This window comes from Pantanalinema rosaneae CENA516 (assembly GCF_050753385.1).
GTDB lineage: Bacteria > Cyanobacteriota > Cyanobacteriia > Leptolyngbyales > Leptolyngbyaceae > Pantanalinema > Pantanalinema rosaneae.
Genome location: NZ_JBLZFZ010000056.1, coordinates 1 through 45,328 on the forward strand (window position 1 = coordinate 1; position 45,328 = coordinate 45,328).

The 45,328-nt window shown below is 49.5% G+C and carries 42 protein-coding genes; 25 read left to right on the forward strand and 17 right to left on the reverse strand.

Annotated features, from left to right (window positions below; all coding sequences use genetic code 11):
* The first annotated feature begins 415 nt into the window (after window positions 1-415).
* Both ACN4EK_RS25115 and ACN4EK_RS25120 read left to right on the forward strand, forming a co-directional pair.
* Entirely contained in the window at window positions 416-682 is a 267-nt protein-coding gene (locus ACN4EK_RS25115) for an Asr1405/Asl0597 family protein (RefSeq protein ID WP_431661018.1), read from the forward strand.
* Window positions 683-767: 85 nt separating this feature from the next.
* Window positions 768-1,403: a (2Fe-2S) ferredoxin domain-containing protein gene (locus ACN4EK_RS25120; RefSeq protein ID WP_431661019.1), complete on the forward strand. Its 636-nt coding sequence runs from the start codon at window positions 768-770 to the stop codon at window positions 1,401-1,403.
* On the opposite strand, the gene isiD is transcribed toward ACN4EK_RS25120, so the two are convergent.
* Both isiD and ACN4EK_RS25130 read right to left on the reverse strand, forming a co-directional pair.
* Complete coding sequence (gene isiD, locus ACN4EK_RS25125) at window positions 1,404-1,616, reverse strand: protein IsiD (RefSeq protein WP_431661020.1); 213 nt, start codon at window positions 1,614-1,616, stop codon at window positions 1,404-1,406. It abuts the gene before it with no gap.
* Window positions 1,617-1,741: 125 nt separating this feature from the next.
* Window positions 1,742-2,389, reverse strand: coding sequence for an alpha/beta hydrolase (locus ACN4EK_RS25130; RefSeq protein WP_431661061.1), 648 nt, complete (start codon window positions 2,387-2,389; stop codon window positions 1,742-1,744).
* Window positions 2,390-2,540: 151 nt separating this feature from the next.
* Here ACN4EK_RS25130 and ACN4EK_RS25135 point away from each other — a divergent pair, with 151 nt between their 5' ends.
* Together ACN4EK_RS25135 and purH are read left to right on the forward strand one after the other, a co-directional pair.
* The gene (locus ACN4EK_RS25135) at window positions 2,541-2,966 is read left to right on the forward strand and encodes a hypothetical protein (RefSeq protein WP_431661021.1); all 426 of its coding nucleotides are present in this window, start codon (window positions 2,541-2,543) and stop codon (window positions 2,964-2,966) included.
* Window positions 2,967-3,002: 36 nt separating this feature from the next.
* The gene (gene purH, locus ACN4EK_RS25140) at window positions 3,003-4,631 is read left to right on the forward strand and encodes a bifunctional phosphoribosylaminoimidazolecarboxamide formyltransferase/IMP cyclohydrolase (RefSeq protein WP_431661022.1); all 1,629 of its coding nucleotides are present in this window, start codon (window positions 3,003-3,005) and stop codon (window positions 4,629-4,631) included.
* Between the two features lie 108 nt (window positions 4,632-4,739).
* Here purH and ACN4EK_RS25145 read toward each other — a convergent pair whose 3' ends face one another.
* Entirely contained in the window at window positions 4,740-5,630 is an 891-nt protein-coding gene (locus tag ACN4EK_RS25145) for a peptidoglycan-binding protein (protein ID WP_431661024.1), read from the reverse strand.
* A gap of 515 nt (window positions 5,631-6,145) precedes the next feature.
* The gene (locus ACN4EK_RS25150) at window positions 6,146-6,814 is read right to left on the reverse strand and encodes a hypothetical protein (protein ID WP_431661025.1); all 669 of its coding nucleotides are present in this window, start codon (window positions 6,812-6,814) and stop codon (window positions 6,146-6,148) included.
* A 389-nt stretch (window positions 6,815-7,203) separates the two neighbouring features.
* On the opposite strand from ACN4EK_RS25150, the gene ACN4EK_RS25155 reads away from it, so the two are divergent.
* The gene (locus ACN4EK_RS25155) at window positions 7,204-7,983 is read left to right on the forward strand and encodes a S1C family serine protease (protein ID WP_431661027.1); all 780 of its coding nucleotides are present in this window, start codon (window positions 7,204-7,206) and stop codon (window positions 7,981-7,983) included.
* A 61-nt stretch (window positions 7,984-8,044) separates the two neighbouring features.
* Here the strand turns inward: ACN4EK_RS25155 and ACN4EK_RS25160 are convergent, their stop codons facing one another.
* From ACN4EK_RS25160 to ACN4EK_RS25170, 3 genes are all read right to left on the reverse strand, one after another.
* Window positions 8,045-8,515, reverse strand: coding sequence for a DUF4079 domain-containing protein (locus tag ACN4EK_RS25160; RefSeq protein WP_431661028.1), 471 nt, complete (start codon window positions 8,513-8,515; stop codon window positions 8,045-8,047).
* Window positions 8,516-8,596: 81 nt separating this feature from the next.
* Window positions 8,597-9,562 carry a S1C family serine protease gene (locus tag ACN4EK_RS25165; RefSeq protein WP_431661029.1) on the reverse strand — a complete coding sequence of 322 codons (966 nt, stop codon included), beginning with the start codon at window positions 9,560-9,562 and terminating at the stop codon, window positions 8,597-8,599.
* Between the two features lie 123 nt (window positions 9,563-9,685).
* A complete protein-coding gene (locus tag ACN4EK_RS25170) occupies window positions 9,686-10,468 on the reverse strand; it encodes a DUF1997 domain-containing protein (RefSeq protein WP_431661030.1) in 783 nt (260 codons plus the stop codon).
* Window positions 10,469-10,743: 275 nt separating this feature from the next.
* On the opposite strand from ACN4EK_RS25170, the gene ACN4EK_RS25175 reads away from it, so the two are divergent.
* Window positions 10,744-11,400, forward strand: a complete 657-nt coding sequence (locus ACN4EK_RS25175) for an NAD(P)H-binding protein (protein ID WP_431661031.1) — start codon at window positions 10,744-10,746, stop codon at window positions 11,398-11,400.
* Between the two features lie 3 nt (window positions 11,401-11,403).
* Here the strand turns inward: ACN4EK_RS25175 and ACN4EK_RS25180 are convergent, their stop codons facing one another.
* Window positions 11,404-11,796: a metal-sensing transcriptional repressor gene (locus tag ACN4EK_RS25180; RefSeq protein ID WP_431661032.1), complete on the reverse strand. Its 393-nt coding sequence runs from the start codon at window positions 11,794-11,796 to the stop codon at window positions 11,404-11,406.
* 111 nt (window positions 11,797-11,907) lie between these two features.
* Between ACN4EK_RS25180 and ACN4EK_RS25185 the strand changes: the two genes are divergently transcribed.
* Complete coding sequence (locus ACN4EK_RS25185; RefSeq protein WP_431661033.1) at window positions 11,908-13,101, forward strand: HhoA/HhoB/HtrA family serine endopeptidase; 1,194 nt, start codon at window positions 11,908-11,910, stop codon at window positions 13,099-13,101.
* A gap of 91 nt (window positions 13,102-13,192) precedes the next feature.
* On the opposite strand, the gene ACN4EK_RS25190 is transcribed toward ACN4EK_RS25185, so the two are convergent.
* Window positions 13,193-13,699, reverse strand: coding sequence for an SH3 domain-containing protein (locus ACN4EK_RS25190; protein WP_431661034.1), 507 nt, complete (start codon window positions 13,697-13,699; stop codon window positions 13,193-13,195).
* A gap of 172 nt (window positions 13,700-13,871) precedes the next feature.
* On the opposite strand from ACN4EK_RS25190, the gene ACN4EK_RS25195 reads away from it, so the two are divergent.
* The 3 genes from ACN4EK_RS25195 to ACN4EK_RS25205 are packed head-to-tail and all read left to right on the forward strand — an operon-like array spanning window position 13,872 to window position 16,175.
* Window positions 13,872-14,066: a DUF751 family protein gene (locus ACN4EK_RS25195; protein ID WP_431661035.1), complete on the forward strand. Its 195-nt coding sequence runs from the start codon at window positions 13,872-13,874 to the stop codon at window positions 14,064-14,066.
* Between the two features lie 49 nt (window positions 14,067-14,115).
* On the forward strand, window positions 14,116-14,526 hold the full coding sequence (gene rbfA / locus ACN4EK_RS25200; RefSeq protein WP_431661036.1) for a 30S ribosome-binding factor RbfA: 411 nt from the start codon (window positions 14,116-14,118) through the stop codon (window positions 14,524-14,526).
* An 8-nt stretch (window positions 14,527-14,534) separates the two neighbouring features.
* Window positions 14,535-16,175 (forward strand): glycoside hydrolase family 3 protein, encoded by a 1,641-nt coding sequence (locus ACN4EK_RS25205; protein ID WP_431661037.1) that lies wholly within the window; start codon window positions 14,535-14,537, stop codon window positions 16,173-16,175.
* Between the two features lie 32 nt (window positions 16,176-16,207).
* Here ACN4EK_RS25205 and ACN4EK_RS25210 read toward each other — a convergent pair whose 3' ends face one another.
* On the reverse strand, window positions 16,208-17,455 hold the full coding sequence (locus ACN4EK_RS25210) for a homospermidine biosynthesis protein (RefSeq protein ID WP_431661038.1): 1,248 nt from the start codon (window positions 17,453-17,455) through the stop codon (window positions 16,208-16,210).
* Window positions 17,456-18,332: 877 nt separating this feature from the next.
* On the opposite strand from ACN4EK_RS25210, the gene ACN4EK_RS25215 reads away from it, so the two are divergent.
* The 3 genes from ACN4EK_RS25215 (at window position 18,333) to ACN4EK_RS25225 (ending at window position 22,281) form a co-directional block, all read left to right on the forward strand.
* Entirely contained in the window at window positions 18,333-18,629 is a 297-nt protein-coding gene (locus ACN4EK_RS25215) for a hypothetical protein (RefSeq protein WP_431661039.1), read from the forward strand.
* Between the two features lie 61 nt (window positions 18,630-18,690).
* Complete coding sequence (gene cobO, locus ACN4EK_RS25220; RefSeq protein WP_431661040.1) at window positions 18,691-19,365, forward strand: cob(I)yrinic acid a,c-diamide adenosyltransferase; 675 nt, start codon at window positions 18,691-18,693, stop codon at window positions 19,363-19,365.
* 147 nt (window positions 19,366-19,512) lie between these two features.
* Window positions 19,513-22,281 (forward strand): AAA family ATPase, encoded by a 2,769-nt coding sequence (locus tag ACN4EK_RS25225; RefSeq protein WP_431661041.1) that lies wholly within the window; start codon window positions 19,513-19,515, stop codon window positions 22,279-22,281.
* Here ACN4EK_RS25225 and ACN4EK_RS25230 read toward each other — a convergent pair.
* Entirely contained in the window at window positions 22,275-22,829 is a 555-nt protein-coding gene (locus ACN4EK_RS25230; protein WP_431661042.1) for a hypothetical protein, read from the reverse strand. The two genes, ACN4EK_RS25225 and ACN4EK_RS25230, sit on opposite strands and share 7 nt — an antisense overlap.
* A 1,448-nt stretch (window positions 22,830-24,277) precedes the next feature.
* Here ACN4EK_RS25230 and ACN4EK_RS25235 point away from each other — a divergent pair.
* The 6 genes from ACN4EK_RS25235 (at window position 24,278) to hemC (ending at window position 31,780) form a co-directional block, all read left to right on the forward strand.
* Window positions 24,278-25,513, forward strand: coding sequence for a helix-turn-helix domain-containing protein (locus tag ACN4EK_RS25235; RefSeq protein WP_431661043.1), 1,236 nt, complete (start codon window positions 24,278-24,280; stop codon window positions 25,511-25,513).
* A gap of 202 nt (window positions 25,514-25,715) precedes the next feature.
* Entirely contained in the window at window positions 25,716-26,216 is a 501-nt protein-coding gene (locus tag ACN4EK_RS25240; RefSeq protein ID WP_431661044.1) for a DUF2243 domain-containing protein, read from the forward strand.
* A gap of 382 nt (window positions 26,217-26,598) precedes the next feature.
* Entirely contained in the window at window positions 26,599-27,624 is a 1,026-nt protein-coding gene (locus ACN4EK_RS25245; RefSeq protein ID WP_431661045.1) for an SDR family oxidoreductase, read from the forward strand.
* A gap of 118 nt (window positions 27,625-27,742) precedes the next feature.
* Window positions 27,743-27,886: a hypothetical protein gene (locus ACN4EK_RS25250; RefSeq protein WP_431661046.1), complete on the forward strand. Its 144-nt coding sequence runs from the start codon at window positions 27,743-27,745 to the stop codon at window positions 27,884-27,886.
* Between the two features lie 415 nt (window positions 27,887-28,301).
* Window positions 28,302-30,704: an ATP-binding protein gene (locus ACN4EK_RS25255; protein WP_431661047.1), complete on the forward strand. Its 2,403-nt coding sequence runs from the start codon at window positions 28,302-28,304 to the stop codon at window positions 30,702-30,704.
* Window positions 30,705-30,805: 101 nt separating this feature from the next.
* Window positions 30,806-31,780, forward strand: a complete 975-nt coding sequence (hemC, locus tag ACN4EK_RS25260; protein ID WP_431661048.1) for a hydroxymethylbilane synthase — start codon at window positions 30,806-30,808, stop codon at window positions 31,778-31,780.
* Between the two features lie 316 nt (window positions 31,781-32,096).
* On the opposite strand, the gene ACN4EK_RS25265 is transcribed toward hemC, so the two are convergent.
* From ACN4EK_RS25265 to ACN4EK_RS25275, 3 genes are all read right to left on the reverse strand, one after another.
* Complete coding sequence (locus tag ACN4EK_RS25265; RefSeq protein ID WP_431661049.1) at window positions 32,097-33,080, reverse strand: RNA polymerase sigma factor, RpoD/SigA family; 984 nt, start codon at window positions 33,078-33,080, stop codon at window positions 32,097-32,099.
* A gap of 787 nt (window positions 33,081-33,867) precedes the next feature.
* Window positions 33,868-35,592, reverse strand: coding sequence for a helicase HerA domain-containing protein (locus tag ACN4EK_RS25270; RefSeq protein ID WP_431661050.1), 1,725 nt, complete (start codon window positions 35,590-35,592; stop codon window positions 33,868-33,870).
* Window positions 35,593-35,836: 244 nt separating this feature from the next.
* Entirely contained in the window at window positions 35,837-36,613 is a 777-nt protein-coding gene (locus ACN4EK_RS25275) for a glutathione S-transferase family protein (protein ID WP_431661051.1), read from the reverse strand.
* A 326-nt stretch (window positions 36,614-36,939) separates the two neighbouring features.
* On the opposite strand from ACN4EK_RS25275, the gene ACN4EK_RS25280 reads away from it, so the two are divergent.
* Both ACN4EK_RS25280 and ACN4EK_RS25285 read left to right on the forward strand, forming a co-directional pair.
* Entirely contained in the window at window positions 36,940-38,106 is a 1,167-nt protein-coding gene (locus tag ACN4EK_RS25280) for a hypothetical protein (RefSeq protein WP_431661052.1), read from the forward strand.
* Window positions 38,107-38,308: 202 nt separating this feature from the next.
* The gene (locus tag ACN4EK_RS25285; protein WP_431661053.1) at window positions 38,309-38,572 is read left to right on the forward strand and encodes a MoaD/ThiS family protein; all 264 of its coding nucleotides are present in this window, start codon (window positions 38,309-38,311) and stop codon (window positions 38,570-38,572) included.
* Between the two features lie 21 nt (window positions 38,573-38,593).
* Here the strand turns inward: ACN4EK_RS25285 and ACN4EK_RS25290 are convergent, their stop codons facing one another.
* The gene (locus ACN4EK_RS25290) at window positions 38,594-38,980 is read right to left on the reverse strand and encodes a nuclear transport factor 2 family protein (protein WP_431661054.1); all 387 of its coding nucleotides are present in this window, start codon (window positions 38,978-38,980) and stop codon (window positions 38,594-38,596) included.
* A gap of 132 nt (window positions 38,981-39,112) precedes the next feature.
* On the opposite strand from ACN4EK_RS25290, the gene hemB reads away from it, so the two are divergent.
* Window positions 39,113-40,096 carry a porphobilinogen synthase gene (gene hemB, locus ACN4EK_RS25295; RefSeq protein WP_431661055.1) on the forward strand — a complete coding sequence of 328 codons (984 nt, stop codon included), beginning with the start codon at window positions 39,113-39,115 and terminating at the stop codon, window positions 40,094-40,096.
* Between the two features lie 101 nt (window positions 40,097-40,197).
* Here hemB and gmk read toward each other — a convergent pair whose 3' ends face one another.
* Both gmk and remA read right to left on the reverse strand, forming a co-directional pair.
* On the reverse strand, window positions 40,198-40,755 hold the full coding sequence (gmk, locus tag ACN4EK_RS25300) for a guanylate kinase (RefSeq protein ID WP_431661056.1): 558 nt from the start codon (window positions 40,753-40,755) through the stop codon (window positions 40,198-40,200).
* Between the two features lie 79 nt (window positions 40,756-40,834).
* Window positions 40,835-41,098: an extracellular matrix/biofilm regulator RemA gene (remA, locus tag ACN4EK_RS25305; protein WP_431661057.1), complete on the reverse strand. Its 264-nt coding sequence runs from the start codon at window positions 41,096-41,098 to the stop codon at window positions 40,835-40,837.
* Between the two features lie 253 nt (window positions 41,099-41,351).
* On the opposite strand from remA, the gene ACN4EK_RS25310 reads away from it, so the two are divergent.
* From ACN4EK_RS25310 to ACN4EK_RS25320, 3 genes are all read left to right on the forward strand, one after another.
* The gene (locus ACN4EK_RS25310; protein ID WP_431661058.1) at window positions 41,352-43,094 is read left to right on the forward strand and encodes an Rqc2 family fibronectin-binding protein; all 1,743 of its coding nucleotides are present in this window, start codon (window positions 41,352-41,354) and stop codon (window positions 43,092-43,094) included.
* A gap of 287 nt (window positions 43,095-43,381) precedes the next feature.
* Window positions 43,382-44,395 carry a metal ABC transporter solute-binding protein, Zn/Mn family gene (locus tag ACN4EK_RS25315; RefSeq protein WP_431661059.1) on the forward strand — a complete coding sequence of 338 codons (1,014 nt, stop codon included), beginning with the start codon at window positions 43,382-43,384 and terminating at the stop codon, window positions 44,393-44,395.
* Between the two features lie 58 nt (window positions 44,396-44,453).
* A complete protein-coding gene (locus ACN4EK_RS25320) occupies window positions 44,454-45,263 on the forward strand; it encodes a metal ABC transporter ATP-binding protein (RefSeq protein ID WP_431661060.1) in 810 nt (269 codons plus the stop codon).
* Window positions 45,264-45,328: the final 65 nt, after the last annotated feature.

Consider the following 45,328-nt stretch of genomic DNA (forward strand, 5'->3'; position numbering starts at 1 on the left):
AGATGTGTATAAGAGACAGGCCCTCACCTCCCCATCGCCCTCACCTCCCCACCTCCCTTCCTTCAATCGACAGATTCTTATTGAAAAAGATATGCAAATGACAGATTTTGGTATACTTAGGTCAAGCAGCTTATTGACGAAGATTCTCAATGAGGCGTTCGCCGGGAGGTCAGGGCTTGTTGAGGCATCAAGTTGGGTCTAACTTGCTAAATAATGTCGTTAAATTGAATTTTTATTTGGGTATGCTCAGGAATAGAACTCGATGAATCTGGAGTTATCTACTAGCCATTCGTGGCAAATCCTTTAATTGTGGGTGTTTACCGCTTATCCCCAGTCATCATCCCACCAGATCAACGGTTGGTTCAGACGACATCCGTATTTTTAAGTAAGAACTTTTCGCATTTGCAAAACCTTGATGAAATCCGTTAGTTCTCTCCCCTTAACTACCCCTGTTTTGACAATTTCTCGCTGCGATCGCTGGCAAGCCTGCCAACGACTTCAAGCATTAGATATTCTCTGTGATTGTCGCGCCGACGGTCGTTTGCATGTCGAGATTGATCGCCCGATCGTATTGGTGCAACTCCGTAGTGTGATTCAACAACTCACGGCCTCCAGATCCGAATTAATCGACTGGCTGGAACAGTGCTGGCGCATCCCAACGATGCCCGACATCAATCCCTAGGTTCACTGATTTTACTTCCGACCACCCGACCCATTAGCCTCGCCATTTCACGCTCCCCATCCTTTTAGTAAGCAGGATTTTGATCATGGGTAAGAAGCACAAGCAAGTATCAGAATTTCGTCTGGAAGGACGGTTTCTCGGGTTTGCGGTGGAAGATGGCTACAAGATCAAGTGGTTGAACTTACGAACAGCAGACGGCGAACATTGCATCAAATTGTCTAAAGAGGCTCGGGCATCGGTGGGAAGGGTGTTGATGCCAGGAGATTGGGTACAGGTGACGGGGGAAAAAGTCGTCTACCTGGATACCGAGGAGATTAAGTTTAAGGCAGATCGAATTACAACGTCTGGAGTTACCCCATCCTCCCCAGCCCCAACTTCAGAAAAAGCCACTAAACCAGCCGCCAAAGCGACGATCGCCATGTGTCAAAAGTCGGATTGTATGAAGCGGGGGGGGAAAGCGGTCTGTCAGGCATTGGCAGCAACCTTAAGCGATCGCGGGTTAACTGATCAAGTGACGGTGAAGGGGACGGGCTGCATGAAACAGTGCAAAGCGGGGCCTAACTTAGTCATGCCGAATAAGCAGCGCTATAGCCGCATCACTGCCAAAGAAATTCCCGCGTTGATTGACAAACATTTTCCACCTGCCCCGGCGGCTGACCTGAGCAACCCTGCCTCTGCTGAGACTGTCGCTGATCCAACCGAATTAGCTCCGATCGCTTAATTACGCTTCATCGTAAGCTTCTAAATCTAGCAGGTACACATAGGGTTCCACTAGCTCGGGGCGTTGAAACGCGATCGCGCGTAACAAATGCCAGTCATTTAAACCTTCAAAGGCCGTGGCATAGTTATCATCCTCTAAGCGTGCCGCCAGTTCAGCGACTTCCGTTGGCGTTACCGATAGGATATCTGGATGCTTAGTGTCGATCGTGGTCATAGTTCCCCCTCTTCCTCCGCCCTATCCAACCGACTATAGAATCGGCGGCTAAAGGCTATTTTCCGTGTATGCCCCTACCCAATCTTACTTTACTGATTTCATTCAAGTGAGCGCTTGTCGGGAAATTAGCCCATTGACACCAAATCTTTAACAAAATTTTGAATAGACCCCAGGACGATCGGCTGAATTTCGTGTCCCATGTGAAATTCTTCATACTGCACCGTCGCCCCCAATGACTTGAGGCTATCTCGGGCGCGGTAGGCAGAGCGGATCGGCACCACCGTATCCTGAGTACCGTGGAGTAACAGGACGGGGGGAAACCCTTCGCCCTGTGGGTTGAGGGGGGCATGAAGATACCCACTCAAGATCATTAATCCAGCTAAGGGGAGGTTGAGTCCCACATCTAACGTCATAGCTCCCCCCTGGGAAAAGCCACCCAGAATCGTTTCAGCCAGGGGCACCCCTGTTGTTTCTGGCAGGGAGTGGATTAACTCCGTCAGCAATTGCCGACTGGTCGAGAGATCCGATCGCTGAGCAAATTCCGGGGTGCCCAAAAAACTATAATTATCCGGCAGGTCATACCACATCTTGCCCACAGGATTATAGGGATGGGAAAAGGGGGCATTCGGAAACACAAATTGATAGTCGGGCAAATTCAGGTAAGGGGCGATCGCCACCAGGTCTTGATAATTAGCGCCCCAACCATGCAGCAGCACAATCGTGCCCTGGGGGGGCTGACCCGAAGCAGGTGGCACAGTAATCACATCTAACACCAAGCGATTTCTCCCCCATTCGTAGCAGCAACGTTATGATATTAGCGATTTTGCCGCCGTTCGGACATTGATTTAGCTTGAAACTTTTTAGCCGCAACTGCGTCCAGATCTCAGACAATTGGCTCAGGATCTCCTTTCTTAATTGATTCCGATGAATAATAAATCTATCATGCTGCTATCGGGACTACTGGCTATCGGTCTATCTGGACTGTCCGGGGTTCCAGCGATCGCCCAGGATATTGCCGTACCAGCCCCAGAAACCTCTCAATTACCAGAACCGATGCGGCTCAATACCAACAATTTGAATGTCGGGTCAGAGTTGCAACTGAACTCCCAACAGCGGGATGCCATCAACCAACTGAGTCAGATCGCGATCGAGCAAATTGAGTCCCTGGTGGATAGTGGCTTTGATCCCCAAAAGCTCGATCGCACCAAAATCACTCGCAATGCTGGCAATATCCAAAACCTGTTGACCTCGTTGATGCCCGATGCCACCCAAAAGGCAGGATTACAGCAACTCCTGAAAAGCGCCTTACAACAAATGCGGCAGCAACTCCAAACGGATCTGAATCGATAAATCCTGTACCTGATCCTTCGGTAAACTAGATCTCTTGTGGCGATTTTTGCGCTGACAACCATTAGCTTGCAAGCTGAACTGATTCTAGGAACGAAGGGGAATGGCATGGCACGACTAGCGTTATTGAGCGTATCGGACAAAACAGGATTAATTGAATTGGCTCAAAGCTTAGTGAATGAATTTGGCTTTGATCTAATTAGTAGCGGTGGCACTGCCAATGCCTTGAAAGCTGCTGGATTACCAGTGACTAAAGTTTCTGACTACACCGGATCACCGGAAATTTTAGGAGGTCGGGTCAAAACCCTGCATCCTCGGATTCATGGTGGCATTCTGGCGCGGCGGGATCTGGCTGAGGATGTGGCAGACTTGGAAGCCCAGCAGATTCGCCCGATCGATCTGGTGGTTGTTAATCTGTATCCGTTTGAGCGAACGATCGCCAAACCGGATGTCACCTTAGCAGACGCGATCGAGCAGATTGATATTGGTGGCCCTGCCATGTTGCGGGCATCGGCAAAAAACTATGCCCACCTGACGGTACTGTGCAATCCCCATCAGTACGCTGGGTATCTACAGGAACTCCGGCAACATCAAGGCGAGGCTTCCTTAGACTTCCGCCAACGCTGTGCGCTGCAAGCCTTCCAGCATACCGGCAGTTACGATCGCGCGATCGCCCTGTATTTAGAGCAGCAATCTGCCGAAACGGAGACGAGTTCCTTACCCCAAACCTTCAGCCTTTCCGGGCAACAACTGCAAACCTTACGCTACGGCGAAAATCCCCACCAACCCGCCGCCTGGTATCAAACCGGAGCCACCGCAACCGGATGGGCAGCCGCCACCAAACTCCAGGGTAAAGAACTGAGCTATAACAACCTGGTGGATCTGGAAGCCGCCCGCCGAATTATTGCCGAGTTTGCCGATCCGCAAAATTCACCTGCCGCCGCCATTTTGAAACACACAAATCCCTGTGGAGCCGCCCTGGGCAATAGTTTGGCTGAAGCCTATGAGAAAGCCTTCAATGCCGACCCGGTATCTGCCTTTGGTGGCATTGTGGCACTGAACCGCCCGATCGATGCTGCCACCGCGACCGCACTGACTAAAACCTTTTTGGAATGTGTGGTGGCTCCCGGCTGTGACCCCAATGCCCAGGAGATTCTGGCGGCTAAGTCGAAGGTGCGAGTATTAACGCTGCCTGATTTACGCCATGGCCCCGCAGAAACCGTCAAAGCGATCGCAGGGGGATTTCTGGTGCAAACCGCCGATGATCAAGTAGCGGATCCGAACCAGTGGCAGATTGTCACCGATCGGCAACCGACTCCGGCGCAGTTAGAAGAACTGTTGTTTGCCTGGAAGATCTGTAAGCATGTGAAGTCGAATGCGATCGTCGTCACCCGCGATCGTGCCACCTTGGGAGTCGGTGCCGGACAAATGAATCGGGTTGGCTCGGTCAAAATTGCATTAGAACAGGCAGGCGACAACGCCCAGGGCGCAATTCTGGCCAGTGATGGCTTCTTCCCGTTTGATGACTCAGTCCGAACCGCCGCCGCCGCAGGAATTACCGCGATCGTGCAACCGGGCGGTAGTTTGCGCGATCAGGATTCGATCAAGGCCGCGAATGAACTCGGCATTGTTATGGTGCTAACTGGCATCCGTCATTTCTTGCATTAATCCAAAATCTAAAAAAATCGGGCAGACGTTGGTACATTCCCAGCTTCTGCCCGATCGCTTTATTGCCAGTAGCAACGATTCAATTGCGTCGTGGAGTCAATTACAGGGTTAGTAGAGATAGTCGGACGCAACCCATCCATTCGAGGTTTCGACCCAGGTGTACCCATCCCGATACACCGGACCACCACCCGAATAAACGTAGGAGCCTTCGCTGTAGCCATCGACTACCCCATAACCTAAGCCGGGACCACTCCGAACATTCAAGCCAATGTTACTGCGGGTGTCTACTCGACCACTGTAGGACGAGACGGGAGAGTAGTCCCAGTCGTCGTAGCAATCAGAGGATGTCGGATAGTAACCGTTGTAGTAGTAGTAATCATCGTAGTAGCCGACTGGACGATACTCGCCGTAGTAGTCTACATAATCGGCAGCAATCCAACCACCCGAGCTAACGGGAGTCCAGACGTAGCCATCCCGATATTCAGCATTGTAGTAATCTACATTCAGTAGTGAGCCATCCGGTGCTCCACCAATAATCCGGTAATCCAGTCCAGGACCCGATCGAATATTCACACCCGACCCGTAGTTGGTGTCTGCAAAGCCATAGGACACAGGACGATAGTTTTCATCCAAACCCAAAGCTGTAGCTGTTTCCTTGCCAACAATCCCGTCAACCTGCTTCAAGCCCTGGCGGAGTTGAAAATCGGTGACAGCGGCAGTTGTTTGCGCCCCATATTGACCATCCGCTTCGATCCCCAAGGCTGTTTGCACAGCTTCCACTTCTGCACCAGAACTGCCCGGAGCCACAACCGTATTTGTCGCTGCCAGCGCTGTTTCTGGTGAACCGCCTACTGTTGCCACCGTGACGGCAACCCCGGCAAGACCAATCCACGCAGAACTGGGTATTTTCCAGCTCACTCCATCAAACAACCGCACCTCTGGGTCAGAAGCGGGGTTCTCATAATTTGCTGCCGTGTGAACAAAGGCTAATAATTCCATAAGTTCCTCGTTCGCTTCATCTTCGTTGGCTTAGCTCCACCCAAAAATTTCGCAAATATCAAGTTGATGTTGCGGCTACTTTGTGAGAACTTTGCAGCTTTAATTACGGGTAGATCAGCATTTTTCACCAGCTACTAACTCAGGCGACGTAATCCTGAAGCACTAAGTTTGTACAAATGAAAAATTTTCCTTAGTCTACCATAGACCCTATTGGAAAATCAGAAGATCTACAGTTTATAACTGAGAAAATCAGTGAAAAGCTGAGCAAAGTCGTATCAGGATAGATATAAAACTCTCAGGTTTTAAGATTTTTTGCTTTGCGCCTCACTCGATCAGGTGAATTAAAGAGAAGAAGATCACAGCAATCCTTTAAATCACACCGTCCTAAAGAGTTAAATTCGCTAGATTGGCAGGCGATCGCACAATTTGTTACCGGATTTTGTAAACAGAGTTTGATTAGTTGGCAAATCCCCTCAGAAAATCATGAAGAAATATAAACTGTTTGAATTCCCCAATTATTGTGGAACTGGAGGTGAAGGAGCGGTCGTTTGGAGATCCTTGAACTTGTAGGTACTGTTAATTTTCAGACTCGGACAACACTCTGGATCGTTCGGTTGATATTGATCCATTGCCACCGCGATCGTGCGATCGGGCTTGATTTCTAAGCTCTGCACTTTCACGCGTGAACCTAAGAATTCTGCCGAAATGTTCTTTGGATTACCGAATTGATTAATCACAGCAACCAGGTAAGAAAAATCACCTGAGTTCGGGACGCTCACTTTAATCGATGTCACCGCATCCTTAATCCCATCTTGATTTAAGTCACCATAGGTCACTACTTCATCCATAACAAACGTCCGTTTACTGTCTGGATCTTCATACTTCCCATTGGTCAGCTTGATGGGTCCCTTTGCCAGAATGTAATATTCAGCATTCTGCAATTTAGCCACGGTGAGCGGTGGTCTGGAATTGGCAGATGGAGTCGGAGTAGCCGTGGATGCGGCGGGAGATGACATCCCAGAATTTGCTTGACCTGGACTAGCGGTTGCCGATGGCGTAGGAGCATTAGCAGGGGATGCGGTCTGAGAGGGCTGAGAAGAGGTGGAGTTGCATCCAATCAACCCCAGACTTAGCGCAAATCCCAGCCAAACCCTGTTTAATATCATCATCGATCGATTATTCACAGCACTCTCCTCCGCGTGATTCTTCCTACTACCATGCCATCAGCCAGACAATAGTAGCAGCTACCTCGGTTGACCGAAGGGTGGAATCTAATCAACGTGGGTTGAATGTCACTGAAATAACAATCCGAACTGCCCCCCAACCCCCAATTCTGGGGGAGCCGAGCCTCAAAGTCCCCCAGAATTGGGGGATTTAGGGGGCGATCAAAGTTAAGCGTGTCCTTAAGTCAGTGCCATTCAACGTGGGTTCAGCTTAAGGTTCAGATTCATCAGATTAAGTTGATTCAGTTATATCCGCTAGAATGCTGGCAGCATCTTATCCTGGCTCGTTTAATTAAGTGCCAATTGCGTTGATTGAGATGCTTTCATAGTTGCAGGAAACCCAGTAACGGATGCCCAAAATTCATTTAGAAAAATGGCAATTCTGGCTTTTGAGTCTGGCACTTGTGCTACTGGTCGGAGTGGCGCTCAAAGCCAATACGGTCATGCAACAAATCACTCGATCGGGTGAGCAAATCCCGCCTAACTCTGAGCAAACGTCCAGCCATTCAACCTCGCTATCGCAGGACAATCCCCCCCAGTCCCAAACAGAAGCGATCTATCAAACAGTTAATCCGGCAGTCGTGACAATTTACACGGATCAAGTGATTGGGTCTGGGAGCATTGTGCGATCGGATGGCTTAATTTTGACCAATCGGCATGTGGTACAAACCAGCCCGGAAGTAAAAGTTAAAACGGCTACTGAGCAGATGTGGGTTGGTAAAGTGATTGATTTAGATTTACGTTACGATCTGGCACTGGTGCAATTGCAACCTGCGGCACACAACCTACCGATCGTGACTCTGGCAGACACCGTAACCTTAAAACCGGGTGATCCGGTCTTCGCGATCGGCAGTCCGGCAGGCAAATCCGGCGTACTAACAACAGGCACTTTTACCCAGATCACGCAACATGGCAGTTTGCAACTAAGTGCGGGATTGCTGAAGGACGGCAACTCGGGAGGTCCGTTGCTGAATCAGCAGGGGGAAATGATCGGCATTAACAAAGGTGTGTTACCAGATCAAAGTGGCTTGGCAACCAGTGTCGCAGCCGCTAAAGCCTTGATTCAGCGCCATGATGTGATTTATCAACGGCAAACGCCGACGATTCCATCCCCTTTAAAACCAAAATAGAGGCACAATCTCTTGCACCTCTAAGCTAGGCTGACGATCGCAAACCTAGGCGAATCCGTTCCTACATACGGCTGATGATTCGCTGCACAATCTCCATTCCCGTTACCGCCTGCCAGCCAAACAAGCCCATCATCGCCACATTCAGCACGATATGGGTATAACGCGCCCAATCCTGCCCTTTTTGCATAAAGGGGGATAGAGAGGCGGCTGCCGCAATCAACCCCGTCATCCCCAGTCCCGCTAACAGGTGAGGACCGACGAACAACTTACCGTTATTAATGTAGGTAATTGCCATCCCGCCGATCGACCCCATCACCATCAGCGCCAGCAGGATTGAGCCAACTTGATAATGTTTAACGTTAAATTTGCCTTTAATCAGTTCCTTTCTCACCTCGGCATCGGCTGTCCGTGTTTTACGGGATTTCATGCCCAAATAGAAGGCATAACTGGACAGCACTAATAACACCCACATAAGGAGGGGGTGAAAGAATTGACTCCAGACTTTGACAGACTCAGGGATAACGAAGCTCATAGTAACTCAAAGGAAGTGAAGGGTCTTCATAAAAGTTAGCATAAAGCTATAAACAATCGTAATGATTACCCCCGTTCTAGATTATCGATCGCGCCGATCAAAGCCCTCTCCAAACGCAGGCGGAAAATTGGTTCCAGGTAAGAACCGGGGTTCGACGATCGGCGTTGTGCGATCGCGATTTTGCTCAATAAAGCTTTTTGCCACAGCAACATTGGTTGCCAAACTGGTCATCTCCGCAAAGCCATCTCCAGGCGGACGAATCCCTTTATTAACTCCGATCATTTCTCCTTGTGTATTCAGGAGCGGGCCGCCCGAGTTCCCTGGTTTAAGCTGCACATTGGATTGCAAATCCCCCTTCTGAGTAATGTGTAGTAACCGCCCCGTAGTCATCACCCCTGCCCGCCCAAACGGACTGCCGATCGCGTGAACCGTTTGCCCAATCTGAAGCACCTCTGAATTTGCCAACCGCACCTCCGGCAAGGCACTGGCAGCCACCCGAATTAATGCCAGATCATTGGCGCGATCGGTCGCCACGACCTGTCCAGCATATTCGCGACCCGTCACGGTTCTCACGGTCACCGCTTGATTTTGCCGCACTGCTCGCCGCACCACATGGGTATTAGTAATCACCAACCCATCGGCACTAACAATACTGCCCGACCCCACTTCCCGCCCCACATAAATCGTCACGACAGCAGGATTCACTAACTGGTAGATCCTGGCATCGGATAGCTCCAGGGGTTGGCTAGCCACCTCTGATGGCGGCGGAACAGAGGCAGAGGGGGACGGAGTTGGACGAGCAGCAGGCGCTTCTGGAGTGGAACTCGTCGGGGGTTGTAGTGATCCCGGCAATGGCTCCAGGTTCAGATCCAGGGGAGTATCATGCTCCGGCGATAGTGAGGTGGCGATCGGGAGCCGAGCCGAGGGGGGACTCGACAGAACAGGTTGATTCGAGGTCGCGATCGATTCAATGCCACGAACAACCGCCACCGTACTTGAGATCACGACCAGCGTTAGCACGACTAGCGGCAATGATGACTGACGCATAGATTTAGCCAGAATGGAACACTGCACGATCGCCAGCCGATGACTAGCTGTGTGCCATTCTAAGGGTTTCCCCGACCAGGTGGAGCAAACCGGAAATATTGAGCCATGTTTGCGATCGATGGCTTATGGTTCACTGTCCAACTCACCGGGTAATTCAATCACCACATTGGGATCGGGTTCAGCTTTGCGGAAGAAGCGGCGTTTCGGGAGTTTTGGCATGGGAACGCCCTGCGACTTGTGGAAATCTTCCTGCACTTTGCGGGTCAGCCGATTGGAAACCTGCCGTACCACCTGTCCCAAAATTTGATCGCCAGTGGTTTGAATCAGGGCTTTGGGTAACGCATGAATAAACCGGGGAAACATGATCATCACCGTTAAATCCAATTGCCACTGCACCCGCGTAATCCGCTCTGGCAATTTCTCCTGCGATCGGGCCTGTCCCTGAAATAATTCACTGGTGGGCAATTCTACCAATTCCATCGATGCCTGGAAGTCTACGTCATAGCCGGAAGCGACATAGTTCGGCACTGCGACGGTTTCAATCCGGTAAACCCCTTCTTGTTGCGGCAATAAATCCAGTCCAATCTTCGGTTCAATTTCATAGCCAAAGGAACCAAAGCGCCCGATCACTAGCGCATAGCTGTTATCTCCGATCGCCTCAACCTTCATGGGATGGGCACAGCGATGAAACCACTCCTGATGCACATCCAGATATGCCGCCACAGTTTGGCGATCGGCATACATTTCCATGCAGTCCACAAAGCGGTTATAAAAGCGGGTTGGCTCAATCACACTCCGGGTCGGTTCCTCTGTCGGTGAATAATTGCTACTGGGCACAACGGAGGTCGTGTGCAGCAAGCCCTGGGGAAGGTTGTCGGCTGGATGATCGGTCGCGTGTGGCTGCATGATGGTTTCCGAAACATGTTGCTAGTGGCATAGGGTTAGAGTGCCCCAAGCAGGACACTGCCCCACCTTTTTTTCTTGAACATTCAATAAAATTCATGCGAGCGATCGCCGATTCCGGTGATGTCCTTGATCAGCACTCTGCTTCAAGAACGATGTCGTAATACTTAGTAACATACTACGATCTGAATCAGATCCATCCTGCCAGACTGAACCCAATGATTCAACCTGGATATGGATCACTCCATCTACTGCACTGTCGTTTAGGATAAACGCCGATGAAAGCCTTCGTCGCTGGAGCAACTGGACAAACTGGCCGCAGAATTGTTGAACAATTAGTCAAGCGTGGGATTCCTGTCCGGGCTTTAGTCCGGAATCTGGAGGCAGCGCGGGCGATTCTCCCGCCGGAGGTCGAACTGGTAGTGGGAGATGTGCTCGATCCCGGCACTCTAGCCGACGTGATCGCAGATAGTACGGTATTACTTTGCGCTACGGGGGCTAAACCGGGCTTTGATCCAACTGCTCCCTATCGCACCGATTATGAGGGCACTAAAAATTTAGTGGATGCGGCAAAAGCTAAAGGAATTGAACAGTTTGTGTTTGTCTCCTCGCTGTGTGTGTCTAAGTTCTTCCATCCCTTAAACCTGTTTTTCTTGATTCTGGTATGGAAGAAGCAAGCCGAGGAATATCTGCAACAAAGTGGGTTAACCTACACGATCGTGCGTCCGGGCGGGCTGAAGAATACCGACGACCCAGGTTCAGTCATCATGTCCAAGGCAGACACCTTGTTTGAGGGCAGTATTCCTCGGACGCAAGTGGCTCAAACCTGTGTAGAAGCGTTATTCCAACCCAGTGCCCGGAATAAAATCGTCGAAATTGTGGCAAAACCCGAAGCGCCAGACCGCAGCTTTGACGAATTATTTGCCACGGTATAAGCGTTACAGCAAAAAGCGATCGAGGGCAGTTTTCAGTTCCTCGATCTCGGTATCAATGTTGCCTTCCTCAGCAGCCCGAGCAATACATTGGGTCAGGTGTTCATCTAAAATCATCCGAGCCACGCGATCGAGCGCTCCTCGCACCGCTGCCACCTGCACTAACACATCGGGACAGGCACGGCTCTCCTGCACCATTGCCTTAATCCCTCGGATATGACCTTCAATCCGAGATAAGCGATTGACAATGCGTTTCAGCGATTCCTCGCTATGCACGTGGGGATGACTCGCCGATCCATGAGGATGGTCGTGATGGTGATCATGGGACGGGCGATCGGTGGGCAACTCTAAGTTGTCCTCTAAATTATTTCGATTCCTGGGAAGGTCAGAAGTTGCCATCTATATAGGTAACGCTATTTGAAGATTCTAGCCTAGTGTCCTGTCAAGAAGATTTTGTCACAATAGGAAAACATCTTGCTTGAGTTTCGTTAAATTGCGTAGGGTCATGCCATGCGATTGAAAAGTGTTATTCTGCCATCCCCTTGGTTTATCAAGGGAGCGATCGCCCTGGGACTGGCGATTTTGCTGGCATTGGGTGAATTAGTTCCATCGGTAGCTTGGGCAGCCGTTGAACCATCGGCTCCGGTTGTGAGTGCTGTGCCAACAGCAGCAGTAGTTGCACCTGGGCAAGAAAATTTTGTGGCAAAGGCGGTGAATCAGGTCGGTACCGCCGTGGTGCGAATTGACACAGAACGGACTGTCACCCGGCGAAGCAGTCCTGATCCCATGTTTGATGATCCCTTTTTCCGTCAGTTTTTTGGGGAAGATCTCTATCCGCGTGAGCAACGACTACGGGGGCAGGGATCGGGCTTCATCATCGATCGCAGTGGAATTATTTTGACCAATGCCCATGTGATTGATGGTGCCGATCGGGTGACGGTCACGCTCAAAGATGGTCGGGTGCTGGAAGGAAAAGTCCAGGGCGAGGACACCGTTAGCGATCTGGCAGTGGTCAAAGTCAATGGGGGGGATCTCCCGATCGCGCCGTTAGGAGATTCCGATCAGGTACAGGTAGGGGATTGGGCGATCGCCGTTGGGAATCCACTCGGTTTAGACAATACTGTCACCTTGGGAATTGTCAGCACCCTAAAACGGTCTAGCGCCCAGGTGGGCATTCCCGATAAACGGTTAGATTTCATTCAAACCGATGCCGCCATTAATCCAGGTAACTCTGGGGGTCCTCTGCTCAACGATCGGGGAGAAGTGATTGGGATTAATACCGCCATCCGCGCCGATGCGATGGGAATTGGGTTTGCCATCCCGATCAACAAAGCCAAGTCGATCAAAGATCGGTTAGCCCGAGGGGAAAAAATTGTCCATCCCTATTTGGGGGTACAAATGACCACTCTGACACCAGAGTTAGCCGAGCAAAATAATTCCGATCCCAACTCGGCATTTATGGTGCCCGAGATTAATGGGGTGATTGTGGTCAAGGTGCTCCCCAACACTCCGGCAGCGACAGCGGGATTACGGCGAGGCGATGTGATCACCCAAATTGATGGACAGGCGGTGACCACGGCGGATCAGTTACAACGATTGGTCGAGAATAGCCAGATTGGTCAAGCCCTCCAGGTAAAAGTCCAGCGTGGCAATCAAACTCGCCAACTCTCCATTCGCACGGCTGAACTCCAAAACGTTAGCTAGGAATTCACCGTTCTATCAAATCAGGTTGATTGGGGGCAGGACACCATCTGCCCCTTTTTGCTGGGAAGCTCCATAAGCAGCATCCGGACGGCTAGAATTCTGACTCTGGTGTTGAGTTCGCCGCAGAGTTGCTGACGGGTTGAGTGTAGCCCGATTTAATCCACCCCTCCAGTCCGCTTTTTTCTAACCGCACTTTTTGCCATTCCTGATCCGGGCTGGTTTCCAAAATTGTCACCACTTCGTTGTAGTCCACACCCCCGACTCGACTGGATTCCACACTGGCACTCTCCCGCACATTTAACCCTTCGCCCAAGGTGATCCGGGCACGATCGCCCTCTGGTTTAGCACTGGGGGTAGCACTGGGAGTCGGGCTAGGGCTAACGGCCACCACAGGGGAGGCTTTAGGCTGGCTGGTGGCTGGCTTAGCGGCTGGTTTCGTCGGACTGGGACTCGGTTTGTCGTTGGGAAAGGTCGGTCGGGGCGGCAGTTCCGTGAACTTAGCAATCACGAATTGGGTCGTTAAGTAGCCACCGCCTACTATCAAGGCGATCGCCAGGAAAAATCCACTCAATGCCCGTACCACATTCGATTGCCTCATTGTCCTAACCCTCAATAACCTGGCTGCAATTGTATCGAGATCTGAGAATTTTGAGCGGATTGATTCACCGATCGGGGATTTACATCGAATCGGGTAGGCAGACGACTAGAATGTTAAGAAGGTCAGTTTTCGCCTGACGTTTGCTGTGTAGCCCTACCCTGACATTGAGTTTATGCAGAATTTTTGGAATACCGTTTCTAAATATCCGGTTTTTATCGCTGGTGTGATCCTGGGGGTGTTATTAAATGCTGTTAAACCCCTATTGCCGTTGCTAAAACGCCCAACTACGGCGATCGCCCTCATCGGTATGTTTTTAGGCGGATTTGCCTTCATTGGGTTTACCCTGCGGGGCATGTTGGGCTACTAAAAGGTTAAATGCGAATCGCCCAAATTGATTGAGTTGGAAGGGGGAAGTGATGGCGACCAATCGGCGAGTTGCCCGTGTGGCAGAACAAATCAAGCGGGAAGTTAGCTTGATGTTGCTGAATGATATTAAGGACGATCGGGTGGGCGCTGGCATGGTAAGTGTCACCGAGGTGGATGTCTCTGGCGATCTGCAACATGCCAAGATTTTCGTCAGCATCTACGGGTCGAATGAAGCTAAAGCCGAAACCATGGCCGGTTTAAAGTCGGCAACGGGCTTTGTTCGGAGTGAGTTGGGACAGCGCATTCGGCTGCGGCGGACTCCAGAAGTCGTGTTTTTAGAAGATGATTCGCTGGAACGGGGCGATCGCGTACTGTCACTCCTGAATCGCCTCAGCCAGGAACGCCACGATGAGGATGATCCGCTCTCGGAAGCCGATGAGGTGGTAGAGGCGGAGGAATAATTGCATCCATGCCACCGTTGCTACCCAATATTGATGACCTGTCCTTAGCCGAGCAGGTAGCTCAGATGGTGGTTGTCCGCGCCTCTGGCTACCTATTCGATCATCAGATTCAATATCCCCAGTGGGAACCCCCGGCGGCAACCCTGCGATCGTGGATCTCCGAATGGGGCGTGGGTGGCGTGATCCTGTTGGGGGGCAGTGCGGCAGAAGTCGCGTTACGCACCCAACAGTTACAAACCTGGGCAACCGTCCCTCTCCTGATCGCGGCAGATGTGGAAGAAGGAGTCGGTCAACGCTTTGCTGGAGCCACCTGGTTTCCCCCTCCGATGGCACTGGCAGAAATCGCCACAACCAATCTGGCTCATGCCGAGCAGTATGCCGAGCAGATGGGATCTGTTACGGCTCAGGAAGCCCAGGGGATCGGGCTGAATTGGGTACTGGCTCCCGTGGTGGATGTGAATAATAACCCGGACAATCCGGTGATTAATGTGCGATCGTTTGGGGAAACTCCCGAGATCGTCAGCCAACTGACGACAGCCTTTATCCGGGGGGCACAGTCCCATCCGGTGTTAACCGTTGCCAAACACTTTCCCGGTCATGGCGATACCGCCACCGACTCCCATTTGGATTTACCTGTCATTCCCCACTCACGGGAACGGTTACACCACGTTGAATTGCTACCCTTTCAAGCGGCGATCGCGGCAGGGGTAGATTCGGTTATGAGTGCCCATCTGTTGATCCCGGAATTAGATCCAGAGTATCCGGCGACGTTATCTTCATCAATTCTGACGCAATTACTCCGGCAAACGTTAGGCTTTGACGGTTTAATTGTCACCGATGCACTGGTGATGGGAGCGATCGCCGATCGCTATGGAGCCAATCAAGCCCCCGTATTAGCCGTTGCTGCCGGAGCCGATATTTTACTTATGCCTGCCGATCCAGTGGGAGCGATTCAAGCCGTATGTCAGGCAGTGGAAGAGGGGCTGATTCCGCTAGAACGAATTCGGGCATCGGTCGAGCGGATTTGGTGGGCAAAGCAAAAAGTCTGTGCCCCCCGGTTAGAGGAAACCACCTCCCATGCCTGGGAAGACCCACCGGCGGGACTGGAAACTGAGAGTTTTACTACCCGATTAGCACAACCCAAAGCCACTAATTTAGTTCACGAAATTCTGCAACACTCGCTAAGAGTCCATCAGCCGGGAGTATCGCGGCTATCTGCATCCATTGGGATCGCCAACTGTCGGAATTTAATTATTTTAGATGAGGCGTTGAGTAGCGACGGGTGGGGACCACAGACTCCCGCGATCGCCATTCCCAAAGCCCTGGGATATCAGCTTCAGGTGATCGATCGGCATACACCGGATCTCTCCCTGACATTGGAGCAGCAACCCTGGCAACCGACGTTATTACAACTGGTGATTCGTGGCAATCCGTTTCGCGGTAGTGCCGGTCTGAATCAAACCGCCCAAAATTGGCTGCAATTCCTGATCCAAACCGAACAACTGCAAGCATTGGTGATCTACGGCAGTCCTTACATTTTGGAGAAATTTCTGCCGAGTTTGCCGCCCGATATTTCCTATGTGTTTACCTATGGACAAATGCCTGCGGCACAGGCGATCGCGCTTAACACATTGTTTGGTCAGCCATAAGGGCGAGTCAGAACCCGCCCTACCGAATTGACCTACTTACGGTGTCCGTTCTTATGACCGTTATGCCCATTCTTGTGACCATTCCGGATCGGAGTGCCACAGGGATAGGTCGCCACCAATTCCCGTTCTGATACAGGTTCCGGTTCCACTACAGGGTTCGGAGTGGAGACAACAGGTTGAGGATTGGCTTTGGCGGCCAGGTAGTCGGCTTGCAACTTCGCCAGCATCTCTTCCCGCCGATCGTACAACCGCTTTAAGGGACGTGCCGGACATTGATTGATGCTATAGGCAGCCATGATTGGTAATGCGATCGTGCTGTCGGTGTAGCAAACGATCGTGCTGGGTAGCTCATCGGGATCAACCTTGCCCCAACTCACCGCTTCGCTGGGGGTCGCACCGGACAGCCCCCCGGTATCGGGACGAGCATCGGTAATCTGAATGAAGTAGTCATGTCCCCGTTCTTCTAACCCTAAGACTTCATGGAGTTGGGGTTGGGTTTGCAGCAAGAAGTTCTTGGGACTACCGCCCCCAATAATCAGCGCCGCGCTCTTACCTTCGACTTCAGGAATGCCACTTTCTCTCGCTGCATAGGCGATCGCCGCCGTCTCATTCACATCCAACGAGGGATCAAGCACGAGTTTCGAGCCTTCGAGTGCCAGAGCCGCCACATTCATGCCGATCGAGCTATCGCCCGGAGACGAGGTGTAGATGGGCACACCACATTCATAGGCGGTGGCTAATAAGCAGGAATTCTTCACCCCCAGTTGCTGTTCCACTTCATGTAAATACTTACCGAGCAAATGATGGAACTCTGCGGTACTCATCCGGTGCTGGAAAGGTTCAGCTTTGAGAATTTCACGGATAAAGGCATCGGTTTCCAGCAGCACATCATAGCCAAACACAATGTCGTAAATCCGAATCCGTCCTTCCTGCCGCAGTTTGACATCATCCACAAACGGATTGCTGGCGTAGAGATCCATGCCTAACCCGTAGTGAATATCATGATACAGGTTGGCTCCGGTACTAATAATCCAATCCACAAACCCATGCCGGATCAAGGGAGCTAAAACCGATACCCCAAATCCTGCCGGGGTCATAGCTCCAGATAAACTTAATCCAACGGTAACACCCGCTTGAAACACATCCTGACTCAGCAAGTGGCAAATTTCCCGTAACCGCGCCGAGTTGTATGCCGTGAAGTAGCCATCAATCAGGTCAACGACACTGATCTCTGCTGGCATGGGGGAGGGTGCAATTTTGCGACTAAGCAATTTAGACATCTTGGCGCTCCACAAAGGATAAACAGCATAAAAGCATTGAGAGTGTTTACAGACAGCACGTCATCCCAACCGACCCCAAGCATGGAGGGGCATTCATGGTGATCATCACCAGGCGGCGTTATGGCGCAGGCTATCAAAAATTGGGCAGAAATCAGCAGAACTCGATCGTCGCTCGACGACTATTTCCAGGATTCCCAGTCTTCATGGCAAAGTAGAAACCTGGACAATACGCGATCGACGTATAGGTTCGCCAACTCCCCAACGGAGGCAACTACCCAAACCAGCCATTTCAGCATGGCACCAGCCCAAGGGTCTTTACGGTCTAATCACCGGAAACCACTTCAGACAGCAATAACGCCTACTTGGCTATTTAATTCAAAAATTCTCTTCACAAGAGAAATTGACCGACCGAGTTCGTAGGCGAGAGAAGATGCTGGGGATTCTTACGAAACACATTCAGAATCAAGTCCCACAAGCCACGAACCTCAAGTTACAGGTCGGTCAGCTCATACTCGGAGCTTCACAACGATCGACTACCGATAGTGCTGGGTCACACTGCCGTCTCCGCTTAAGTTTCATGTCTAGATACCACAATGGTTGCCAGGGGTATCCAGTGAGAGAAAGAGGTTTCAACGTTCTTTGCAAACCCTTAAGACACTAACACCATTAATTTAACACCAAACTTCTCCAGCATTGTGATCTAGAACGGTGATTTTTCCTGAAATCTCACAAATTTTCCTTAACTACCTATTAAATTGGCAGGGGTTGTTCGGAATCCCGCCTGGAATGGGAAAATTTCGATAGGCGATCCCGTATCCCCTCTTCAGGATCGATAGGATAGCGATAGCTTTTGTGACCTGTTCATTCCGCACTCACCATGACTAACGGCTCCTCTTTTCGCCAAACTGCATCCGTAGAATCAACCAACTCTCTAAGGGAGCAAGCCGCTTGGCATTCATTTCCGCAAATTTTGCAGCGTCTTCACCAGGAGAAGATTTTGATTCATCCAGATCAATTGGCGGAATTTATGCTCATGCATGGCTTACCCGTCGATTTGCAATACGTCCCCCCGCATTTACAACAGAAAGCGCAGCAAATCAATACTCACTACCAGGGGGATTTAGCCCGTGTGGAAACTATCCCGGAACCCACCCAAATGTTTCTGTTTGAGTAGAGAACCGATGAGCCAATCAGAATGAACGATACACTGGTGGTCTAATGGGTTCTTTTGCACAATGAAGGGAGATCATCATCCCATGACCGATCGCACTCAATTCTCCTCGGAATCTGACATCGCTTCAGGTACGCCTCTGACAACGGAACAGTATCGTCAGAAAATGCAACGCCGCAAGGAAGTTCAGACCCAACGGCTCGCTGGCATGGCTGCCGAAAAGGGATTAATTATTGTGCATACTGGCAATGGCAAAGGCAAAACGACGGCGGCATTAGGCATGGTGTTGCGATCGCTGGGACATGGGCATCGAGTGGCGATCGTGCAGTTTATCAAAGGTGCCTGGGAGCCCGCAGAAAAAGCCGCTTTTAATCCCTGGTCAGAGCAATTAGAGTTTCATGCGATGGGCGAGGGCTTTACCTGGGAAACCCAAGACCGCGAGCGCGATGCTCAATTAGCCCAAGCCGCCTGGGACAAAGCTCTGACTTACATCACGAATCCAGAGTTCAAACTGACGCTATTAGATGAAGTGAATGTCGCCCTCAAGTTAGGCTACCTGCAAGCAGAACAGGTGTTAGCCGGACTGGAGCAAAAACCCAGTGACTCCCATGTGATTTTAACGGGTCGGGGTGCTCCATCCGCCTTGATCGATCGGGCGGATCTGGTGACAGAGATGACTCTAGTTAAGCATCCGTTCCGCGAACAAGGGGTAAAAGCCCAGGCGGGAATTGAGTTCTAGATCCAAGCTACCCCAATCTAGAAGTTCCAGGTTTATGGGAGGTTGGCTGAGAGGGACTTCAGGTTACAATTTGGACAATTCGTAAATTAGTACGAGCGTTCGCCTCTTATCCCTGTAATCTGGACTTCGTTGCCAAATCGCTTCCTTATGGAAATTCTCACTGTCACGCTGAAAAACTTTAAATCCCATAGCGATCGTCACTTTAGCTTTCAACCGGGAACCAATGCCATCTGTGGTGAGAATGGCGCGGGCAAGACCAGCTTACTGGAAGCGATCGCCTGGACACTGTTTAACTATCGGGGCAGCTATAAGAACGAAGATTTAATTCGGAATGGTGCCAGCAGTGCCCAGGTACGAATTAGCTTTGTGTCTAACCGAGATCAACGCACCTATGAAATCAGCCGTTGTACGAGATCGGGCTATACCATCTATGATCCCCAGGTGGGAGAAAAGCTGGAATATAGCCGGATTGAGGAAGAAGTGTTGCCCTGGTTACGCCAACATTTAGGCGTGGCGGCGGGGACTGATTTAGCCGATTTATTTGCCAACACGATCGGCGTTCCCCAAGGCATGTTTACGGCGGACTTTCTCAAGCCCGATCGTGAGCGCAAAAAAACCTTCGACACCATCCTCAAAGTTGACGAATATCGGCGGGTTTTTGATCAGTTTTTGCCCCTAACTAAGTATGCTGAAGCAAATGTTAAGGAGTTAGAACGAGAGATTGAACGCTACGATGATGAACTAACTGAATTTGCCACTTTGGCACAAAAACGGCAAGCACAGGAACAGGAAATCATTCAAGTCCAGACCACAATTCAGCAGCTTCAAACTCAACTTGCCGAGCTACATCAAACCCAGGCAGAACTGGCAGTGCAGGCGCAACAGATGCAGCAGGTGGAAACGAAATTAAACTTACTCACGGTGCAGCAACAGACTCAAGCAGAGAGTAGGCAACGGTTGCAAAAAGACTTGCAACAAGCAGAAGAGGCAGCGGCAATTTGTACATCCCACCGGGAAGCCTATCAACTGTACGAGCAAGCAGAAACTGCTCTCCAAACCTTACAAGCGCAATGGCAAGCGGAACAAAAACTTCATCAAGAGAAGCGTCGGTGTGAGCAACAACTCAGCGATCGGCAAGTGCAACTTAACACGTTGTTGGCACAACTAGACGATCTCCAAACTGCTATTTTAGAGATTAAACGGTTAGAACCCTTAGCTCAACAACAACTCCAACTAGAGCAAGAACAGCAGGTGATCCGGCAACACTTGCAGAACTGTGTTAGTTGGAAACAAACGGTGAAAACTCAGGAAAAACAACTGCACCAACGTCAAACAAATCTGGCGCAACTTCAGCAGGAAATCACCCGGATTCAGGCGCTAGAACCCGTTGTCCAACAGATTCCCCAATTAGAGCAGGAGGAGCAGCGCTGCCAGTTACATCTGAGCCGAATTGCGGCGGCGATTCAGTTTGAATCAGATTTACAGCAGTTATACGATCGCTGCCAAACCTCCGGCGATCGCTACTTACAGCAGATTGAACAAACAACAACTAGCTTAAAAGCCTTACAAGCCGCTGTACCAAGCTGGTCAGAACCGTTAGCCGCTGCGATCGCTACCCTCCAGCAAGGAACCGACTGGCAGCAAGAGTTAGTCACTGCTCTACAAGAGGTTCTGAATGACCTCGCGGATCAAACCTCCGTTGAGACCTTAGAAAACAACTTACAAGCGGTTCAAGTTCAGTTAAAAACCGCCCGCCGCCAGCAGACTGAATTGGCGAATTTAGCCACTTTACAGCACCGTCATCAGGAGTTAACGCTAGAAATTGCGGAACTACAAACGGGCATCACCGAAGTCAAGGCTCAGTTAGCGACAGAAGCAGAGTTACTCAGCCAACAAACCCAACTGGCAGAAGCACTGATGGCATTAAATGATCCGCGTGGACAAATTCGTTTGCTGGATCAGAAACTGCAACAACAAACCAGCCTGGAAACTCAGGTACAAGACGCTCAAATTACCTTACAGGGGATTCAGCACACGATCGCTCACTTAGATACCCAACTGGCAGCCTTACCGAATCTAGTTGAGGAAATGCAACTTCAACAAGCGGTCAAAGCGGAACATCAAGCCGCTCATGAAAACTATTTAGCCTACCGAGAACTCGCCAATACTCGTCGCGATCGACGGCAACAACTGCAAGCCGCGAGTGACCAGTTACAAGCACTCACCGAAGAACAGCAACAATTAACCGAGGAACGCGATCGTCTCAGTCAGAGCTTCAATCCAACTCAGTTCCAGCAGGTACAAAGTCAGTATCAACTCTTGCAGCATCAAGCGATCGCTTTAAATGCCCGTTTGCCCGACATGGTGAAGGTGCGTGAGCAATTGGATCAGCAATTTACTCGCCTGGAAACGATCCAAACGAAGCGGCAACAGGCAGAAGTAACGCTCAAACAAAAGCGGAAAGTTCAACATTTCATCAAATTTGCCCGAGAAGCCTACAAAAAAGCCGGGCCTCGGATTACCGAACGCTATGTGCAACGCATTTCCCAGGAAGCCGATCGCTTGTTCCGCGAACTTTTAAATCGGCTGAATGTTAGCCTAACCTGGACAAAAGATTACGAAATCATCGTGCAAGAGGGTGGACATACACGTCGCTTCATTAACCTGTCCGGTGGTGAACAAATGTGTGCGGCTCTAGCCGTCCGATTAGCACTGTTAAAAGTGTTAGCCGATATTGATATTGCCTTTTTCGATGAACCCACAACCAACATGGACAGACCACGGCGGGAGCAACTGGCAGAAGCGATCGCGAACATTAAAACCTTCCGCCAGCTATTTGTGATCAGTCATGATGATACGTTTGAAAAGGTTACGGAAAACATCATTTTCGTACAACGCGAAGCCGACGCTTACTGAGCATCCTGCTTGCAAACATTCAGAATCCGCAGATCGTTATCGCTCACTTGATCAATTCGATAGAACCCTTCTAAACCAATGGCTGGCTTACCAGATGCTGCCGAAGACGCGACATTCGTAACTCGTTCTAACGCAATCTCAAAGGGATTCGTGGTGCGATCGTAGCTATTCGTCACCGTCAGCGCTAACTGATCGTCCTTGAAAGAACCCGCTGCACAATCAAAGGAGGAGCGTGGCATATACAATGCACCGACGACATCGCCCTGATTCACTTCAAACACAAAGTAGCCTTGACCAAGCTGTTCCGGCTCCTGCGCTTGACCATACAGATAAACACCATCCGGCAATTGAGAAACGGCGGTTGCCGACACACTGGGATTAGCAGCCCTGGCAAGTTGCTCCGGGGTTGATTCTGCACTTAAAGCGGCTGGAGCGAGCATACCGCAAGCGGCAACACTAAACGCGAACGACAGACTTGCGAAGCGCTGGCTGGACTGCTGTAGTGCTGTAACCAACTGCGTCAGGGGCTGGTGAAATTGATTCCGCATGACTGTCTTCCTCTACCCTAAAAATACTGATTTATCAACGAGCGATTTAGCTAAGTTATCCAGGGGAAGCTGGGAATTTATGCAGTTACTCTGAGAGCAAAATCTAGCTTACGATTAAGGTTCCCAAACTCCACGGAGATAAAAAGTGATTTCGATCAATGTCAGAGGTGATAGTTGAGTTGAAATAAAGTACGGAACATTGATCCAAATAGCTCTACTTAATGTACGACGCAACTAAATATCATGCTTCGTCCGACCGACTCACCTCGATGGGTGAATCAGTCTGTCATTTGGTAGAACCTAATTGAATGGGTCGCAGCCCGATCGCGGCTCCAACTCAATATCGTGCAATGCTCCTATCTCGATCAAACCACTAATCCTTCGCTGATACAGTTACATTTGGTGACAGAATTGCTATCACCATGACTAGCTTCAATCGCTCACCGGAGGATTCCCGAAGCCTTTACACAAATTCATAAATTTATGTTTAACGTATCTATATTCTGTAATGGATATTGCTGAACGGGAAACAGTCAACCCCTGAAGCGAAACGACATGGCAACTCAGACGATTTCTGGGAGAAAAAATACCTCGGTTGTAGGAGCAGGTTTCGTTGCAAAAGGCTGTTACATCCGTCAAGCGATCTACCAAACTGCCCTTACAGGTATTTTGTTTTCCAGAAATTGCCTTCAGCTATGGGACGATCAAGGGATAGAGTTCAGCCAAGGGAATAGTTGCCATCCTATCCAGGATTCTGTTTCTCGGAATGTCTCGTTATCTCCTAAACCACCCTCCAGCAATATCTCAAGATCTGGCAATTATTGGTTGACCAAAGAAAATTGACAAGATTAACATTCTATAGAAAGTTCTTTGAAATCGCAGGTTTTAGCAGCTCCAAAAACTTGTATTTTATATCAGAGAACCCATTGGAATAAAACCCGATCGAACTCGAATATTTACGCTTTAACTGTTAAGTCAACTTAAGCCAGATTCAAGTAGAGTAGCGATCGATCCAGATCATCACAACACTCCCCTCAAAGTGGAAATAGAGCAACGTAATAGGATCTATCCTAATGTAGGGAAAATTATTAACTTTATGTGTGATCTAATTTACAAGCATTTTTTAAGCACACTAGATTTCATCTATACGGGTGTATAGCCGACTAAAATCATTTATATTAAAGTCAACTTGTAGTTAACTTTAATTAGGAAATTTTTTCTCATAGATAAAATGCTCTATCATGAAATCTAGTTATAACTGAATAGACAGAGTTCAACTATCACTATTCAGTTGCTCGATCACACTGATAGTCGATGGCATGGCTTATATGAATATAATAACTCTTTTATTAACATAGATTTTTCTTAGTTGAAGTGTTAACTACTTTTCAGAAATCAACGTCTTGATCAGCTAGTTTAATGCACGTAGTTCATTGGGGGCTTAGTAAATGTCCGTACAAGTTACGATCAGCAAAAAAACTTCGATCAATGTAGAAAGTTTTGTGCAACAAGTTACTGAGATGCACGATCGCCTGTTTTATCTGTTTAATCAGGTGAATGATTCTCCTCAAATGGCAGTTTCATTAGTTCCCCCTGTATTGAAGGAATTAGGGATTGCGATGGAGGAGTTACAGGTTGCTGTGGAAGAATTGCAGCAACAGGAGGAAGCCCTAAGCGTTGCGTTAGAATTAGCCAACACTGAGCGTAAGCGATATCAAGAACTATTTCAGTTCGCTCCAGAAGCCTATCTTGTCACTACTTTAGAGGGCTGCATTCAAGAAGCCAATTGGATGGCAGCACAGTTATTGGATGTCTCTGCCCCATTTTTAATTGGTAAGCCACTTGCTGTATTTGTAAACGAGAACGATCGGGCGGCATTTCGGTCTGAACTCGTGCGGCGGCAACAACGGGACTACTACCAGGAATGGGAAATTAAATTAGTTACCCGAGACGGTAAATCGTTAGATGTTGCTTGTTCAACTCTAGCCATTCGTGATTGTGATCAACACCCTATCAGCTTTCGCTGGACAATTAAAGATATTTCTGAACGCAAGCGGATCGAAATGTTAGAACGCAATTGCTATGAGGGCAATGGCCATCATCAAGCACTGCTGCAAAACCGCCTCAGACAATCTTTTTCCCAGGGTGAACTCATTCCCTTAGACCCACAAACCCTCTGGTATGTTGACCAGGGACTGGTAAAATTGACGACTCTCACCGATCAAAACCAGGAAGTATTAATTGGGTTAATTGGCTCTGGAATGCCCTTCGGTGCTTATTTAACCTCATTACCACTCTACGAAGCGATCGCGATTTCAGATGTCCAATTAATTGCTTTTTCGGTGAATGAGATCTTTGCATCTTACCCATTGACTCGATTCTTCTTGGCGAAAACCAGACAGCGACTTCAACAAACTGAAACTCTTTTGGTGATCTCTGGCGAACGTCAAATTGAAAGCCGTTTATGCCGATTATTGCAATTATTAAAAAGTGAGGTTGGTCAGCCTGTACCACAGGGTATTCGCTTGGGACTACGGCTTACTCACGAGGATTTTGCCAATGCCTGTGGAGCAACTCGCGTCACCATTAGTCGCTTACTGAGCCAGCTTAAACATGATGGCAAGATTTGTTTTGATGAGAAAAAACACATCATTATTGTGAATGATTTAGCATTAGTTGGTTAGTTAGTTAAGTAGGTAGACCTGGTTATTTGTAGGATGAGTTAGGGGAGCGGAATTCATACTGATTCAGGAATAGATGTATTACGTTGCCACTAATACACTCTACAATTCATTATGCCCAGCTACTGAATTAGTTGATTCACCCATATAGTGTTTGGACACTAATTTTGCGATCAATAATTGATCCTATCTAATTAAAATTGCCATGACGCAATCAGTAACGTCTTCTACTTCAACGTCAGTGATCAACCGTCGTCCTTTAATCACCGCCGGAATTGTTTTAGGGTGTGGGCAAGCTGGTTTCTTTGATGGCATTATTTTTCATCAGCTTCTGCAATGGCATCACATGTTTTCCAATATCAAATCCGATGCAACTGTAGCAGGTTTAGAACTGAATACGTTAGGAGATGGGCTATTCCATTTATTTGATTGGAGTATGACCTTATTGGGAATTTTTCTGCTCTGGCGAGCGGCTAAACAAACCCAGGTTCTATCTGCGGCGACCTTTATCGGTTCATTAATGATTGGATTTGGATTATTTAATTGTTTGGAAGGGTTAATTGATCACCAGATTCTCGGCATTCACCATGTACGATCGGGAACCTATACGCTAATTTACGACCTGTCATATTTAGGCATCAGTGGCTTAATTGCTTTAATTGGTTGGGTAATTTTGCAATCCGACCAACGCAAAACTTCAGCCTAAGCGATCGCAATTTATTGGGCTTCATATCAAACTTCATGTCCCTAAATCGGTCATTAGGGGTTTTAGTTGATCAAGAGGATGTTTGAAAAGTCAAAATCCTGACCTGAGCTTGCCCCCTAGCCCCCCAATTCTGGGGGGAACCGGATTCAAAGTTCCCTAGAATATAGCCTAACGGCATCATAGAAAGGGGGATTTAGGAGGCAAGTGCAATCACTTTGATACTTTCAAAACGTCCTCATAAGTATCAATATTGGCAATCCGGCTGTTTAGCAAAGCCATTCCTTAGGCAGAAGCACCCCCCAAACACGATCGTTACGCTTGGTAAAGAGCTTAATAGTTCTGTTCCAGTTTTTCCTACCGATCGCTGTTTTAAGGAGAGTCCATGCAGTTGAAGCCGCTCAATCAGCAAGTTGTGGCAATTGTTGGCGCTTCCAGTGGCATTGGACGCGAAACAGCTTTGCAATTGGCTAAACGTGGAGCTAAATTAGTCGTTTCTGCCCGAAGCGAATCAGGTTTAGCGTCTTTAGTTGAAACGATTCAGGAGTGGGGTGGAGAGGCGATCGCCGTGGTCGCAGACGTTGCCAAATTTGAGCAAGTCAAAGCGATCGCAGACAAAGCTGTAGCAACCTATGGACGCTTAGATACCTGGGTACATTTATCTGCCACCAGCGTATTTTCGACCTTTGCTGAAATTACACCAGAAGAATTTCACCGAGTCGTTGATGTCACATTAATGGGTCAGGTGTATGGAGCGATGGCAGCCTTACCTTACCTGAAACAACAGGGCGGCGCGTTAATTCATGTGTCCTCAATGGAAGGGCGACGAGCCTTACCGTTACAAAGTCCTTACTCAACAGCAAAACATGGCATTGAAGGGTTTCTAGAATCAATCCGAGTTGAACTAAAACATGAACAGGTTCCTGTTAGTGTTACTAGCATTAAACCCAGCGTGATTAACACTCCGTTTTACAACAATGGGTTAACAAAACTTGGGGTTAAACCAACTGGAATTCCACCTTATTACGACCCTAAATTAGTCGCAAAAGCAATTCTTTATACGGCGGAACATCCTACCCGCGATTTTATTGTTGGTGATGTCGGCAGGGTATTAGATATTGTCCAACGCATTTCCCCATCTTTAGTTGATGCGATTCTGTTATGGGTTGGGTTTCCGTTACAGCATACCAATCAACCAAAAACGGCTGATGATCCCCATAATTTGTATGAACCTGTGCCTCTAAACGATCGCGTTGATGGAGATTTTAGCCATTTAGTCATTCCCAGTTTAACCGATTGGTTCGATCGCAATCCTTTCGTTAAAGGTGTAGCGATCGCCGGGATGGCTGTTAGCGCGATCGCGTTAGCCCAATGGGCAACTCACTTTTTTCCGGGTGAAGGACAGTTCTAAACCTTTAAACCGTTCACTGAAGCCGTGTTTCGCGCCTCTTAAACTGAACTCTGCCGTAAGTTAGAGGCTGAATTAATCGATCTCTGACAGGATGAAGAAAAATCTGTTTGGCAGGCTTATGTATCAAAATCTTAATCAAAAAGCCATCCTCGATCGCCTGATTAAACAACCGATTGATTATCAAGCTGGAACAAAACAGGTAGCTTGTGATCTCGATCGCCAGGACAGTGCGTTTGTCTTTCCTCCAAAGACGCAGCGCTAAACACCAAACTACTCTTCAGTTTCACTTAACTCTCCTAAGCAAGCGGCAAACCAAATTGTTAGGACAATCACAGAAAGTGTCAGCATAGAACTAAAGCAACATTGCATTGCTGAATCAACAACGAAGTAACTTTATTACAATCGTTTGAACACAATGCTTCATCCTTCTGGTGAAATAGCGACCGATTCCCCTTTTGGCGGAATTAAATTTGGTGATTTGTACTACTTTTTATATTGGCATGTCATTGGTCGATCGTCATTCGTCATTCGGATAGGACGATTTACTAATGACCAACGACCAATTCACGATTTAGTTCAACGGATAAATAGGGCATGCTAAAGCCAGATAACGGGGTTGCCTCAGCCTGAGATGACTGACCTCTACCCGTTGCATGTCCTATCGCTATTATTGCCCTATGGCTGCTGCCAGTCGGTTTCGCCCCCTCTCCCTACCTTCAACCCTGGTGGTGCTATTTTTCCTGCAAACCCTGGGAATTGCTGGATTTGCAGTATGGTTGTCACTACGGAATGGGCAAATAGCTGTCAATCAACTGGCAGCACGGTTATGTCAAGAGATTAGCGATCGCACTCAACTGAAACTTCAGTCCTACCTGGCGACACCTCATCAAATCAATCAAATGAATGCTGAGGCTGTCCAAACAGGTGAATTAGATCTAACCAATGTCCGAGCCTTAGAACAACGATTTTGGAACCAGGTTCGTACCTTTAATTCCGTCAGTGAAATCTACTATGGTAATGAGCAAAATGGCGGTTATGTGCTGGTCGGACGACAGGACAATGGCAGCCTAGTGATCGAAGCCACAGATCACTTTCGTCAAGGCAATTACAAAACCTATACCACGAATCAACAGGGCCAACGGCAGCAGGTAATGGGCTCAGTGCCAAACTATGATCCCCGCTTCCGTCCCTGGTATATTTCTGCGACTTGGGCACGACAACCCACCTGGAGCCAGGTTTTTACATTATTTGAGCAAACCGACCTGAGTATTTCTGCCACCCACCCGGTCTATAGCCAAACAGGCAAGCTCCAAGGAGTATTCGCCACTGGGTTAGTGCTCTCCCAACTCTCTACTTTTCTCACTGGGTTAAACGTGAGTCAGGCAGGAGAGTCATTTATTATGGAAAATTCTGGATTACTCATCGCGTCCTCTGCCGATCGCCAACCTTTTCTAGTCAGTCATAATCAGCAGCAAATTCAGCGGTTATCAGTATTTGGTAGCTCTTCACCGTTGATTCGCGCCAGTGCTCAAAAACTTCTGGAGCGCTTCCATCGCTTTAGTTTAATTAATCACACCCAGCAACTCAGTTTTGTCTCAGACGGACAACAACAGTACCTGCAAGTTACCCGCCTCCGGGATCAATACGGCTTGAACTGGCTCATGGTCGTTGTCATTCCCGAAACCGAATTTACCGCGCAAATTACCACCAATACGAACTTAACGATCGCCCTAAGTGTAATTGCCCTGCTGGTTTCGCTGCTATTGGGATCGCTGACGATTCGCTACATGTCCTGGCAATCCGACAAACAAAATCTAGAAAGTCAGGTACAGGAACGGACGGCTCAACTCCGACGAGCACTGCATTTTGAGGCATTGTTGCAACGCATTACAGAAAAAGTTCGCGATAGTTTGGATGAAGACCAAATCTTGCAAACCGCCGTTCAAGAGTTGGCGATCGGCTTAGAAATTGATCTCTGTGACGCAGCAATTTATAACCTGGAGCAGCAAACGTTAACGATCTGCTATGAGTTCATCCGGCAACATCATCTGAACTCCTCAAAACACATTACGATTCCGCTTAGCAACATGCCAGAGATTCACCAAACGATGCTGCGAGGTGAGTTGATCCAGTTCTGTCCTTTACCGCAGGTTCTGGTGAGTGAACGTGACCCCTACCAGAAATTTATTGTGTTAGCCTGCCCCTTAAAAACCGATCAGCAGGTCGTTGGTAATCTGTGGTTATTCAAATCTGAACCAGAGCCCTATGATGACCAGGAAATTCGGTTAGCGCATCAGGTTGCCAACCAATGTGCGATCGCGTTGCGGCAGTCGCGCCTGTATCAAGCCACGCAAGCCCAGGTGAATCAACTGGAAGCCTTGAACCGCTTAAAGGATGACTTTCTCAGTAGCGTGTCTCACGAACTCCGGACTCCCATGTCTAATATCAAAATGGCAACTCAGATGTTGGATATTGTGCTGAAGCGAGACAGCGAGCTTGCTCAACCCGCTGCGATTAACCGATATATGCAAATCCTCAAGGAGGAATGCCAGCGAGAAATTAATTTAATTAATGATCTGCTAGACCTCTCGCGGCTAGAAGCCAATAGTGACCCAGTCACCTGGTCATCCCTGGATTTAGCCATCTGGCTACCTCAATTGCTCCGTCCGTTTCTGGAACGGGCTCAAGTTCAGCACCAGCAGTTGCAGTTAGCGATCGCCGCCAACCTGCCACCCTTCAAGACCGAAACATCCAGCCTGGAGCGCATCTTCACCGAATTGCTCAATAATGCCTGCAAATACACTCCGGCTGGCGGCACAATTACCCTCAGTGCCACCCTGCTCACACCCAACTTGCTCCAAATTCGGGTCAGCAACTCCGGCATCGAAATTGCGGCTGACCAACTACCCAAAATCTTCGATCGCTTCTATCGCATCCCCCATCACGATCCCTGGAAACATGGAGGAACTGGCTTAGGGCTGGCATTAGTCCAACGGCTAATCACCCGTCTAGGCGCAACCATCCGAGCTGAAAGTGGCAGTGGAGAGGTCGCCTTTATTCTCCAATTCCCCTTTGCTTAATTATCTGTAATGTTTCTCACCACCGGATGACGGGCGATCGAGGGACACACTAGGGTAATGTGGAAAAAGTGACTTCTAAAGCCAATTTGAATTTCTGATATATGGCCACCGCATCCCCCGTTTCCAGTCCTGCCCGTACCATTCGCATTGGTTCCCGCAAAAGCCAACTTGCCTTGGTGCAAACCGAGTGGGTGCAGGCTGAACTTCAAAAGGCATTTCCCGATCGCACGTTTGAAGTCCATACCATGAGTACCCAGGGCGACAAAATTCTTGACGTTGCTTTGGCAAAAATCGGCGACAAAGGACTGTTTACCAAAGAATTAGAAGTGGGGATGATTAATGGCGACATTGATTTCGCTGTCCATTCCCTCAAAGATCTGCCGACTCGCTTACCTGAGGGCTTAGTGCTAGGTTGCGTCACCGAACGCGAAAATCCGGCTGATGCCTTAGTCGTGCATGAACAGCACAAAGACAAACAGCTAGAAACCCTGCCAGAAGGAGCCGTAATTGGTACTTCTTCGCTGCGGCGGTTAGCCCAACTGCGCCACCACTACCCCCATCTCAGCTTTAAGGATGTCCGTGGCAATCTCAATACCCGCCTAAGCAAGCTGGATGCTGGGGAATACGATGCCTTGATTCTGGCGGTTGCTGGATTACATCGCTTAGGCATGGGCGATCGCATTCACCAGGTCATCCCGGCGGAAGTGTCCCTCCATGCCGTTGGGCAGGGGGCGTTAGGCATTGAGTGTCGCGGCGATGATACGGAAGTATTGGAACTGCTGAAAGCACTGCAACATCAACCGACCGCCGATCGTTGCTATGCCGAACGAGCCTTCCTGCGAGAACTCGAAGGGGGCTGTCAGGTTCCGATCGGGGTCAACACCGTTCTGGATGGCGATCAACTCACCTTAACGGGCATCGTTGCCAGTCTGGATGGTCAACAGGTTGTGAAAGATAGCCTGACGGGAGCCGCGAGCGAGGCTGAACGCTTAGGTACAGAACTGGCTCAACGGCTGCGCCAGCAAGGGGCACAAACCATTCTGGACAATATTATTGCTACGCTCGATCGGCAGTAAGGATCACGAACTGAATTAGGTCATTTCCAAAAGAATTTATACCCACATATTGTAGGGGTTTGGCATTCGGTCAACAGTCTTTCCAATTGGGCAGAGATGATCTGCCGAATGCTAAACCCGTACAGGGGTAGTATCTTTCTCAAAAATCTCCTAAGTTCGCTGATTGTACGGGCAGGTTTAGCGGATGAATTTACATCCCCTGAAAGATTCTGGGCAAAACCCGCCCCTAGCGAATGTTCGGTAAAAAAGCGGTAGACCAGAAATCATTCTGAATCTACCGCTTTTTTAGTGAATCAATACTAGCTGTAACAGCAAGTTAGCTAGCCAGGTACTCTCGTACATTCGCCTTGCGACGACGCAGGCTATCCAACGCTTGCCGCTCTAACTGCCGTACCCGCTCCCGGCTGAGATTTAGGCGTTCGCCCACCTTCGCCAGCGACAGTTCATGGCCATCGTCTAACCCATAGCGCAGGGTCAGGACTTGGCGCTGTTGCGGAGTTAGATCCGCCATCAAAGTAGCGAGATCCTGACGGAGGGATTCCTGAGCCATGTAATGCTCTGGAGAAGGTCCTTCGTCCTCTAGCAAATCTTGCAGTTCCGTGTCTTGATTATCACCGACCCGCAGATCCAGCGAGACAGGTTGCCGGGATAGAGTCAAGAACTCGCGGATTTGAGCCGGTTCTAACTCCAACTCAGCCGCGATCTCCGCCGCCGTGGCACTACGACCCAGCTTTTGGGCGAGTTCCCGTTGGGTTTTCTTGATCTTGTTCAGCTTTTCGGTGATATGAATCGGCAGGCGGATGGTGCGAGCTTGCTGGGCGATCGCCCGCGTAATCGCTTGCCGAATCCACCAGTAAGCATAGGTTGAGAACTTGTAGCCGCGAGTCGGATCAAACTTTTCGACTCCTCGCTCCAATCCCATCGTGCCTTCTTGAATCAGATCGAGAAATTCTAGATTCCGCTTTTGATACTTCTTGGCGATCGACACCACCAGGCGCAGATTCGCTTCAATCATTTTCTGCTTAGCACGCTGACCTTTCCGCATAATGTCTTTCAGGTCAGTTTCACTGAGATGAGTATGTTCGGCTAGCTCTTGCTCAGTCGGTTCATGAGCTAGCGTTTTGGCAAGGGCAGTTTTCTTTTCTTGCAATGCCATCATTTGCTGCACCTGCTTCCCATAAACAATCTCTTGTTCATGGGTCAGCATCGGTACGCGACCAATTTCGTGTAGATAGGTGCGAACCATATCTGCCGTGAAGGTAGACTTAGGCGCTTTAGAGGTTGTGCTGGCAGTGGTCATGGATGCGCAAACTCCGTAAAACAAGGAACAGGGAAGACTTGACTGGCGTGAAAGGAAACTTTAACCGGGAGCGGCTCTGCTCCACAGAATCGCTCGGAATGGGTAATGTGAGGTCGGGAAATGCTCAGTAATAGGGGGACTCAATTCTATAAGCGCTGAACCCACGCTTTAACAGTGACGACGCGATCGGTTAGTAGAAAGCTAAAGAACTCAAATAAGCCAAAAGAACAACACCAATGAGACAGATCAAGGGGCGCAACTGACCTCTACATTCACTCTAACTCGGAATCGTTATGAGTTCATACTCTAATGGTATACCACATTATAGACGGAGAGAAAGGATTTTAGTTTCATCCTTTGGGATGAATCAAGTGGGTGATCTTCAGTTGGGATAGCAGAGACTACTGCTGGCTATGTTGCAATCATGATCACTCGGTCACAAGACTGGGGCTACGCTTCACTCCGTATATCTTCTATAGTGCCTGGATAATCTCAGTCTGAACAGTCTCAGATGAGATGAGATAACCGAACTTTTTGGGCGGTTCTGCCAATACATGATTGCAACCCTCCAGCTAGATTGGACGTTAACGTAACCGTTCTCAAATTGGGCGTGGGCTGACTAGAGTGTTCTGGGGTTAAGTAAACGTTGATTGTTGTCGCTCTAGCCTGGAATCCCGCTATCTGTACGAAGCTAATTGATCAATATCACTCCGGTGTGAAGGTTGTACGACTGTAATATGTCAGTCGATCGGGTGAGGCAAGCAGGTAAAAATCGTAGTATGGCGATCTAGAATCCCAAGTCCGCTTTAGCCGCTTTAGCCGCCTGCAAGACTAGAGCATCCGGCAGTTCCTCCCAGGCGGTATCGCCAACCTCGGCATAGAACGTTTCATCGTAAGCCCGTGTACGCACGACAACCGGCATCGGGACAGCATGCCCCAGCAATAACGCTTGCTGCTTCGAGTCCAATTTTGCTAACACCGATCGCAAACTTTGCGCTCCTGAAACCCCAGTAAAAATGGCATCAATATCCTTTTCATCATTCAGCAGCGCTGTAATCCGAGTCCCAATTTGAGACATAACCTCGTTATCAATGCCTGAAGGTCGTTGATCGACGACTAACAGAGTCACGAAGTATTTCCGCATTTCCCGCGCGATCGTGCCAAAAATCGTTTGTCCCACAGTGGCAGGATCCAGAAAACGGTGGGCTTCTTCGATCGTCACGACTAATTGCCGGGGGCGATCGCTAACATTCTTTGTTTGCAAAAACTTTTCGGCTTTTAAGACATAACTGGCATGAATGCGACGAGCAATAATATTAGTCGCCAACATGTAGGACAGTAGATTCGATTGCGAACCAAACTCAATCACCACATGCTTTCCCGCATCTAGAGAATCCAGAATTTGCCCCACATAGTTTTGAGTGCAGGTATTCCGGATATATTTCAAATCATCTAAGCGGGTCAGCTTGCGTTGCAATGCCATAATCGACGACTTACTGCCCATCTTGGTTTCGCAAAACTCCTGAATTTCCCCATTCCCCATCGATAGCAGGCGAGTAATCCACGCTTTGCCAAACTCATTCCGCAGAATAATCGCGTTTTCCAAACTAGCTTCTGACAGGTTTAACTCCCCCCGCACGAGCGCCAAATCTTCTACCTCAATCTGGTCATAGCTAATATAAAGTTCCTGGGCATCCCGGACTCCCCGCCGTCGAGTGGAGTCTGGATCAAGGGTATAGATCTGCACCTGTCCCGGAAATAACTGCCGCAAGCCTTTGACGGTACTAAATTGCTTGCCTTCTCGCGCCGCTTCCCAACCATACTCCGAATGCATGTCAAAAATTAGATTGACGGCGGCTTGCTTCCGAATAATGCCAGACAACAGCAAGCGGGTGAGAAACGATTTTCCCGTCCCCGATTTACCAAATACCCCATTACTCCGTTCTACGAATCGATCGAGATCCAGACAAACGGGGACATCCATATCGATCGGTTGCCCGATGGCAAAATTCCGCCGTTGCGGATCATCTTCCCAACCAAATACCGCCCGGAAATCCCATTCGCTGGCATCGTACACCTGGCTGAAGTGACTGGGAATCGTTTTCACCGGCAGAAGATCGATCGCGGCACTCGATTGAGCTTGATAGGAGGCAGCTTTACTGGTTGTAGCCGCCTCGGTTCGCGGTTGTGGCGGTGGTTGCTCACCTCGATCAGGTTCCGGAGTCATCATCAGCATTGGGGTCAGATTGACTGTGCCAAAGGTGCCCGTCCCCGCTAAAACTTCTTGTAGAAACGTATTGGTTGGATCAGGAGGATTGGCTAGAATCCGCGAACTTGCCGTTCCCAGCGCCACATCGGTCAACATGCAGAAGAAGCGCGATCGTCGCCCCTGCACCACCACAAACTTGCCCACCCGCATGTCTTCCACCGAAACATCCGGATGCAGCCGGACTTCTAAGCCCTGACTGAGAGAACCTTGAATTACGGAGCCAAGCGGTTGCTCTAACGTCATGCGATCCGACAAAGAAATGTAGCAGCGATCGTACTGGAGTTCTCCCAATAATACAATAGTTCTATAAGAGAATTAATACGGACGTTCTGCTAACTTTCATCGCTTAAGATTCGAGATCGGGAGAATCGCAAATTTTTGAAAGGGCAGGGTTGCTGAAACTCCTGTAATCAATTGATGAGATCACGGCTCAACCTGCCCCTACTTAATTATTTTTGCTCAGTGGTCATCAACCATTAATCAATAACTACTCGATGTTGATCGAGGTTGGCCCAGAGCCACCACTATTGGTCGTCGTTAGGGGTTTGCGGTAATCGGCATATAGCTGATCTCGCCAGGAGAAAAAGGGTTCAAACGTGCCCACATCGGCAATGCCAGGTAAGCCTTTACCTTTAAGGGATTCCGGAATATTCAGGTAGTTACCTGTTGGGAATTTCAGGTACATGGATAATCCGGCAACAGCGAAATCTGCCAGCGTCGGCTGATCGGTAATCAAATAGGGTTGGTGCATCAAGATAAAGCAAAGAGCGGTCAGATTGTGCTCGATCGCAGATTTGGCATCTTTGACCATGCCACCCAATCCCAGAGAACTGAACAGATCACCGGGAACCGCACCAACTAATGTTTTCAGCAGATCAGGAGTCGTGCTGGGCAGTACCGAGGTACGCAAACTGGGATCCTGTCCCATTGCCGTAATCAGACATTTACGAACATTGATACCAAAAATCTCATCTGCCCATTGTTCCATCAGCAAGCACTGCCCCCGTAACTTGGGATCACTGGGGATCACGGGTTTATCCGGATACTGCTTGTCCAAATATTCTGCGATCGCCGTGGAATCGGGAATAATTTCGTTGCCATCTTTAAGCACAGGCACTTGCCGATGCCCCGACATCCGCACTAGTTCCAATTGACCAATTCCCGGTGTCACTTCAATCTTGCGGTAGGTCAATCCTTTGTAATCCAGAATTAACCGTACCTTCTCCACATAGTGGGACATCTCAAATTGATATAGTTCCAGCACAGTTAATCTCCTAGGTATGCAAGTAGCGATCGGGTAATGACCTAATCATGCAATTCCTATTGTGCAGGTTTAAGTAGACAATTGCATCTCGCTGTAGAACAGTCAGCGAAGTCTACGCCTCAGTAGGATAGCCAGATCAAACCAATGACAGAGAACGAAAACCTCAGATATTTCTAAACTTCAACAATATCAAATGCCTCATTTGAATTCAGAAACGAGATCTGTCTATCTAAGAAATAATTCTCAGCGTTACGTTTGCTTGAGAGAAGTATTTTTTCGCTAGATCGATTGAGGCTTTACTTATGCAGCAGTTAAAGGAGCTATCGATGCGTACAAAAACTAATCTAAATCTAGCTAAGAAAATGACCGCCTTCGTTAGTGTGGTTACTGCTAGCACCTTCCTGGGTCTACCGGCTCTGGCTCAGATGACAAACCCTGGCAACTCCGCCCAATCCGGTGGTAGCCAATATCCAGCAGACTGCGTACCTATGAGCAGTAACATGCAGTCTAGCTCGATGGCTGGACAAGCGCTACAGCCTTCGACTCAAAACTTCCCTAATCAGGCTGATCCTCGCAGCAATATTGATCAGGGTTCCTATGTCAGTGGCACCAATGGTTCAGTAATCAATCAGGGAGTTGGTGGTGGTGCTGGTGGTATGGGTGGTGAATACCCCAGCAGCATGAGTGGTACAACCCAAAACCTATCGATCGAGCAACAACGCCGCTTCTACAATGAAAGTGGTAATCGCAGACGAGCTACCAATTCATTTGAAATGGGGACCAATACCAGTGAAATGGGTACGTCAGCAAACACGGTGACGAATCCGACTAATCTGGGGACTCAAGCCAACACCTTCGATCGCCAACAAGGTTTCTACAACCAAAGCACCAGCTACGGCAGGGAATGGGGATATAGTCCCAATGGTTATCAGCAAGGCGGGGTTACCGGACATGAACATGCCTCTACCATTGGTGGTAACGTTCTAGCGTATGGTGGGGCAACGGCTGGTGGTCAAGCGCGGCAGATGGTAGAAGCCTCCCGACGGTTCGATAATCAAACGGGCTTTGGCATGACCGCCAACAATACTGGCTCTCGCTCTACGGGCTATACCAGTTCTAACCAGATGGGCAGCAGCATTCCCAACCAAACCAGTGCAGTAGGGAATCCCGCTAACCCTGCCACCTACGGCACCGACAATCGTCTGGCGGACACAGGAAGCTGTCCTCCGGGAATGATGCGTCGCAGCAGCCAGAATATCCCTGGGGTGCAACAACAACCGAACTACTCCAATCCCTCACTCCAACAACAGGATTCTAACGCCCCTGATTTCCGTAGCAATCAGCAAAATATGAATCGTCCGTCATCCGGGGTGAACAACATGCTGCCGAACCAAGCCGCTTCTGGTGTGCGGAATGATGTTGATCCCAACACCCAGGCTGTGCCGGGTCAAGGCGGTGCAGGTCGTTTAGAACAAAGCGGTACGGCTCAATAAGGCTTGAGGGCTGAGGTTTAATCATCCATTGATCCTGAAATCATTGCAACAATCATGGATGATGACCTGAGACGGCTGCTCTAAACCTTGTGGCATTGCAGATCAAAATAGGTAGATGGTCAACGGAGACTAGCGCTCCCATAAGCCGTCTACCTTTTATAGTGAGAGTTAAATTAGCTAATTTTTTTGGTTTGAGCAGGATATGGCTGAAGCAACGACGATCGCAGTCACAGTTAAGCTGTTTGCGGCTTATCAGGAGGTCTATGGAGTCCCAGAGTTACAGATGGACTTACCACCCGGAACTCCAGTGATGGCTGTGCGCGATCGCTTGATTGCCGAGCATCCCCAACTGGCAGAATGGCGAGATCTCACCCGCTTTGGGATTAATCTTCAATTTGTTGAACCCGATACAGTCTTGCAATCCGGCGATGAAGTAGTGTTAATTCCACCCGTGAGCGGCGGTTAAATGGCTGAAATTCAACTCCATTCAACTAATAATCGGGCTACCGTGGTGATGAACCAAATACCAGTTGCCCCCCATTAATTCAAACAAATTAGTCGCGATCGAGACTGCCCGTACTTGGCGACCTGCCGCTACCTGAAGCACAGTCTCCGTTAAGACAACATAAGCCAAATCCCCACTAATTTCTAGTCGCAAAATTTCGGTTTCAATCTCCAGATAGGCAGTCCCCCGAAAAATTTTCTCCCAGGACGATCGAATTGCCTCCCAGCCTCGCAAAGCATTGCGCCCCGGATGGATGCAGATACAATCTGTCCCATGCGACCAGATCGTAGTCATCGCCTCCAAGTCTTTTTTCTCAAAGGCTCGGTAAAAGGAGTGATTGATTGCCAGAACATCAGATTCAGCAGTCATAACTTTCTGCAACAGAACGTAATGTAAAGAGTGCGAAGACAGGCAACAGAACGTGGGAGACTTTTAAGAATCGAAACAATTTTGTTGTTTGCCGCAACGCGATCCTTGAAAATTCTCGCTTAGTTTAAGCCTATGTTTCCAGTTCATCGCCCACGTCGTCTCCGTACCCATCCTCAACTGCGCCGGATGGTGCGCGAAACCGTACTGACTACCAGCGACCTGATCTACCCGTTGTTTGCAGTACCGGGTGAAGCGATCGCGACTGAAGTGCGCTCCATGCCGGGGGTCTTCCAATTATCGATCGACAAAATCGTAGAAGAAGCCAAAGAAGTTTACGACCTCGGCATTCCCGCCATCATTTTGTTTGGGATTCCCGCCGATAAGGATACCGATGCCACGGGAGCATGGCATGACTGTGGCATTGTCCAGAAAGCGGCTACGGCGGTTAAAGAAGCGGTTCCTGACCTGATCGTGGTAGCTGATACCTGCCTGTGTGAATATACTTCCCACGGTCACTGTGGCTACTTGGAAGTCGGTGACTTAACCGGACGGGTGCTCAACGATCCCACGCTGGAGCTATTAAAGAAAACGGCCGTCTCCCAGGCAAAAGCCGGAGCGGATATCATTGCCCCGTCCGGCATGATGGATGGATTTGTCATGGCAATTCGGGAAGGCTTAGATGAAGCTGGTTTCCAGGATATCCCGATCCTGTCCTATGCCGCGAAGTATGCTTCTGCTTACTACGGACCCTTCCGGGATGCGGCAGAATCCACCCCTCAGTTTGGCGATCGCCGCACCTACCAAATGGATCCCGGCAATGGACGGGAAGCCCTGAAGGAAATTGCCCTGGACATTGCCGAAGGGGCAGATATGCTGATGGTGAAACCCGCGCTGGCATACATGGATATTATCTGGCGGGTGAAGGAAGCCACCAATCTCCCGGTTGCCGCCTACAACGTGTCTGGCGAATACGCCATGATCAAAGCCGCCGCTTTAAATGGCTGGATTGATGAGCAACGGGTGGTAATGGAAACCTTAACCAGCTTTAAGCGATCGGGGGCGGATCTGATCCTGACCTATCACGCGAAGGATGCGGCACGTTGGCTGAACGCTTAATCAAATTCTGAGCCGTTCATAGGGGCGAACCATACAGACAGTAATAGCTACAATGCTGTTTTAGCTGTACTTCTGAGCGATTCGCCCTGCCCTAATCGATATTAGCGAGCGGCTGTGGCAAACAATGCCGATTCAATCCGATCGAGGGCTTTGTCAAAATCATCGTTGACAATCTGAATATCAAATTCATTCGCCGCATCAATTTCTGCCTTAGCGCGGGCTAACCGACGGGTGATCGCATCCTCCGTATCCTGCCCCCGGTTGCGAATGCGGAATTCTAATTCGGGTAACGAGGGTGGCAAGATAAAAATCCGCAATGCCTCGGGATACGTTTGGCGAATTTGTCGCGCTCCCTCCAGTTCAATTTCTAAAATCACCCAATTGCCCTGGCTGATCTGAGCTTCTACCATGGCGCGGGGAGTGCCATAGAGGTTGCCAGCAAACTCTGCCCATTCCAGCAAATCCCCATTGGCGATCATCCGCTCAAAGGTATTCCGGCTGACAAAGTGGTAGCTCACTCCATCAATTTCCCCCGATCGGGGAGGGCGAGTGGTCGCTGATACGGAGACATACAGTTCGGGGTGACGGGCAAGTAACGCCCGAACGAGAGTGCCCTTCCCCACTCCACTCGGTCCTGTTAAAACCACTAATCTGCCCATAATTCCCACGGTTCCCAAACTAAAGACAATGATTTATTAATCATCTCTTAGGGTTTCCCCCCTGTATAGCGCTATTGGTCTAATCTTCTCCATGCGTATCCTTCGTGACGACAAAGCGATTCGCTACAGTTTCGGGTTGGATTGCGGATAGAATGACATGACCGGAATCCGTAATAATCACGGCTCGGGTGCGGCGACCATAGGTTGCATCAATCAATTGCTTGCTGTCCCTAGCATCCGTAATGATCCGCTTAATCGGAGCAGACTCGGGGCTAACAATGGCAACGACCCGACCGGCAGACACGATGTTGCCAAATCCAATATTAATCAGCTTGATATCCATAACGGCTGATGACGTAAATTAATGAGGAGTAACAGTGAGCGTTGATCGTTATAGGGAGCGACCTGCCCCTATCGCCAGTCCTTCAGACGCAAAGACTGGAAGTGAGTATTGCGATCGTAGTCTATAAAAATCGGGTCTAACAACCGAAACTTGAGAATCAAGCTGATTTTTTGCGATCTCAACGATCTTTTAACGCCTTTCTGGCATCTAACGCTGTCCTGAACTATTTTGAGCGATCTCGCCCCCTTCTACTGTGCAACCTGTTGATTTCACGACCTTAATGGCAATTTGTACCGACCTGCGAGCCCATTGGGTGCCCGCCCGGTTGGAGCAAGTCTATCAACGCGATCGCCATACCCTATATTTAGGTCTGCGTACCCTGGAACACCGGGGCTGGTTGTTAGTGTCCTGGCATCCCCAGGCTGCCCGATTATGTATTAGCCCACCACCGCCACGCACTCCGGATACCTTTACCTTCAGTCAACAACTGCGCCATCAAATTGGCAATTTAGCCTTGATTGCGATCGCGCCGATCGCCCCATGGGAACGGGTATTAGACCTCCAGTTTGGTCGTCGTCCGGGTGATCCGGCGTTATGGCATCTCTATCTTGAGATCATGGGCAAATACAGTAACGTGATTCTGGCAAACGCGGAGAATCAGATTGTTACTGCCGCTCATCAGGTGAGTAGTCAGCAGTCCAGTGTGCGTCCCATCCAAACGGGGCAGCCTTATGAAATTCCGCCTAAACTAACCGATCCGATTCCTAGTTTGAGCGAATCCTACGATCGCTGGCGGGAGCGGATTAGTCTTGTCCCCGGCACCCTACGGCGAAATTTAGTCAAAACCTATCGCGGTCTAAGTTCTGCTCTGGTGTTGTCGATGGTACAAATGGCTGAACTGGATCCAGATCGCCCCACAGATACCTTAACGATCGCCGAGTGGCAACGACTATTCCAGCGCTGGCAGGAATGGTTACAGATCATCGAAACGGGTAACTTCCAACCGGGATGGACAGATGCGGGATATACCGTAGTCGGGTGGCATGTCAGCCAACCAGTGACCAGCATCCAGGAAGCCATCGATCGCTACTACGCCGACCACCGCGATCGCCAGGAGTTTGTCCAACGGCGGCATCAGATCAGTCAAAAACTGCAAACGGTGCTGGAGAAACTGCGGCTAAAAGCCAATGGCTTCCACGATCGCTTGCAGCAATCCGATCAGGCAGACCGATCGCGGCAGCAAGCCGATCTACTGATGGCACACTTACACCTGTGGCAACCCGGCATGACCACGATCAACTTACCCGACTTTGCCACTGGAGAACCCGTCACGATTCCGCTCAATCCCGAGAAAAATGCGGTTCAGAATGCCCAGGCATTATATAAACGACATCAGAAGCTCAAACGAACCCGACAGGCGATCGAGCCATTGCTGGCAGAGGTGAATGCCGAAATCGAGTATTTAGAGCAAATTGAAGCGGAAATAGTGGAATTAAGCGATTACCAGACCGCCGAAGATCTACAAGTGTTGAGCGAAATCCGGGAAGAATTGATCCAGCAACGCTACCTGGATGATCCAGACTATCGAGGGAGTAGTGATAGCAAGTCAGCCGATGCCCAAAGCCAACCCTATCGCTATCACACACCGAATGGGCTAGAGGTTTTAGTCGGCCGGAACAACCGCCAGAACGATCAACTTACTTTTCGGATTGCGGGGGATTATGACCTCTGGTTTCATAGTCAAGAGATTTCCGGTAGCCATGTGTTACTGCGGTTTAATCCGGGAGACATACCGGACGAGAGCGATCGCCAGTTTGCGGCGAATCTAGCGGCTTACTACAGTCGTGCCCGTCAGAGTGAGCAAGTTCCGGTGGTGTATACAGAGCCTAAACATGTCTACAAACCCAAAGGGGCAAAACCGGGAATGACCGTCTACAAACATGAGCGCGTCATCTGGGGACATCCTCAACATGGTAGAGATTCTGTCAGGAAATGATGAAGTTTTGTCAAAAAAAGTTTGTGTATCTTGTTACAATACGTCCAGATGGGGGATTAATAACATAAGAAGCCCGCTGCATGTTTGGGAACGCGCAGATGGGGTTCCTCCACTGAGAGAACAACGTAGATATTTCGCTGACCAGCCGCAACGCTGGTCTTTTTGTTTTTCTAGTGACTTCCACCCGCCGGATGCAGCGATCGCCCTGCCATCGTTTAGAATAATACTCATTCTAAAATGAGAATGAGTCTCATCCTTAAAGTTTTCTACTGTTCCAGAAGCGTTCTATGCCTCACCCCACGTTGAATCGCCTTGTCGTCTCCCCGCTCCTGTCGGCATTGATGGTGGTAGGAGGCTGTGCTACCCCAACCGTTCCTCCCCCAAATCAAGCCAGTAATCCAGCTCAAATGGCGGCGGAAGCCAAAAAGTTACGGATCGTGACGACATTTCTGCCAGTTTATCTGTTTACTAAGGCAGTGGCAGGCGAGGCAGCCCAGGTCGAGATCTTGATTCCGCCAGGGACAGAGGTACATGACTATCAATCCACTCCCGCTGCCGTGACCACAATCGCCCAGGCAGATCTGGTAGTCAAAAATGGCTTAGGCATTGAAGAGTTTTTGGATAATACCCTCAAAAGTGCTGAGAACCAAAACCTAAAAGTGATCGATGCCAGTCAAGGGATTTCCACGCTTGGAGAGACATCCGCGATCGTGCAGCCGATTGGAGATGACCATGACCATGACCACTCGGACGACCAGCATACGAAGCAACAGGCTGGTCACACTCATGCCGAGGGCAACCCCCATGTCTGGCTCGATCCGGTATTCGCCCAAAAGCAGGTAGAGAATATTCGCGATGGCTTAATTGCGGCTGATCCCGCTAACCGAGACACCTATCAAGCCAATGCCACCGCCTATTTACAAAAACTAGCGGACTTAGATCGGCAATTTGCCCAGCGATTACAACCCTACCGCGATCGCAAGTTCATTACCTTCCATGATGCCTTTCCCTACCTGGCAAAACGCTATCAGCTTCAGCAGGTGGCAGTTGTCCAGATCCCAGACGATCAACTGTCTCCCCAGGATGTGCAACAGGTCGTGAAAACAGTTGAGCAATACAATATCAAAGCGATTTTTAGTGAGCCCGGTGTCGATAATCGCTTGGTAAGCAACCTATCTCAGGATTTGCAGTTAACCGTATATCCGCTCGATTCCCTGGAAGCCGGACAACTTGCCCCCGAATACTACTTCACGGTGATGCAAGCAAACCTGAAAAAGCTGGAAACCGCATTTCAGCAGTAGCTCGTTGTTGCCTCCAGTCCAGTCCTTTCCATCATCCATTCCTGCCTTGCCCGTCATCATGAGTTCAGAATCCGTCTTTCCCGATCGCGCTCCCCTCCCCTCTCACCCCGAGGCAATTCCGGTGGTTAACGTGCAACATTTAAGTGTGCGGCGGGGACAACACCTGATCCTGCAAGACGTTTCCTTTGAGTTGCTACCCGGTACGTCGGTGGCGATCGTCGGGCCGAACGGAGCAGGAAAAAGTACCTTAGTCCAGGCCATCTTAGGACTCCTCCCTCGCACAACCGGCACGATCGAAATTTTTGGTCGTCCCCTCGCTCGGTTAGGTCGCTTCCAGCCCCAGATCGGCTATATCCCGCAAAACCTGCTGTTCGATCGCAACTTTCCCATTTCCGTGGCTGAATTAGTCGGTTTAGGCTGGACTCCCCACCAGATCGCGCATCATCTGCCGTTTTTACCCAACCCCGAAAAAGCCGCTGCCATTCATACCGCCCTGCACCGAATGAACATCCTGCATCTGCGCCGACAAGCGATCGGCACTCTAAGTGGCGGCGAACTGAAACGGATGCTATTAGCCTATTGCCTGGTTTCCCCCCGTCGCTTGCTGGTGTTAGACGAAGCCTTTGCGGAAGTCGATGTGCATGGAGAAGCCGAGTTTCAGGAGTTACTCAAGCAACTCATGTGGGAAGAAGGCTGGACGGTGGTGCAGGTTTCCCATGATCTGGATATGGTCAGCCAGACCTGCAATCATGTGCTTTGCATTAATCGATCGCTGATCTGCTCCGGTTCTCCTGAGTATGCCCTCTCCCCGGATCATCTGTTAGCCACCTACGGTGCCAATTTCCGCCGCTACCACCACCATCATTAACCGTAATCCTGCCCTTAGCCTATTCCATCTCCCCCACCTCCCCCACCTGTCTCTTATACACATCT

Excerpts from the sequence above, each read along its gene's own strand:
- ACN4EK_RS25115 (WP_431661018.1), top strand. The coding sequence starts at position 416 with ATGAAATCCGTTAGTTCTCTCCCCTTAACTACCCCTGTTTTGACAATT.
- ACN4EK_RS25120 (WP_431661019.1), top strand. The coding sequence starts at position 768 with ATGGGTAAGAAGCACAAGCAAGTATCAGAATTTCGTCTGGAAGGACGG.
- isiD (WP_431661020.1), bottom strand. The coding sequence starts at position 1,616 with ATGACCACGATCGACACTAAGCATCCAGATATCCTATCGGTAACGCCA.
- ACN4EK_RS25135 (WP_431661021.1), top strand. The coding sequence starts at position 2,541 with ATGAATAATAAATCTATCATGCTGCTATCGGGACTACTGGCTATCGGT.
- ACN4EK_RS25145 (WP_431661024.1), bottom strand. The coding sequence starts at position 5,630 with ATGGAATTATTAGCCTTTGTTCACACGGCAGCAAATTATGAGAACCCC.
- ACN4EK_RS25155 (WP_431661027.1), top strand. The coding sequence starts at position 7,204 with ATGCCCAAAATTCATTTAGAAAAATGGCAATTCTGGCTTTTGAGTCTG.
- ACN4EK_RS25160 (WP_431661028.1), bottom strand. The coding sequence starts at position 8,515 with ATGAGCTTCGTTATCCCTGAGTCTGTCAAAGTCTGGAGTCAATTCTTT.
- ACN4EK_RS25165 (WP_431661029.1), bottom strand. The coding sequence starts at position 9,562 with ATGCGTCAGTCATCATTGCCGCTAGTCGTGCTAACGCTGGTCGTGATC.
- ACN4EK_RS25170 (WP_431661030.1), bottom strand. The coding sequence starts at position 10,468 with ATGCAGCCACACGCGACCGATCATCCAGCCGACAACCTTCCCCAGGGC.
- ACN4EK_RS25175 (WP_431661031.1), top strand. The coding sequence starts at position 10,744 with ATGAAAGCCTTCGTCGCTGGAGCAACTGGACAAACTGGCCGCAGAATT.
- ACN4EK_RS25180 (WP_431661032.1), bottom strand. The coding sequence starts at position 11,796 with ATGGCAACTTCTGACCTTCCCAGGAATCGAAATAATTTAGAGGACAAC.
- ACN4EK_RS25185 (WP_431661033.1), top strand. The coding sequence starts at position 11,908 with ATGCGATTGAAAAGTGTTATTCTGCCATCCCCTTGGTTTATCAAGGGA.
- ACN4EK_RS25190 (WP_431661034.1), bottom strand. The coding sequence starts at position 13,699 with ATGAGGCAATCGAATGTGGTACGGGCATTGAGTGGATTTTTCCTGGCG.
- ACN4EK_RS25195 (WP_431661035.1), top strand. The coding sequence starts at position 13,872 with ATGCAGAATTTTTGGAATACCGTTTCTAAATATCCGGTTTTTATCGCT.
- rbfA (WP_431661036.1), top strand. The coding sequence starts at position 14,116 with ATGGCGACCAATCGGCGAGTTGCCCGTGTGGCAGAACAAATCAAGCGG.
- ACN4EK_RS25205 (WP_431661037.1), top strand. The coding sequence starts at position 14,535 with ATGCCACCGTTGCTACCCAATATTGATGACCTGTCCTTAGCCGAGCAG.
- ACN4EK_RS25210 (WP_431661038.1), bottom strand. The coding sequence starts at position 17,455 with ATGTCTAAATTGCTTAGTCGCAAAATTGCACCCTCCCCCATGCCAGCA.
- ACN4EK_RS25215 (WP_431661039.1), top strand. The coding sequence starts at position 18,333 with ATGACTAACGGCTCCTCTTTTCGCCAAACTGCATCCGTAGAATCAACC.
- cobO (WP_431661040.1), top strand. The coding sequence starts at position 18,691 with ATGAAGGGAGATCATCATCCCATGACCGATCGCACTCAATTCTCCTCG.
- ACN4EK_RS25225 (WP_431661041.1), top strand. The coding sequence starts at position 19,513 with ATGGAAATTCTCACTGTCACGCTGAAAAACTTTAAATCCCATAGCGAT.
- ACN4EK_RS25230 (WP_431661042.1), bottom strand. The coding sequence starts at position 22,829 with ATGCGGAATCAATTTCACCAGCCCCTGACGCAGTTGGTTACAGCACTA.
- ACN4EK_RS25235 (WP_431661043.1), top strand. The coding sequence starts at position 24,278 with ATGTCCGTACAAGTTACGATCAGCAAAAAAACTTCGATCAATGTAGAA.
- ACN4EK_RS25240 (WP_431661044.1), top strand. The coding sequence starts at position 25,716 with ATGACGCAATCAGTAACGTCTTCTACTTCAACGTCAGTGATCAACCGT.
- ACN4EK_RS25245 (WP_431661045.1), top strand. The coding sequence starts at position 26,599 with ATGCAGTTGAAGCCGCTCAATCAGCAAGTTGTGGCAATTGTTGGCGCT.
- ACN4EK_RS25250 (WP_431661046.1), top strand. The coding sequence starts at position 27,743 with ATGTATCAAAATCTTAATCAAAAAGCCATCCTCGATCGCCTGATTAAA.
- ACN4EK_RS25255 (WP_431661047.1), top strand. The coding sequence starts at position 28,302 with ATGGCTGCTGCCAGTCGGTTTCGCCCCCTCTCCCTACCTTCAACCCTG.
- hemC (WP_431661048.1), top strand. The coding sequence starts at position 30,806 with ATGGCCACCGCATCCCCCGTTTCCAGTCCTGCCCGTACCATTCGCATT.
- ACN4EK_RS25265 (WP_431661049.1), bottom strand. The coding sequence starts at position 33,080 with ATGACCACTGCCAGCACAACCTCTAAAGCGCCTAAGTCTACCTTCACG.
- ACN4EK_RS25270 (WP_431661050.1), bottom strand. The coding sequence starts at position 35,592 with ATGACGTTAGAGCAACCGCTTGGCTCCGTAATTCAAGGTTCTCTCAGT.
- ACN4EK_RS25280 (WP_431661052.1), top strand. The coding sequence starts at position 36,940 with ATGCGTACAAAAACTAATCTAAATCTAGCTAAGAAAATGACCGCCTTC.
- ACN4EK_RS25285 (WP_431661053.1), top strand. The coding sequence starts at position 38,309 with ATGGCTGAAGCAACGACGATCGCAGTCACAGTTAAGCTGTTTGCGGCT.
- ACN4EK_RS25290 (WP_431661054.1), bottom strand. The coding sequence starts at position 38,980 with ATGACTGCTGAATCTGATGTTCTGGCAATCAATCACTCCTTTTACCGA.
- hemB (WP_431661055.1), top strand. The coding sequence starts at position 39,113 with ATGTTTCCAGTTCATCGCCCACGTCGTCTCCGTACCCATCCTCAACTG.
- gmk (WP_431661056.1), bottom strand. The coding sequence starts at position 40,755 with ATGGGCAGATTAGTGGTTTTAACAGGACCGAGTGGAGTGGGGAAGGGC.
- remA (WP_431661057.1), bottom strand. The coding sequence starts at position 41,098 with ATGGATATCAAGCTGATTAATATTGGATTTGGCAACATCGTGTCTGCC.
- ACN4EK_RS25315 (WP_431661059.1), top strand. The coding sequence starts at position 43,382 with ATGCCTCACCCCACGTTGAATCGCCTTGTCGTCTCCCCGCTCCTGTCG.
- ACN4EK_RS25320 (WP_431661060.1), top strand. The coding sequence starts at position 44,454 with ATGAGTTCAGAATCCGTCTTTCCCGATCGCGCTCCCCTCCCCTCTCAC.